Below are 41,515 nucleotides of genomic sequence, written 5' to 3'. Positions count from 1 at the left end.
GCCACCACGCGCATGCGGACACGGTGGGCGCCCTGAACGTCCTACGGGCCGGGCTGGTCCGTCGCGAAGCCCAACCGGCATAGCGAGAAGCCCCCACGTTTACGAGGGGGAGGAGTCACGGCATCCCCCCATCCTGCACTCGCCCGCCTGGCCCCCGCCGACGGGCGGCTCACCCTCGGTCTGGAACTGCCCCTCGACAACGACTGGGATCCGGCGCGCCGGCGCACCGACCGCGCGGCCGGCCGCCCCTTCGGCGTCCCCGACCTGACCGGGCACACCCGGCTCGCGCAACTCGCCGACCGCCTCGGCTTCGCAGCCCTGTGGCTGCGCGACGTCCCGCTCTACGACCCCGCCCAGTTCGGCGACGCCGGAAGCGTCTTCGAGACCTTCACGCACCTCGGTCACCTCGCCGCGGTCACGGACAACGTCGTACTCGGCACGGGCGCTGTCGTCCTGCCCCTGCGCGAGCCCCTGCTGGTCGCCAAGGCGGCGGCCACCGTCGACGTTCTGTCGGGCGGCCGCATGCTGCTGGGCCTCGCCAGTGGCGACCGCCCTGTGGAATACCCGCTGTTCGAACGCGACTTCCAGACCCGCGGCACGGCGTTCCGCGAAGGTGTCGAGACGCTGCGCGCCGCCTGGCGCGGCGGCCCGCTGGAACTGCCCCGGGTCGGCCTCGGCGCGGACCGGCAGTTGGAGGTCCTCCCCAGGCCGGTCCATACGACGGGGATCCCGATCGCCGTCGCCGGAGGCGCGCAGCAGACGCCCGAGTGGATCGCCGAGCATGCCGACGCCTCCCTCAACTACCCCCGTGAACTGGGCGCATTGCGGCTGAAGATCCGTGAGTGGCGGCAGCGCACCGAGGACGGCGGCAAGCCGTACCTCACCCCCATGGTGCTGGCCCTCCAGGACGACGCCGACGCCCCGGCCCGCCCCATCCGACTGGGCCTCAGCACCGGCCGCAAGGCCCTGGTCGACCACCTGGAGACGATGGCCGGCCTCGGCGTCGCTCACGTCTCCTTCAACCTGCGCCCCAGCGACCGGCCCATCGACGAGGTGCTGCACGAGCTCGCCGAGGACGTCCTGCCCTGCTTCCCCACGCCGCCGCCCACGCCCGCCGACTTCGGCAGCCGGCTCGAAGCCACCGTCCGGAAACAGCGCGGCTGAACAATCCGCACGCCGCCCTGCCACCACCTCAGCGGACTTGCCGGTGTCGGCGACCTCATCACCACCTGCTCCTCACCGCTGTCCCGCTGCGCTGCACATCGAACCGGCGGGGCAGCTGAGGAGTGACTTTCGCGACGTACCAGGTAATGGCGGTAGCGATGTCTTCAGGCGTGTTCGGAACGCGCACCACGTTCTCCTCCTCAGTCGTTGTTGGTCACAGGCCGGCGGTCACCAGACGGCCGACTCATTTCGGCGCGAGAGGTTCCCTCGGCCTTGGCGCGCTTGTCCAGGGCGTTTTTCCTCGTCCATGCCCCACGCTTCGATGGGGCGGTGTAACCCGGGTAAGGCCCAGACCGGGTTGCTTCCACCACCCACTCCAGAGTCGGTGGAACAACCGCGACGACGAGGTTGTACGGCAATCAAATCCATAGCCGTTTACTACGGTTCCGCTTTAGTCGAACCCATTCCGAACGAGTGAATCAGAGAACACAAAGCGCCTGATATCCGTCAGGGTGCCGAGTATGCGAATACATTGAAATGGAGATTTTTGACGGTGAGTGAAGACTTAAGGAGCGAGCATGGCGGCGGCACAACAAGCCACTCCGATCACGCCTCAGGTGGCCATGACCCTGGCCGCCATCGCGGCAACTGGAGCGACTCCGCGCCCGTCGGGGGAAACCCTTCAAGCCCAGACCGATCGGATCAAGCTCGGCATCTCCCGGCAGTTCTCCAACTCCCCCCTGACGAAAAACTGGACACCGACGTGGCTCGCGCTGAGCCCGGACAACGCGAACATGGCGTACATCGCCAAGAACAACGACGGCTCGAACCAGTTTGCCGTGGTCGTCCGCGGGACAATCGCCAGCGTGACCGACATTCTCGAAGACCTCGACGTCGGCACGGTGGTGCCGTTCACCGCCAGCGGGTCGAATTCCCCCATTTCCGTGTCGAAGGGGGCGATGGACGCCTTCACTCAGGTCGTCGACATGCGTTCGCTCAGCGCCGGCTCCAATCTCGTGCAGGCGCTCGCCGGCCTCCTGACGGGGATTCCGCAGCCGACGGTCTACGTGATCGGTCACAGCCTGGGGGGCTGCATCGCGAACATGGTCGCGCTGTACCTGAAGGCGCAGACCTGGCAGCAAAGCCAGCCTCAGTTCGGGGTGGTCACCTTCGCGGCGCCCACAGCCGGTCTGAAGAGTTTCGCCGACTACCTCACCTCCCAGTTCGGGAGCATGAACCAGCGCTACGTCAACGCCTACGACGTGGTGCCGCTGGCCTGGGCCGATATCCCCACCGCGGAGAGCTGGTACCCGGATCCCGGACCAGCGGCGACCCTCGAGGCGCAGGTGCTCCTCGGGTCGATCGCAGCTATGCGCGGGAACAACGTCTACGTCCAGCCGGGCACTGCCGTCAGCAAGAACACCGACTACATGGTCCGCGACGACAATTTGGTCAAGGCCTCGGTTGAGGATTTCCTGGGTCAGATCGCATTCCAGCACGCCAACTCCACCTACCTCAGACTGCTGGACGCGCCCGTCCTTGCCGGGCCGCCGACGGTGACCGGCGTGATCCCCAGCTTCGGTGCATCGGGCACACAGGTCACGATCAAGGGCCGCGACTTCAGCAAGGATTGCAACGTCGACTTCGGCCCCGTCCCGTGCCAGAAACCACCCACGCTCAACCCTGACGGCACCATCACTGCCGAGGTGCCCGACGGGACCGGCATCGTCAACGTGTATGTCACCAACCCCCTGGGCACCTCCCCGGCAGTCCCGCTCGGGCAGTTCGCCTACGGCGGGCCCGAACCCGTGGTGGTCACCGGCATCACACCGGACAGGGGCAAGGCCAACGACCCGGTCACTATCTCCGGCGCGGGCTTCGCGAAAGGCGCCAACGTGTATTTCGGGAAGAACGCCTCGCCGTCCGTCCAGGTCGACTCGGACAAGATCGTCGCCAAAGCACCCCCGTCGGGCAAGGCTACGAGCACGACCGTGAACATCATCGTGACCCTGAACGGCTACTCGTCCCCCACCAGTCCAGCCGACGAGTTCACCTACACCGGGTGACACCGGAATCGGTCAGCTCACTGGTCCCGGACAGCGGTCGCCCCGCGGTCCGGGACCACATCGCGTCCGTGAGCCCAGTGGCCCGAACGCCGCTTCGCCATCGAAGGCGCCCGCGGCCCGGGCCGCACGCTCGCCCAGCAACTGGCCGACGCAGGCGAGAACGTGGTCGACGGGCCCTTGCTCCCGGCCAGGGCCCTGCACCCGGCCCACCGGAGGAGACCGCAAGTACACCGGACCGCGGGGCGATTCCCACCATTGGCCGAGACATCGGCACCCTGGCCCGGGTACGCCGTGCGACTTCGACCACATGGTGCGGCTCGGCCGGATCAGCTCCCCGCGTCGATCGAGGTCCGCTTCAGCACGAGCCGGGCCGGGGCCGTAGACGTCGCGCTTTACACCACGGCGTCCGTCCACGCGGTCATCCCCCACCCCGAGGCCGAGGGTGAGAGCTTCAAATCATGCAACTACACAGGTAAGTGACACTCCACGGCATCCCGTGATCAAAAACGGACGTTCCCGACTCTCTCCGGGGCCCTGCCCAGCCGGTAGCCGTCGTCGGCAGAGAACGCGGCGGTGACGGCGAAGCGATCCGCGCGGACGAGCGTCTGCCGCCACTCGATCGGGCGTCGGCCGGCGTCGTGACCGAGCCGGTCGATCGCGAACAACGCTGTGGACTCGGGGCAGTCGAGCAGGGTGCGCTCTCCGCGGCCAGGTACGACGGCCCGGATACGCTCCCAGCCGCCGCAGATACGGGTGCCGCAGTGGCGTTCGAGCTCGTCGTAGAGCGAGGTGCGGGTGAAGTCGACGTCCAGGAGCGGGCGGGCCACGTCCGCGGGGAGCCAAACACGGTCGACGGCGAGCGGTTCCTCGTCGGCGAGACGAAGGCGTTCGAGGTAGACGAGTGGTGTGGATTCCTCAAGTCCCAGACGGGCGGCGATGACGCCGTCGGCGCGCTGGTCGAGCACACGTACGGTGCTGCGCTGGACGGCGCCGACCTCCTCGACAGAGCGGAAGAAGCTGTACGCCTCACCGACCTTCTGTTCCAGCGGGCGGCTGGCGGTGAACCGGGAGACCTTGCCGCGCTGGGCGGTGACGAGGCCCTCCGCACGAAGCTGCCGCAGGGCCTCGCGGACCGTGTGCCGGCTGACCTGGTACTCGGCGACGAGGTCGTGCTCGCCGGGGAAGACATCGCGGAATTCGCCGTCTTCGAGACGGCGCAGCAGGTCGGTGCGCAGCTGTGCCCACAGCGGTTTGCCCGCGGATCGGGTGAGGGGGCGAGGGCCGGAGCGGGAGATCACCAGCGCCCTCCTGGGGGTCGGGGTCGGGCGGATGCTGCTGACACAGGATGAATGTTCGTACGTTCGGGGGAATGGTGCAAACCTGGGAGCTCCTGTGTTGAGGGCGCGCCGGCCTGGCCTGGCCTGGCTTGGAGGGGCGGCGACCCGACGTGACCGGCGCCCGGTGACCACCGGGCGGACGCCCAAGGTCCCGCGACGGGCTCGGACGCCGGCCGCCCAGTCGGCAGCCGATCCGCAGCGGCCGTCACCTGGGGCGGGGTGCACCGGCCGGCGGTCGTGCACGGACCTTCAGACGAAGACGTCGATGAGCATGAACGCGGCCATCGCGAGCAGCAGGGTGGCGAAGGCCCGTTGCAGGGCGGCGCCGGAGAGCTTGGCCGCCAGCCGCTTGCCGTCCCAGGCGCCGAGGATGGCGGCGCCCACGAACGGGCCGAAGACTGCGAGGTCGAGGGACATGCCTCCGGCCGCCAGGCGGGTGGCGAGGGACGCGACCGAGTTGATGAGGATGACCACGAGGCTGGTGCCGACGGCCCGTCGCATCGGCAGGCGGAGCACGGACACCAGGGCGGGTACGGCAAGGAAACCGCCGCCGACTCCCAGCAGCCCGGTCACCGCTCCGAGGCCGGCCCCGGCCGCGGCGGTGCGCAGGTGCCCGGCCCGGCCGGCGGGCCCCCCGGGGGCGCCGACGGTGTCGCCGCGACCCACGTCTTCCGGTGCGGGGCCGCCCCTGCCGTTTGCGGCCGCGGTCGTCCCGTCGGCCGTTCGTAGTGCCGCCCGGGCGGCGGCCGCCCCCGCGCACCCGGGGCCTCCGGAGCGGGAAACGACAGCCCCCACGGTTGCCCCCGGTGCGGTGGCTTTCGGGGCAACCGTCGCGGCCGCGGCGACCCGGCGGGTGCGGTGCCCCCTACGGGTGGCGCGCAGCATCGCCGCGGCGGCGAGAGCGGCCAGGACGGCGAACGCGGCGGTCAGTACGGCCTGCGGAATGCGGTGCGTGAGCAAGGACGTTCCGATGGCGGGTGGCACACCTGCTGCGGCGAACAGCGCGCCGGTCCGCCAGCATATGTTGCCGGTGCCGGCGTGGCGGGCAAGAGCGGTGACGGATGTGACGGTGACGACGACCAGACTGGTGGTCCCGGCGTCGGCGGGTGCGACGCCCAGGAGGTACACCAGGGCCGGTACCGCGAGCACCCCACCGCCACCGCCGAGCGCGCCCAGGGCCAGGCCGACCATGGCTCCGCAGAGCAGAGCGAGGATCAGGACACTCACGCCGGGACGCCACCCGGGGCCGTGTCGGCGGGATGCGTAACCTCGCCGTGCCATGCGGAGAAGCCGCCGCGCAGGTCGGTGGCCTCGAAGCCGCGGGCGCGCAGCACGGACGCGGCCACCGATGAGCGGTTACCGCTCGCGCAGATCACGGTCAGCGGCTGACCGGTCGGCAGTTCGCTCAGGCGGGCGATCAGTTCGGGCAGCGGGATGAGGCGGGCGCCGGGGATGGTGCCGTTGTCGCGTACCTCGCCCAGGCCGCGCACGTCCACCAGCTCGAAGTCGCCCGTGCCCTCGGCGAGTCGGTCGGCGAGGACGTCGGCCTCCACCCGCACGACGGCGGTCAGGTACTCGGTACCGACAGTCTCGACCGCGGTGGTCAGGGCACCGAGGACGTGGTCGAAGCCGATGCGGGCGAGACGGTTGCGGGCCTCACGCGCAGTGGCGGGATCGCCGCACAGAATGATGCGGTCCCGGGCATCGAGCACCTCGCCGACGAGCTCGGCGAACCGACCGCCGATGGGGACGTTGACCGCGCCGGGCACGTGGGCGGAGGCGAACGACTCCGGGTCCCGCGTATCCAAAACTCTGGCACCGCCCGCCCGAGTCTTCATGAAGGCGTCCGGGGTCAGGGAGGGGACGGGGGCATCCTCATCCAGGGCCGGACGGGCCTGGCGGTTGCGCACGGATGTGAAGGCGAAGTAAGCGGGCGCGGCGGGCTGGCCTTCGGTCACGACAGAGACGAATTCGTCCTCGGTCATGTCGGCCAGGGCGTAGTTGCTGCGGCGCTGGTTGCCGATCGTGCAGCTCAGCTCGGTCGAGAGGTTCTTGCCGCAGGCCGAGCCGGCTCCGTGCGCCGGGTAGACGCGTGTGTCGTCGGGGAGGATGAGCAGGCACTCGCGGGTGGAGTGATACAGGACGCGGGCCATCTCCTCGGCGGACCGGCCGCGGGCGCTGAGCAGGTCGGGACGGCCGACGTCGCCGATGAACAGCGTGTCGCCGGTGAGAACACCGTAGGGGACGGCGTCGCCGGCGTGTTCGCGGACGACGACGCAGATCGACTCGAGGGTGTGGCCAGGTGTGTGCAGGATCTCCAGGTCGACCTCGCCGAGGCTGAGGTGCTCGCCGTCGTCCAGGGGGTCCGTGTCGAAGTCGAGCGTTGCGGCGGAGCCGTAGGAGATCCGGGCACCGGTGCGCTCGGCCAGCTCCAGGTGGCCGGAGAGGAAGTCCGCGTGGATGTGGGTCTCGATGACCCGCTCGATGGTCAGGCCGTGACGCTCGGCGGTGGCGATGTAGTCGTTGACGTCGCGCTGAGGGTCGATCACGACGGCCCGGCCGGTGGTGCGGTCGCCGACGAGGTACGAGGCGTGGGAGAGGCAGTCGAGGTAGAACTGCACGAAGACCAGCGGTCCGGTGTGGTTTGTCATAACGGCCTCCTGGAGATGGGTGGTGGCTGTGTGCCGGCGAGTCAGGTCCGGGCGTGGGTGGGTGTCGGTGTGTCCGCGGGTCCAGGGTCAGACGCTGCGACAGCAAGGCGGCCGGGCGCCCGATGGCGGCGGCCGCTGGGGCCGGGCCGCGGGTGCGGCCCGGCGGGCCCGGCCGGTGCGCTGGTCAGGCCGATTGCGGCTTTCAGGTGTCGGGTCAGGCGAGCCCGCGAAGCATGAGGTTCCAGTAGAGGAACGGCAGGCCGCGCCGCTTGAGGTACCACATGTCGGTGCGTTCGCGGATGGTGTCGATCACCGGGATCGACGGCGTGGGCTGCCCGCTGTAGTCGAACTCGGCGAGCAGCATCTTGTTGCGGGCCGTGGTCAGCGGGCACGAGGAGTAGCCGTTGTAGGAGGCCGTGGGTTCCCGGCCGTTCATCGTTGCGAGGAGGTTCTCGACGACCACGGGCGCCTGCTTGCGCACGGCTGCGCCGGTCTTGGAGTTCGGGGACGATCCGGCGTCACCGAGGGCCCAGACATTGGGGTATCTGACGTGCCGCATCGTGTGCTTGTCGATCTCGATGTAGCCGGCCGGGTCGTCAGCGTCGGAGAGTGGGCTGTGCTTGATCCAGTCCGGGGCGCTCTGTGGTGGTACGAGGTGGGCCATGTCGTACGGCAGGGTTGTCCTGTCCCCGGTGCCCAGGTCGGTGACGACCACCTCGCGGGCCTCGGGGCGCACCTCGGTGACCTCGCTGCCGTAGTGGACCTTGATGCCGTACCGGCGGACCACGTCGTCGAGCACGCGCGCGAACTCCGGAACGCCGAAGATGGCGGCGCCAGGGATCACGAGGTGGACGTCGATCCTGCCGAGGACGCCCTGCTTGCGCCAGTAGTCGGCGGCGAGGTAGGCAATCTTCTGTGGGGCGCCGCCGCACTTGATGGCGCCGGTGGGCATGCTGAACACCGCGCTGCCCGAGCGGGTTTCGCGGATGAAGCGCCAGGTCGCGGGGGCGGTGTGCGGCAGGTAGTTACTGGATAGGCCGTCCTTGCCGAGCCCGGCCTCCAGGCCCGGCACGCGGCCCCAGTCCAGCTGGATGCCGGGGCAGACCACGAGCTGGTCGTAGGAGACGGTGCTGCCGTCGTCCAGCGTCACCTCCTGGGCTTCGGGGTCGACGGCGACTGCGGCGTGACGGATCCACCGCACGCCCTTCGGAATGACGGTCTCCTGAGGGCGGATGCTCTCTTTCAGCGGTGCTCGTCCGCCGCCGACCAGCGTCCACAGTGGCTGGTAGTAGTGGTCAAGGCTCGGATCGAGTACTGCGACGTCCTTTTCACCGGCACGGCAGAGCCGCGCCGCGACCGAGATACCCGCGGCCCCGCCGCCGATGATCACGGTCCGGTGGTGCTGCTTGGTCACCAAGGGAACCCTCCCGTCCGCCTAATGTACGTACATTCACGCTAGGTCGTACGACTCCGGCACGCAAGACACCCGGGATAACCTCATCGGGATTGTGCGTACATTTGTTCCGCGTGCCGCGGCGAGCACCCGCCCCGTCTCCCGCGCGGCCGGAGCGGCGGAGGGCAATTCAGTGGCCGCCCGCACCGCCGATGACGGGGACCGGCCCTTTTGAGGAGGTCATCGTCCACACAGGACATCAGCGAGCAGCCGCCGACGCGCCACCCGCACGTCGACGCCGCCAGTACGCCACTGTCAGCACCGCCAACAGCGGCCCCCACAGCACCAGCGGCGCATAGCAGAAGTAGAACCACACGCTCGCGATCCCGGCGCCCTGCCCGGGCGCGTCGGGCGGGAGTTCGTCGCCGCGGATGGTCGTCCCCATGACCGTCGTGATGGGGCTCAACAGCGAGAACACCACGGTCAGCACCGTTGCCCCCACCGCCGCGGGCACAACCGCGAGCCGCACCGGTACCCGGCGGCCACGCAGACCGGGCAGCCATCCCGGGAACGCCTCACCCCACCGCGCGACCAGCCCGATCGCCGTGAACGCCAGCAGTTCGGACACCACCGACAGCATCGGAACGTACAACCGCTCGCCCACGCTCAACCCGCTGTCGAACACCGCCGGCAACCGCCAGAGGCTTGACGGCAGCACGACCAGCGGAACGGCGTACGCGAGCCGCCGCGTCCATGCCGAGACCCTGGGCACCGGCTCGTGCGCGGCCTTCCACGCGGTTCGGAGCCGTCCGACACCCATCGGCGCGCCCATGACGCTGCGGGACATGTGTACCACCTCGATCCGGCGGGCCCGGCGGCCCGTTCGGCATCGAAGATCGCAGCTCGCGGACCGCGGGCAAATCGCTCCACGGACGTAACTCCCCTCCGTCCCTGGACGGAGAGCCGCCAACCCGGCCAACCCACCTAAGCCTTGCGGGCGTTCACACACGGCCACTCGAAGTATGACGACCGGCCCGGCCGGCGTACGCGAACGGGTGACGACGTACCGCGACGCGCTCTCCCCCTGCGCAGTCGGCCACCTGAGCGTCGCACAAGGCGCACCCGGCGGCGATGGCCGCAGGCGAGTCGACAGCCGACATCAAGGTTTGAGGTCACAGCACTAGACGGCAACTGTGGCGCTGACGGCCTGGTCGGCGCCACCGGGCAGGACGTTGATGATGGCGGCGGCTTGGTGCCGTCGACGCCGCCCGGGCTTTTTCGCCTTGGCCCGGATCGCCCTCTCCACCCGGCCACGGCCGTCTCGTCATACTCGGCCACCTGCCGCGCGGGCACCTGCGGTAGGCCCGGCCCCATGTGCGCGCCGGCGTTCTGCCGCAGCGCTCGGCCGCCGAGCCGCGCACGGTGGGATGCAACCGCTCACCCAGCATGCCGCTTTGCAAGATGGCGTCTCGCATATTGACGAGTGTCTGGGCCTCCCCTACCGTGGGGACACTTCTCGAAAGGACGGGACCAGCATGAGGCCAGTCGCTCTCGTGGGCGCCTTCGCTGGCCGCCGGACCTTCGGCCAACTGCTCAGCTGCTCCCCGCCCCGGGAGGGACTGCGCCCCGGAACGGCTGCCGGCGAGCCACAGACTCCGTTCCGAGTTTTCTGAGTCTTCTGAGTGCCGTTCGTCGCCGCGCGATGAGCAGCCACCGCACACCGAAACGTCGTCCGTCGTGTCTTCGCCGACGGGCCTGTCATCACATCTTCGAGGAGTGCATCACCGTGACTTCCACTGTCCGCCGTGAGCCGATCTCCGGGCCGTCCGCCTGGCGCGGCGACGAGCTGTCCAAGTCCACGGAGTGGATCTACGTCCTCAGCGACGCGGAGCGTGCCGAGCTGGAAGACCTGGGCCGGCGCTTCGTCGCCGACGCCCCAGACCTGCGCACCGTCACCGCCGCCGACTACCCGTTCGACGCCTGTCGTGCCCTGAACGACGAGTGCGCCCGCCAGATGGACACCGGCCGGGGCTTCGTCCTGGTGCGTGGCCTGCGCACCAGGGAATACGGCGACGTCATGGCCGCGGCCATCTTCTTCGTCATGGGCCTGCACCTCGGTCGGCCGATCGGGCAGAACCAGCGCGGCGACCTGCTCGACCACGTGATCGCCACGTCGGACAGGACGTTGTCCGACGAGGGCGCCCTGCCCTCCCGTGTGCGGGACCGGCTGCCGTTCCACTCGGACAGCTCCGACGTCGTCGCCCTCATGTGTCTGCGAGGTGCCAAGGAGGGCGGAGCCTCCAGCCTGGTCAGCGGCACCACGATCTACAACGAGTTGCTGCTGCGCCGACCGGACCTCGCCCCGCGGCTCTTCGACTCCTATCACTGGGATTGGCGGCGCCAGGACCCCGACTCCCCGGAGTTGACATACACCTCGCCGATCATCAGCTACGTCGACGGCGTTTTCAGCACCTACGCAGGCAGCTCGATGATCTTCAGCGCCCAGCAGTACCCCGACGTTCCGAAGCTGACGCCCGACCAGGTCGAGGCCATCAACCTCTTCGACGAGATCTCCCAGTACCACGGCCTGCCGATCGACATGGCCTTCCAGCCCGGGGATGTGCAGTGGCTGCTCAACTACGCCGCGTTGCACTCGCGTTCCGGCTACGTCGACCACCCGCAGCCGGAACGCCGCCGGCACCTGCTGCGTCTGTGGCTCAAGCGTGATGTCGGCCGCCCGCTGACGCCCAGGTTCGGCAAGCACGTCGTGGACATGGGTGAACCCACCGGACCACCGCTGGCCGGTGGCCGATTCCGCATCGCCGACGCCGTCACCGTGAACGACAACTGGGGAGTTTGAATCCTCCCCTCCCTGAAGGGAGGGGATTCCTGGCTCAGGCCGCCTCCTGGAGCAGCGCTCCAGGAGGTCTTCCGCCGTCAGTACCAGCCGGGTTGAGACCAGCCCGGACGAGCATCACGCGTGCGGAGTTCTTGTCCCGCGGGGACACGGTTCCGCACGCGGTGCAGGTGTAGGTGCGCTCGCTCAGCGGCAGTGCGTGCTTGGCTCTCGCATCGCAGTGCGCGCAGTCCATCGTGGTGTGCGCGGGGTGTACGAGGCGGATGTCCCGCCCGTGCTTGCGGCCCATCTCGATCAGAGCGGCCTTGGTGGCGCCGATGGCGGCGTCAGCGGCCTTGCGGGCCATCGTGGTGCGGGTCAGGAACTTCGGACGGAAGTCCTCGACAGCGATGGCGTCGTGGTCGCGGACGACCTTCTTCGCCCACTTGCGGCTGGTGTCCTCACGTTGCCTGGCGACCTTCTTGTGCGCCTTCGCCCGCCACCTCTTCGCCTCCCGGTAGCCCTTCGAGGCCGCCTGGCCCTTCTTCGGCCTGCGGCGGGCCATCATCCGGTCGTACCGGGTCAGCTTCGCCTGGGCCTTCTTGCCGTGCTCGGCGTGCGGCAGGTCGTGCGCGTCGGACGTGGTGGTCGCGGTCTCCTTCACCCCCCAGTCGACGCCGAGTGCGTGACCGGTCTCCGGTAGGGGCTCAACCTGGGCGGGGACGACGAACGAGCAGTACCAATGCCCGAGGCTGTCCTGGTACACGCGCACCGAGGACGGCTCAGCCGGCAGTTCCCGCGACCACACCACCGACACGACGATGCCCCCGGCCAGGTGCAGACGGCCGCCCTTCAACCGGAACCCGCGCCGGGTGTAGTTGAGACTCGACAGTGCCTCGCGCTTGGTCTTCCACTTCGGCATCCCGGCCCGGCGTGCCACGGGCAGGCGCTCTGCGACGTCCTTCTGCGCCTTGGCGCGGGAGCGGCCAAAGTCGCGGATGATCTGCTGCTGGGGAACCGACGCCCCCTCACGCAGCCACGGCGTACGGGTGCGGGCTTCCGTCAGCATCCTGTCGAGTTGAGCCGGACCGCACGTGGCCTTCTGCCCGGTGGCCTTGCTGTGCAGGTGTACGGCCCTGGACTTGGCAACACATTCGTTCCACACCCACCGGCATCGGTCCCACTCCGCCGCCAGAGCGGTGCGAGCGGTCAACGACACACGAAGCCGGTAGGTGCAGCGGGCATGCCCGTCCTGAGCAGTCGCCCTCACCTGCACCACCTCCCCCCTGAGGGTCCCCAGCCGGGACGCCACACCATCCCCAAACCCTCCGAAGGACCATACGTACGACCGCCGCACACACATACCCCGATCCCACAGCCACCACCCCAACCAGCGACCACACGTATGCGCGTTCGCATCACCCCGTCAGCGCCTCACAGCGGTACGGGCGCTCCACGCCCTGAACCGGATACGGCGACGCTCCGCGTCGCAACACCCGGATCCGATTCCTCCCCGGCGTGAACGCCGGCGCCTCCTCGCAAGAAACAGGTGACGCCGTGCCCTCTCGATGACGGTCGGTCATTCCCGTCGCAGAGCCGCCGTGCCCTCCGACCGGGATACGGACAGCGTCGCTACGCTTCACGGGGGCATGTCCGTGGGGACGAGCACCTTCGCGGCTGGCCTCGCTGGTCTCCCGGGGCGGTGACGCCGGAGGCGGTCTCGACGAGGACCAGACCGCCACCCGTGCCGTCGAGGACACCGAGTCGGTGACGATCCGGTCCACGCAGCCCTTCCTGGTGTGGCGGGTGGCCCGCGCTGTCGACGAGCTGCCCGCACGGTTCGTCGGCAACCGCCGCCCGCGCCGGGATCCCCGGGCTACGCCGGCAGCTCTGTCAACAGCCGCCGATAGATGCGCGCATAGGCGGTCAGCTGCGCCAGAGACAGTTCATCGCAACGCGGATCATCGGCGGCCGGCTTCGCCTGCGGGCCGAGGCGTACGGTCTCGACGCCGCAGGCGCGCAGCACGACGCCGTCGGTCGATCCCGTCCAGCCGGTGACGGTCGGCGGCGGTGAGCCGAACTCGTCGAGCCAGGCCGCCCAGGCTGCCGTCACCACCGGGGCGTCGGTCGGCGTGGCCGCGGCCGACGCCACCGGCTCGGCCTCCACATCGACCGCGCAGTTCCGCAGCACCGACTCCGCGCATCGCATCCGCAACCGGTCGGCCAGCTCGGCCGCCAGCGTCTTCGGCTCCACCTGGTCACCGGCTACGACGTACAGACCGATCCGCATCTGGGCCGGCAGGAGGTCCGGCTTGTCCGGCCAGCCGCTGTCGATCGCACCGATGCCACAGGCCCGGCCGGTCTGCCCGAGCCGCGGGTCGGCGGCCAGGTACGCCGTGCGCCAGCGGGCCAGCTCGTCCAGGATGACGCCGGCCGAGGCGACAACTCCCCCGGGCGGCGTGGCCGACTCCGCCGCCATCGCGGCCCCGGAGCGGCCGGTGACCCGGACGGTCAGGTAGAGCGCCCCGGGCTCGTGCCACAACAGTGTGGGAGGGCCGCACTTGGCGACGATCGCGGACCGCGGCAGCGGGTATGCGTCGATATATGACTCCAGGCCGGTGATCCCGCCGGCGCGGCGGTGTGTCCCGGAGCCGGCGAGCAGCAGCCGTCCGGCGCCCGCTTCGGCGAAGGCGACCAGTGCGGCGGCCACCGGCCCGCGGGCGACCCCGAGCCCGAAGCCGGTCACCGCGTCGCCGACCACGCCGAGCGGACCGACCGGCGCGGCGTCGCCGGTGATGAGCCGGATGCCCGCGCCGTCGTGGTTCAGCGACGTGTCGAGGTGGGAGTACAGCAGTGGGCCGGCCCCATGTGTGGCGACCAGACTGCCGCCCTCGCGACCGTACTCCTGCACCTGCCACTCGATGTGCGGCCACCGGGCCGCGCACCAACTGCGCAGCCGATGGGCCGCCGTCCGTTCCTGACCTCGTGGCGCGGGGGTTGTGTCGAGCAGCCGCAGAACGTCCAGCAACTGCTGTCTCAAAAGCGCCCCCAGTCGTCGGAGGCCGGACGCCACACGTCGATGTTGCGCGGGTCGGCCGGCATTCTGCGGGGCCGGTGAGTCTCGTGCTCCTCCGGGGTGAACACCCGGTGCCGGTCGCACAGCTCGTATCGCGGGCCGAAGCGGGTGTCGTGCATGTAGAACGCGATCGACGTCGATGCCGAGTGGTTGACGATGTCGGAGGCGATCGGGGCACCCTTGTACAGCGCGCGGGCACGCATCCGCATGACATGGTCGAGGCTCTTCATCGCGAAGCACAGGTGCGCGACATAGTGCTCCGTGTTCTTCTGCACCGCGAGGCTGTGGTGGTAGCGGTCCTCGCAGCGGTAGAACGTGGTCGAGCCGACGATGTGGTCCGAGGGCAGGAACTTCAGGACGTTCTGGTAGAAGTCCAGCGTCTCCTCGAACTTCGGGGTGGCGATGAAGGGGTGCACCAGGTCGAGCGGCCGGATCTCGATGTGGGGCGGCTCGGCGTACTCCTGGAACTCGGTGAACAGTTCGACGACCAGGCCGTTGGGGTCCTTCACCGCGAAGCCGTTGTCGCACAGCGCCTTCTGCCGCTCCTGCAGTTCCAGGACCTCGAGGCCGGCGTCGAGAACGGCCTTGTGCAGTTGCTCCAGGACCTCCTCGCTCTCCACGCTGTAGCCGACGGCGGTCGTCCATCCGTCGGCGCGTTCGGGCGCGTGGATCAACTCGATCGCGTGGTGCTCGATGTCGGCGCGCAGGTAGGCGTGTTCGTCCGTGCGCTGCTCCAGTTGCAGACCGACGTGGTATTCGAGGAAGTCGATTGTGGCCTGCATGTCCGGAACCTCGATGCGGGCGTACTCCATGCCGTACGGGCCGTGCGGGCGGGTGCTCACCGGCGGTCTCCTTCCTGCCGTGAGCGGCGCCCGCTCGGCGAACTCGAACGAGGTGATGGCCTGTTGGGCGATGACCGGCCGCCAGCGAGTGCGTACGAAGTGTTCGTGCGACTCGCTGCCGAGATAGGCGAGCAGGTCGTCCTGGCTGTCGAAGTCGACGGCCATGGTGTGGGTGAAGGTCTGGTCGCGGGTGCTGATGTTCTCGCCGAGGACGAAGCCGCGCATGGCCGGGTACCGGTCCGGGAAGGTGCGCAGTTCGCCCAGCACGGACTCGCGCGTCGTCCGGTCGGTCCCCTCGGCGAAACGGAAGGACAAGGTGTGTCTGATCATCGGGTCGCCGTCCGTCGCCGGTCAGAGGATGAAGCTGAGTCGGGCGCCCGCCGCGAGCGACTCGTGGCCGAGGACGGAGCGCCGCAACCGGAAGCGGAGCCCGTCCTCGGTGGGCACCAGGAGGTGGTCGTACCACCCGACGTAGGCGTCGAAGTGCCCGTCGCGGGCACGGTGCACCACGAAGGAGGCAGCCACCTTGAAGGAGTCCTCGGAGCCCTCGCAGAGCCGCACGTTGGACACCAGCCGGTGGGTGCGTGAGTGCGGGTTCTCGGCATGCGCCTTGCGGGACTTCAGGCGCTTGACCCGGGCGAGGAGCAGGCCCCAGTCATCGTCGACGAACGATCCGCTCTCGTGCGGCGACCAGCCGGGCCGGTAGTCGGTGGTCGGGATCTCGAAGCGGGCGCCGGGCTCGAAGAGGGCGAGCCAGCCGTCGTAGTCCCAGCGGTCGAGGATGTCGGCCTCGGTGTAGAGGAAGTCCTCCACGTCCTGCCGGGTGACGGTGCGTCCCGCACACCACACGGAGCTGCGGTTGCCGATCGTCGTCATCGCACGTCCCTCCCCACCGGGAAGGAAGCGGGACGCTCGCCGTGGATCTCGATGCCGTCGTCGAACCCTATGGAGTCGACCCAGTGCCGCCAGAAGCCACGCATCGCGCCTTCGTCGACCGACCGGCCCTGCGCTCCCTTGACCTCGTCGGCCATGCCTCGCGACATGTCACTGAAGTCCAGCTCGGGGATACCGGTGCCCGCCGTGGCCTGGATGCCGCGCTGGACCGCCTCGTACGCCTCGATGTCGTCCGGTGTGGCGAGGCCGCCCGGGCCGACGAAGCTGACGACCGTCTTCATGCGCAGGGCGCGCGTCTCCGGGTCCTCGGCGCTAGGGACCAGTTGCCAGGCGCGCACATCGGTCTGGTCGGCGGCCACCGGCTCCAATTGACGGATCGACAGGCCCTCGATGTCGAACAGCAGCAGGTTCGGGAACACGAACAGGATGTGGCTCTCGTCGGCCACGTGGTGGGCCCGCTTCTCCCCCAGCCGCTGGGTCATCTCGGCCCGGTGGGCGTCGGTGCGGACCCGCTCGGCCTCGCCGAAGCGCGGTTCCCAGATCATGCTGATCCGCCCGCCGTGCCCGGTCAGGACCAGCAGACCGTGGCCGTTGCCGAGGTTGTACGCGTACTGGTTGTCGTCGGTGACGGCGTAGCCGCTCTCCCGCAGGTAGCCCACGAACGTGTTGTGGGTCGGTGCGAAGTGGTACCCGTCCATCGCGTTCTCGACGGCGAGCTTCCAGTTGCCGCGCACGCTGTAGAGCTGCGTGCCGGGCAGTGTGGTCATGCCGCCGACGTGCTGCTGCTCGATCATCGTCAGGTAGTCGGCGGCGTCGCCGAGGTGTTCGAGCAGCGGCGGGACGTCGGGGTCGAAGGAGACGAAGACGAACCCCTCGTGGATCTCCAGGCGCGGCACGCCGCGCAGTCCCATGGAGGCCCGGAACTCGTCGCTCGACTCGTACGCGCCGGCGTCCGGGATGGCGGCGACCTCACCGTTGTTGCGGAACGTCCAGGCGTGGTAGAAGCACTGGAAGAGCCTGGTCGAGCCCTCGTTCTCGCGGCACAGCACGGTGCCGCGGTGCGGGCAGGAGTTGAGGAACGCGTGCACCTCGCCGGCGGTGTCCCGGCAGAAGATCAGCGGTCGGCCGCCCAGAGTGCGGACCTTGAAGTCGTTGGGGTTGGGGATCTCGGTCTCGTGCCCGAGGTAGAGCCAGGTGTGCATCCATACCCAGCCGCGTTCCCTGGCGAACAGTTCCGGGCTCCGGTACGCCTCGCGGTTGACCCGGAAGGTGAGCTGATCCCAGTCTTCGACGATCATCGTTGCTGGTGCGGTCCGGGGATTGCTTCCCATGCGGAGTTTGCCTCTCACAAGTCCCGACCCGAGCGGCATTCCGTGAGACGCCGTCTCGTATGTCGCATTAGCCTCCCTCGGTGAACTCGACGGTGTCAAGCATCCGTCACACGGTTGACACCCCGACCTGACGCCGCCATCATCCAATTTCACATTGAGATACACCGTCTCGCATTCTGCACGACCGTGTGAAGGGTGACAAGCGCGTGCCGTACGTCATCACCGACGCCTGCGTCGACGTCATGGACAAGTCCTGCATGGAAGAGTGCCCAGCCGACTGCATCCACGAGGGCGACCGGATGCTCTGCATCCAGCCCGACGCATGCGTCGAGTGCGGGCGCCGCGAACCCGTCTGCCCGCAGATCTCCCTCCGCCACCACGACCTGCCCGCGCACAGCAAGCACTTCGAGCAGGTCAGCGCCGAGTTCTTCACTCTCGGCACCCCGCCCCTCGGCTCCCCCGGCGGAGCCCGCAGAACAGGCCGCGTCGGCCACGACCACCCCGAGGTGGCGGCGTGAGCGGCCACGCGGCCACGGATGCCGCCGCCGAGGTGTCCGTCGACCTGCTCATCGTGGGCGCCGGTCCGACCGGGCTGTACGGCGCGTACTACGCCGGTTTCCGCGGCATGAGCGTGGCGGTCGCCGACGCGCTGCCCGAGGTGGGCGGACAGATCGCCGCGCTCTACCCCGAGAAGCTCATCTATGACGTGGCCGGCTTCCCCGCCGTCCGCGGCCAGGAGTTGGTGGACCGGCTGGCCGAACAGGCCGACCGGTGGAACCCCACCTATCTGCTCGGACACGGGGTCACCGACTTGGACGACACCGCCGAGGGCATCGTCGCCGCCACCGACACCGGCACGCGGATCACCGCGGGTGCGGTGCTCGTGTGCGGCGGGATCGGCAACTTCATCCCCCGCGAACTCCCGGTGGGCTCCGAGTACCTGGACCGGGGGCTGCGGTACTTCGTACCGCGTCTGGACGAACTCGGGGGACAGGACGTCGTGGTGGTCGGCGGCGGTGACTCCGCCCTCGACTGGGCGCTGTCCCTGGAACCCATCGCCTCGTCGGTGACACTGGTGCACCGGCGTGCCCGGTTCCGGGCCCATGAACGTAGTGTCGAGCAGGTTCACGCCTCCTCGGTGCGGGTCCTCACTCCCTACGAGGTCGAGAAAATCCACGGCGACGGCGCGGTGTCGGAGGTCGTGGTCGCCACCTCCGACGGCGACCGGATCACTCTGCCCGCCCAGACCGTGGTGGCCGCGCTCGGCTTCATCGCCGACCTCGGCCCGATCGAGCGGTGGGGACTGGAACTGCGCCGTCGGCGCATCCTCGTCGACCGCACCATGCGGTCGAGCCGGGAGCGGGTGTACGCGGCCGGTGACATCGCCGACCACGACGGCAAGGTCACCCTCATCTCGATCGGTTTCGGCGAGGCGGCTCTCGCCGTCAACCACATCGCCGCCCTGCTGGACCCGGCCCGTTCGATCACGCCCGGGCACTCCTCCGATGCGTGAGTCCGCGCACCGGACCACCACCCCGGGCACACCGCGCAGGGGCTCTCGTGCCTCCACCCCCGCCGTTACACTTCCCCCTACCACTACTCTATTCAATACGGCGTTTCATTTAGTGTCTTATGGCAGGCCAAGTGCGATTGGGAGCGATACGTTCATGCCCACAAAGGCGCAGCGCGGCACCGGCGAACAGGGCGGCCCGGACAGAACCGCCCCGACGATCCAGACGGTGCAGCGTGCGGCCCTGATCCTCGGATCGTTCACGGTCGGCAAGCCGCACATGAGCCTCAACGAGATCACCGCGCGTCTCGGGGCGAGCAAGGCGACCGCGCACCGCTACACGAAGGCGCTGCGGGCGGCGAATCTGCTCCGGTACGACGAGCGCACCTCGCTGTACTCCCTCGGTCCCCAAGTGCTCACGCTCGCCTCGGCGGCGCGGGCCGGTCTGCCGATCGTGGCCGCCGCCGAGCCGTACATGGAGGATCTGGTCCGGCGTATCGACGAGACGATCGTGCTGTCGGTCTGGGACGGCGAGTCGGCGACCGTGGTGCGCTCGGTGGACAACACCGACCACATGGTGCGCATCAGTGTCCGGGTCGGTTCGCGCCTGAACCTCACGTCCTCGGCACAGGGGCGCGTCTTCCTCGCGCTGCTGCCCCCGGAGCAGGTGCCGACCCTGCCGCGTTCCGTCCGCAACTCGGCCGAACTCACCGAGGAGCTGGAGGCCATCCGGCAGCATGGGCTGTCGGTCAACTCCCCCACGGTCAACGGAGTCCGCACCGTCGCGGCGCCGATCTTCGAGGGGGACAAGATCAGCGGGACGCTCGCGATCGTCGGCACCACAGCAACCGTGCCCGACGATGTCACGTCGCCGATGGCCCAGGCACTGCTGGAGACCGCCCGCGCGTTGTCGCAGCGGCTGGGCACCCCTGACAGCAGCTGACCGTCCTACGACGGCGGAAGGCCCACCGCGGTCCGCGGTGGGCCTTCCGTCATGGTCCGTGACGGGCCGTCCGGCGCTCAGGGCAGCAGGTCGGCCCGCGGCGGGACGAAGAAGTCGATGTTCACGCAAGGGGCCTCGGTCGGCTCCACGTAGTGCTCGCTGCCTCGGGGAACGAGCAGGAACGAGCCGGCCCGCATGTCGTGCGCGACACCGTCCACGTAGTAGTTCGCGCGCCCCTCGGCGATATGGACCAGTTGGTCGAAGTCCTCGTGCTGGTGCGGGTTGAGTTCCATACCGACCTGCAGCTCGTGGTGACAGATCATCACTTCGTCCGTCGCGTAGACGCGGCGACGTACCCCGGGCCGCACCTGGGTCGCCGGCAGTTCGTCCCAGTTGACGACGGTGTTGACCAGCGCTGCGTTGCGTGTGCTCATCGAGCTTCCTCTCCGGCGGTCGCCCGTAGGCCGTCCGCCAGCATCTGCAGGTCCGAACCGACCACGAGGTAGCCGGCGTCATCGAGGCCCAGGTCCGCCGCGGCGGCCCGGGTCGGCGCCCAGCCTCCGAACGCCACCCCCGCGGAACGGGCGGCGCCGTTCACCCGGTTCACCGCGGCGCGCAGCACCGCCGGGTCCGTCGGCAGACCCAGGTCGACCGCGAGGTCGGTGCTGCCGACGAAACACACGTCGAGAGCGGCGACCAGCTCCGGCAGAGGGTCGGTCCGCGCGGTCTCGATCTGCCCCACGAGCACCGGCGGGTCGTCCTGCTCGGCGCGGAGAAACCCGCCCAGCGGGGCCGCGCCGAACCGGGCGGCCCGGTTGGCAAGGCTCACGGAGCGGCGGCCGGCCGGAGCAAACCGAGTGGCCGCCACGAGTGCCTGGGCCTGGGTGACGCGGGTGAGCATGGACAACTGGATCCCGGCCGCCCCGGCCTCCAGGAGCCGGTTGACGGCGGCGGCGTCCACCTCGGGCACCCGGACCAGGGCCGCCAGTGCGCAGGCGTCCGCGTGGCGCACCAGGTCGACGGCGTTCCGCTCGCTGAGGGTGGAGTGTTCGAGGTCGACGACGATGAACGCGAACCCGGCCGTCGCGGCCAGTTCCACCACGTCGAGCGACGCCAGCTTGACGAAGGTGCCGACGGCGGGTTTCCCGGCCGTGAGGGCCGCTCGCAGTCGGCGCCGCAGCGGATGGGCGGAACCGGTGGTCATGAGAACCTCCCCTGGGCGTGCCGGCTGGTCAGGCCGACCGCAGACCTCGCCACGGCACGATGTCGATCTCGGCGCCACCGTGCAGCACCACGGTCGGCTCCAGGCGCGGCGCGAGAATCGTGTTGCCCGCGGCGTCGGGCAGGGTGACCTCGTCGGTCTCGGTGACGACGGTGACATCGGCCCGCCCGCCGACCTCCAGGCGCCCGTAGCCCTCGGTGTCGAGCCCGAGCAGTCGCGCGGGCTCGACGGTGGCCCGCCGGACGCACTCCTCCAGCGGCGCACCGAGCGCGACCAGCTTGGAGATGCTGGTGAGCAGGTCGAACACCGGGCCGCGCCAGTTGCGCGCACTGGTGTCGGAGCTGAGCACATCGGGCAGGAATCCGTCGGCGATCGCCCGGCGCGCCACCTCGAAGCTGAGGTTGCTCCTGCCGTGGGCGGAGTCGAACAGCACGCCGCGCTCACGGGCGGCGGTGACGGCGGGCTGCACATGGTCACCGTCGAGGATTCCGTGCGGCTTGCCGGTGTAGCAGTGCGCCACGATGTCGCCGGGGCGCAGGTGGTCCAGGACGACGGGCAGCGGCTCCGCGGTCTCGCCGATGTGCAGCATCAGCGGCAGACCGGCCTGTTCGGCCAGCGCCACGGACTTCTTCAGCAGCGACTCCCAGTTCTCGCCGACGACGTCCTCGGAGAGACGGATCTTGAAGCCGCGCACGATGTCGGGGTGGGCCTCGGCGGTCGCGAGCGCGTCCTCGGGGACCAGGGTGTCGGGGTTGAGCAGCTCACCGAATCTGAAGTCGATCAGGCCGAGCACGGAGACGTTGAGGAAGTTGACGATGCGCAGCGGGTTGGGCTCGACCACCAGCTTGCGAAAGGCCGCGAAGGTCGAGGCGCCGGCTGTGCCGGCATCCGCCGCCGCGACCACGCCGCGGCGCAGATGGGCTTCCTCGGCGGGGGCGCCGACGGCGGAGACGTGCTGGAAGATGTGGGTGTGGCCCTCGACGAGGCCCGGGAGCACGGTGGAGCCGGTGACGTCGATGGCGCGGGCCGCGTCGGCCGCCAGACCCTCGCCGATCGCGGCGATACGGTCACCGGTTACCGCCACGTCGAGCCGGGCGTTCGTGGCCGATGCCGGGTCTATGACGGTGCCGCCGGTCAGGACGAGGTCGTAGGACGGCGCAGAGGTGTGGGACATCGGTGTCTGCTCCAGGGTGAGGGGCGGTCAGCCGACCTGTTCGGTCGGCCGGTGGTCGCGCGGTGACGCGTCCGGGGGACGCACGATGCGGGTGAGGAGGGGCAGCACGCCGTCCACCTCGACTCGTACCTCGTCGCCGTCGGCGAGGAAGCACGCGCGGTCCTGGCCGGTGCCGGCCGGGGTTCCGGTGAGGACGACATCGCCGGGTTCGAGCGCAGCGAACCACGACAGTCTGCTGAGCAGATCGGGGATCGAGAAGATCATCCCGGCGCTCGTGTCGTCCTGCAGAAGCTCGCCGTTGATCCGGGTCCGTACGCCGATGGCGTCGCGGTCCGCGAGATCGTCGGGAGTGCGCAGCGAGGGGCCGAGCGGTGTGAACCCCGGGTAGCTCTTGGCGAGGACGGGGGCGCCTGTAGTGCGCATGACATCACGGGCCGTCATGTCGTTGGCAGCGGTGATTCCGGCGACCGCGGGCCATACCTCCGACTCGCTCGCCTGGTACAGCCGGCGCCCCACGACGACCGCGATCTCCCCCTCGTAGTCGGGTTCGGTCGCGGCCCGCGGGATCACCACCTGAGCGCCGGGTGCCGACACGCCTGACGAGGCGGCCAGGTACAGGATCGGCTGTTCGGGCAGTCCCCGGCCGGTCCGGGCGGCCTTGGACATGTAGTTGAGTCCGACGCCCCACACCGCGCGGGGGCGGCCCAACAGTGCCGTGGGGGTGACTTCTTCGAGCGGGATGCGCCGACGCACCGGGCAGGAGGCCAGACAGTGCAGCGAGCCCTCCTGCTGAAGGACCGCTCTGACGTGCGGAAATGCAGTGTCCAGCAGGGCGGCAGCCCCGTCCTCGATCCGGCCCAGGCCGGCCTGCATCGTCACTACCTGCATGACAGGCATCTTTCAATGCGAGATGGCATCATGTCAAGCAATACGCAGGTGTGGACTGAAGGCATGCGAGGGCTCCTGTCCGGACAGCGTTGGACGAGGTGTCGGAGGTGCGCCGACCTGGACGGACGCCGGTACCGGGCTTGCCGGTTTCACGGCGACTTGGTGGGGAGCATTGACAACCCCTCACGGGCGCCATAGCGTTCCGGCCCACTTGGTCGATGGGCAACAAATCGGTCAGGGGGAGCGTTTTCGGCGCTCCGCGGAGACCGTTGCATGCCGGCCAGGCGTGCAACGAGCTGGCCGGCAACAGAAGTCACACAGCCAGCGGAGGTCTCTCCCATGAAGGTTGTACTCCATCAGACACACGGCGGACCTGAGGTGCTCCAGGTCGCCGACGTCCCGGTGCCCGAACCGGGGCCGGACGAGGTGCTCGTACGCGTCGCGGCCTGCGGCCTCAACCACCTCGACGTCCTGCAACGACGCGGGCCCGGGCTGATCCCCGGCTTCAAACTGCCGCACGTGAGCGGCATGGACATCGCGGGCACCGTCGCCGCGGTCGGCCCGGTGGGCAACGGCCCGGCGGGCAACGGGCAGGCGGGCAACGGGCGGGCGGGCAAGGCGGCCACGCTCGCCGAGGGCACACGCGTCGTGGTGAACCCGGCCGTGCCGTGCAATCGTTGCGAGAGCTGCGCCGCCGGAAAGGACGGCGGATGCCCGAGCGCGGGTGTCATCGGCGCCACCCTGGCCGGCGGCTACGCCGAGTACGTTCTCGTCCCCGCGGCCAATGTGCACCACGTGCCGGACGAGGTCGATCTGGTCGACGCGGCCGTCGTGCCGACGATCTGGATGACGGCCTGGCACGCGCTCATCGAGATCGGCAAGGTCCGCCTCGGCGAGACGGTGCTGATCCACGCGGCGGGCAGCGGTGTCAGCACCGCGTTGATCCAGTTGGCCAAGGCCGGCGGTGCCCGCGTGGTCACCACGGTCAGCTCGGACGCGAAGACTGACTACGCACGCGGCCTGGGTGCCGACGTCGTGGTCAACTCGACGACCGGCGACGTCGTGGCGGCCGTGCGCGAGTTCACCGGCGGGCGGGGCGCCGACCTCGTACTCGATCATGTCGGCCCGGCCACGTGGAACACCGGCATCTACAGCCTCGCGCCGCGCGGGCGACTGGTTTTCCTCGGCAACACCACGGGAAACCAGGCCGAGTTCGACCTGGTCTACGCCTACCACTTCGGGCTGCGACTGCTCGGCTCGGACCCCTACGACCGCCGCGAGTTCGCCGCGATGCTCGACGCCTACTGGGCCTCGACGTTCCGTACCCCGGTCGACAGCGAGTTCCCGCTGACCGAGGCCGCGGCGGCACAGCAGCGGATGGAGTCGCGGCAGGCCACCGGCAAGATCGTGCTGCGCCCATGAACACGACGAACGCCACCCCGACCGGACCGGCACCGGTATGGGACGTGATCAATGGTTTCACGTCCTACTGGGCGCTCTCGGCCGCACTCGACCTCGGCCTGTTCGACGCCCTGGCGGAACACGCCGATTCCGGGAAGGGCCTGGACGCCAAGCAGTTGGCGACCTCGATCGGTGCGGCCGAGGACACCCCGGTGACCGTGCTGGCCGAGACGCTCGTCGCACTCGGCCTGCTCGCCGCCGTCGGGAGTCGCTTCCGGCTCACGCCCGTGGCCGAGCACTACCTGGTGTCGTCCGCGCCTGCCTCCATGGCCGCACTCGTACGGCACTCCCCCGGGCCGCCGGGAGCCTGGCCGGGCCTGGCCGAAACCATCCGCACCGGCGCACCCGACCCCGCCGTGACAGCCGACCTGACCGCGCTGTACCCGGCGCTCGTGCGCGCCACCGGCCCGACCCAGGCCCGCGTGGCGAGCGCTGTCGCCGCCGAACTGGAGCGCCGCGGGTGGTGGCCGAGGCAGCCGACGGTCGTGGACCTCGGCTGCGGCTCGGGGGCGTGGCTGACTGCACTGCTGCGCACCCGGCCCAGCGGCACGGTGATCGCGGTCGACCGGCCGAATGTGCTGCCGATCGCCGAGCAGGCGGCCAGCGAGGCCGGCCTGCGTGAACATGTGATCACCGTCGCCGGCGACTATCTGGAGGCCGATCTCCCGGTCGCCGCCGCCGATGTCGTCGTCCTGGCACATGTGCTGCGCGCCGAACCTGCCGAGCGTGCCCGGCGGTTGCTCGCCCGCGCGGTCGAACTGGCCGGTGCGGACGGGGTGGTCGTGGTCGTCGACTACACGCGTCCCGATCCGGCCCGCGCCCGACACGACGACAGCGATGGCGAGGACCGCGGCGCCGTCTGTGCCGCCGCGCGCCACGAACTGCTGCTGTCCCTGACGATGCTGGCCTCGACAGCGGGGCTCGGTGTCACGGTCGCGGACCTGCGCGCGTGGGCCGAAGCGGCCGGCGCCGAGCTGGTCGGCTCGTTCGAGCCGGTGCCGCGCCAGCACGTCCGCCTCATCCGCTCCCGCACCCCGGAGGCCATCTCGTGAATTCCCCGAACACCACGGCACCCGCCGACACCCTGATCGTCAACACCCACGTCGTCACCATGGACGACTCCCGCCGCGTGATCAGCGACGGAGCGGTCGCCATCCGGGGCGACCTGATCGTGGCCGTCGGCAAGACCGCCGACGTGACCGCCCAGTGGCACAGCGACACCGTCATCGCCGGTGAACGGTTCGTCGTCACCCCGGGGCTGATCAATACGCATGTGCACATCACCGGCGAACCGCTCACGCGCGGTTTCGTCCCGGACGACACCCCGTTCCTGGAGAACGTCTTCGAGTGGCTCACACCGATCCACACGTACTACACCGAGGAGGATGAGCACATCTCCGCCCAGCTCGCGGCGCTGGAGATGCTCAAGAGCGGCACCACCGCGTTCCTGGAGGCCGGCACGATCCGATTCATCGACCCCGTCGTCGAGGCCCTCAGCGAGATCGGCATTCGCGCCCGCGTCGGACCGTGGGCGTGGGATCTGGTCCCCACGCCGGAGGTGCTGCGCATGTCGACCGCACAGGCGATCACGCGCCTCGAAAACTCGATGGACCGGTACGCCTCAGTGGCCGACGGCCGTATCCAGGCATGGCCCATCATCATCGGCCACACCTGCTGCAGCGACGAGCTGTGGCGGGCGGCGAAAGCCCTGTCGATCGAGTACGGCACCGGGTTCAGCTTCCACATGTCGCCGGCGGCGATGGACCCCGAGGGGTTCCTCGCGTCGTACGGGCAACGGCCGATGGTGCACCTCGACAAGCTCGGCGTGCTGGGCAACAACGTGATCCTGACCCATGCCGTCCACGTCGACGACGACGAGATCGCGCTGCTCGCCCGCACCGGGACGAGCGTGTCGCACTGTCCGACCACGGCGCTGAAGGTGTCGTACGGCGTGACCCAGATCGGCAAGTTCCCCGAGATGGTGGAAGCCGGTGTCAATGTAGCGATCGGCACCGACGGCAACAACGCCTCGAACTACCACGACCTGATGCGCGCGACCTACCTCGTCGCCGGCCTGTTCAAGGACGCCCGGCGTGACGCCACGATCTTCCCGGCCGAGGACGCGTTCGCGATGGCCACCCGCAACGGCGCCCGCGGACTCCAGGCCGAGCACGAGATCGGCTCGATCGAGACGGGCAAGAAGGCCGACCTGGTGCTGCACGACACCAACCGGCCGGAGTGGCGGCCACTGCACAACGTCGCCAACCAGCTCGTGTGGTCGGCCGACGGGCGGGGTGTGCACACCGTGTTCGTCGACGGGCGGCGCGTCGTCGACAACTACCGCTGCACGACGATCGACGAGGACGACCTCCTGCGCCGCGCCCAGACCGCCGGTGAGGGCATCGTGGCCCGCTCCGGCCTGCCCGACCGGGCCAAGTGGCCCACCGTCTGACCGCACGGCCGAGCGTCGCGGTCGCGCCGAACGACACGAACGACACGAACGACAGGAACGACAGGAACGACAGGAACGACAGGAACGAATGAGGAGAGCAGAACCATGGCAGAACTGACCGAACCCCGCTGGACCCATGTCGCCATCCCGGTCAGCGACCTGGACCAATCGATCGAGTTCTACGAGCGCATCACTCCGTTGGTGCTGGTCACGAAGAACGACGACGACAACGGGCGCAGCGCCTGGCTGTCGAACAAGGGCCAGGTCGACTCGGCGTTCGTCCTTGTCCTCGCCGAGTTCTTTCCCGAGGTCGGGGCGCGCTTCGGCATCGAGCCGGGCAAGAAGGTGCCGACGCTGGCGCCGTTCGCGCACATCGGTATCGAGCTGCCCCACCGCGAGGACGTGGACGAGGTCGCGGCGAAGGCACGCGAGACGGGCAACCTGCGGTGGGAACCGGTGGACATGGCCGCCCACATCGGGTACATCTGCGCCGTGAACGACCCCGACGGCAACACCATCGAGTTCTCCCACAACCAGAAGGTGTTCTCGACCATCCAGGAGCTGTGGGGCTGAGCATCAGCAGTTCTGGGGCCGAGCCGGGAGCCGACCGCACGCTCCTCGGCCGACCCGCCGGTCATCGGCGGTGGCGTCGGCGATCGGGCCGTGCCGAGAGCCTGCGGTGCCGGCGCCACCATCATCCTGTTCCGCATGATCGTGTGAAGGGCGACAAGCGCGTGCCGTACGTCATCACCGACGCCTGCGTCGACGTCATGGACAAGTCCTGCATGGAAGAGTGCCCAGCCGACTGCATCTACGAGGGCGACCGGATGCTCTACATCCAGCCCGACGAATGCGTCGAGTGCGGGCGCTGCGAACCCGTCTGCCCGCAGATCTCCATCTTCCACCACGAAGACCTGCCGGCGCACAACAAGCACTTCGAGCAGGTCAACGCCGAGTTCTTCACCCTCGGCACCCCACCCCTCGGCTCCCCCGGCGGAGCCCGCAAAACAGGCCGCGTCGGCCACGACCATCCCCACGTGGGAGCGTGACCGCCACGCGACCACGGACATCTCGGTCCCCGGCCGCAGCAGTTGCGAGCCGGGGCCGCGGTGTGTGCACCTGCCCTCGCCGGTGTCTTCCCGAGGGGCGTCACGCCAGTTGGCGCCGCACCTCGCCGCTGTCCCAGTAGTCCGTGCGGCGCGTGATGAGACCGCCCGCGACGGTGAACACGAAGACCCCGCGGACGCGCACGGGGCGGTCGCCGACCGAGCGCATCCGGAACGTCATGACGTACGGCACCGCAGCCGACTCGCCGTCGACGATGAGTCGCTCGGGCACATAGCGCAGGTCCGTGAAGTCCTCCAGGAACCCGGTCAGGGCAGCGCGGTACTCTGCGCGGCCCTTGCGGCTCCGGCCCATCGACGAGGTGTGTTCGTTGACGAAGTCCTCGGCCACACGGGCCGCCACGGCGTCAGCGTCGTGCGCGTTGAGCGCGGCCAGGTACGCCTCGACCGTGGCGCGGGTGTCGTTCACAGCCGGCCTCCTCGTCCCGCCCGCACGGCGTCCACGCGCCGTCAGGCCGAGCGGCGCTGGAAGGGCCGGCCGAGCGCGGCGGGTTCTCGGTGCTGGGTGGCGAACAGCAGCATGGCGAGAAGCGCGAGCAGATACGGGGCCGCGACGAGGAGCTGGGCGTTGAGGGTGACACCGAGCGCGGGGAGCGCCAGGCGCATCGCGTCGGAGAGGCCGAACACCAGGCAGCCGAGCAGGGTACGGCCGAGCCGCCACGCCCCGAAGATCACCGCGGCGATGACGATGTACCCGCGTCCGGCGGTCATGTTCTGGTTGAACGATCCGACCTCGCCGACCGCGAGGTAGGCGCCCCCGAGACCGGCGAGTGCGCCGCACCACAGCAGGGCCTGCCGGCGCCGCACACCGACCTTGATGCCCGTGACATCGGCGGCCTGCGGGTTCTCCCCCACCGCCCGCAGCTCCAGGCCCCAGCGGCTGCGGTCCACCAGCCACCAGGTGAGCGGCACCAGCAGGATCAGCAGGTAGGCGGGCCAGCGTCCGGAGAACAGCGCCTGGCCGATGAGCGGGATGTCCTTCAGCAGCGGGATCGACAGCACCCCCACCTGGTGCGAGGCGAACTGCTGAGTGGTGATCAGGTAGCTGGTGAGCCCGAGTACCAGCGCGTTCAGCACGAGGCCGACGACGAAGGTGTTGATCTGGGCACGGTGGGAGAGGTTGCCGTGCACGAAGCCGATGACGAGGCCGGTCAGCACGCCGACCGCGAGACCGGCGGTGGCGCTGCCGGTCGCACTCGCGGTGGCGATGGAGGTGAACGCGGCGCCGAGCATCATCGCCTCGACGGAGATGTTCATCGCTCCGGCGCGCTGGGCCAGGTACTCACCGCAGGCGGCGAACGCCAGCGGCACGGTCAGCCGGACACCGCTCGCCAGAACGGTCGTGGTGTTGTCCAGAACGCTCACACGGCCGCCTTCATCTTGGTCGGGACAGCGGGCAGGGGGAACGGCTTCGGCGGTGTGGCACCGCGCCGTCCGCGGAGGAGGCCGACGAGGAGGGGCGGTGCGACGAACGCGAGGACGAGCAACGCCTTGACGATGTCGACGAGGTAGTACGGCACCCCGGTGGCCGAGAGGAAGTCCCCGCCCGCCCGCAGCACAGCGAACCCGAACGACACCGGTATCGCGATCAGGGGCCGGTTGCGTGCGACGAGCGCGACGAGCAGGCCGTCCCAGCCGACGTTGTCCGAGAGCCCGGCCTGCAGCCGGTTGGGGCTGACAGGGCTGGCCAGCAGCAGCCCTCCCGCCAGCCCCGCGAAGGCGCCCGACAGTGCCAGGGTGAAGCCGCCGAGCGCGGCCACCCGGACTCCGGTGTGCTGGGCCGTCAGCGGATTCAGTCCCACCATGCGTACCCGGAAGCCCCATCGGCTGCGGCTCAGTACCAGCGCGACACCGGCCGCGGCGGCGAGCGCGAGGAACAGCCCCGCGTTCAACTGCACCGAGGGGTAGTGCCCGAGGCCGCCGAGCAAGGCGTCGGCCGGCAGGGGGTTGGACTGGGCGTCGGCGATGCCCGAGGAGCCCTGGGCGCTCTCCTGGAGCCACGGGGTGCTGACCGCGAAGGTGACGAGCTGGATGGCGAGGAATGTCATCAGCAAGGTGCTCACCACGACGTTGACACCGCGGAAGCGGTACATCAGCGCGCTGAGCGCGGCCCAGAGGCCACCGCCGACCGCCGCGGCGGCCATCACCACGACCACCAGCATCGGGCCGGGCAGGGCCAGCCGCAGCCCGACCCAGGCGCCGAAGAGACCGCCGATGAGCACCTGTCCTTCCTGTCCGATGTTGAAGGTGCCGGCGGAGGCACAGATGGCCGCGCCGACCGCCACCAGCAGCAGCGGCGCGGCGTTGAGCAGCGTCGTCGTCCAGCCGGTGGTGTTGGCCAGACTTCCGGTCCAGATGGCGGACAGCGAGGCACTCGGCGAGGCACCGGTCAGGGTGAGCAGGAGCGTGGACACGCTCAGGGCGACGGCGACGAGCACGATGGTGAGACTCGCGGTCAGCCAGCCGTCGCGGCCCGGTCGGAGACGGGCGAGGACGCGCCGGCCGAGATCGTCCGGCGCCGTCGTCGGGGCGGCTCTCATGCTGCCTCACCGCCCACCAGCATGCCGAGGCGTTCGGGGGTCGCCTCGGAGACGGGGAGCGCTCCGCTGATCCGCCCCGAGGAGATCACCGCGATCCAGGATGCAAGGGCCATGACTTCCTCGAGTTCGGTGGAGATGAGCAGCACTCCGACGCCTTCGTCGGCCGCTCTGCGCAGCCGGGCGTACATGTCCTCGATGGCACCGACGTCAAGCCCGTGGGTGGGCTGCGCGGCCACCAGGACCCTGGTGTCGCCGGACAGTTCCCGGGCGAGGACGACCCGCTGCTGGTTGCCGCCGGAGAGGCTGCGCACCGGCGCGTCCAGCGACGGCGTGACGATGTTGAACTCGTCCGCGAGACGGCGGGCCTGAGCGAGCGTCGCGCGCCGCCGCAGCAGGAACCGGCCGCTGACCTCGTCCAACGACTTCATCGTCAGGTTCTCGGCGACGCTCATGTCGAGGATGACGCCGCTGTGGTGGCGGTCCTCCGGCACGATGCCGAGACCGGCCTTGGACAGCGCGCCGGGCCGGGTGACGTCGACGCGGTTCCCGGCGACCTCGATGGTGCCTTCGGTCGGCGCGACCAGCCCGGCAAGGACATCGCCGAGGATCGACTGGCCGTTGCCCTCCACGCCGTAGAGGCCCACGATCTCGCCCGCGCCCACGGTCAGATCGACGGAGCCGAGAGCCTCGACCCCGTCCTGTACGACGGTGAGTCCGGCGAGGCGCAGCACGGCCTGCTGCCGGTCGTGCGCCCGGTCGTGGCCGGCGCGCGTCTGCTGCACCGGCAGCAGGCCGAGGGCCGCGCCCTCCTCGCCCAGCGACACCTCACGGCCCACCATCTGCCGGGCGAGCAGTTGTGGAGTGGTGTCGGACGTGACCGCCCGGAAGGCGACACGGCCCTTGCGCAGGACCGTCACCCGGTCCGTGGCCTGGGCGATCTCGGCGAGTTTGTGGCTGATGAGGATCACGGCGCGGCCCTCGTTCGCCACCACGCGGTCGAGCACGGCGAACAGTTCCTGCGATTCGGCCTGGGTCAGCACCGAGGTCGGCTCGTCCAGAATCAGGATCTGCGGGTTGCGCCGCAGGCACTTGACCACCTCGACCCGCTGCCGCTCGCCGGCCGAGAGCGCGTCGACGCGCGCCTCGGGGTCGACGGGCAGCCCGTATCGCGCGGAGACCTCGGCGATGCCGTCGCAGACGGCCTGCTTGTTCACCTTGCCGGTGTCGCCCAGTGCCACGTTCTCCCACACGGTCAGGCCGTTGATGAGGCTGAAGTGCTGGTGCACCATGCCGATGCCCAGTTCGGCCGCTTCCTGCGGGCTGTCCAGCGCGACCTCCTCGCCGCGCACCAGGACGGTGCCGGTGTCGCGCCGGACCAGCCCGAGAAGGACCTTCATGAGGCTGGACTTGCCTGCCCCGTTCTCACCCAGGAGTCCGTGGATCTCGCCGGCGTCGACTCTGAGGTCCACGGCGTCGCAGGCCGTGACGGATCCATAGGATTTGGTGATGCCGCGCAGTTCGAGGATCGGAACCGCTGAGGTCGTCGGTGTCATCGCTGATCTTCCTCGTGGGTGTCGGCATGTCAGCCGAGGCGCTTGACCTCGGCCGCCGGGTCGATCTCCTTGTTGCCGATCTTCTTGATGAACTCCGCGAGTTGCTGGTCCTCGTCGCCCTGTCCGTCGCAGATCTTGACGGTCGGGTAGGGGTCGACGCCCAGTTGCCACACGCGTGTCGTGCCCATCTTCAGGTTGTCCTTGGCGAACTCCTCCAGTGCGGCGCGGAAGTAGTCGCCCGGGCTGAACAACACCGAGATGTCGAACTTGGGGCTGTTCGAGTCGCACCGGTCGGTGCCCGGGGTGAGGGTCAGTGCGCCGCCCGCGTTCGCGAGGTTCGCGGAGGCGTCGGTGGCGCCGCCGAGGTAGGGGTAGATGACCTTGACACCCTGGCTGAGCTGCGCCTGGGTGGCCTCCTTGGCCTTCGCGGAGTCGTTGAAGTCGCCGGTGTAGGTGGTGGTCAGGGTGGCCTTCGGCACGACCTCCCGGATCCCGGCCAGGAAGGCTGTGGAGGCGGCGACGCTGAAGTCGGCCTTCAGGCCGGTGATGAACCCCGCCTTGGTGTGGCCGGCCGCCTTCATCTTCAGGCCCGCGGCGTAGCCGGCGACGAGCATGGACTGGTTGGGGTCGTCGGTGGACAGCACGATGCGCGGGGTCTGGTCGATGTTTCCCTGCATCGGCACATACCAGGCGGACTTGGCGCAGACCGGTTCCTCCGAGGCGGGGATGGCGGTCTTCAGTTCACTCGCGCCGAGCGCAACCAGGTCGACCTGCTGCCGGCACAGCGCGCGTGCCGCGGTGAGCGCGTCGCTCGGGGGCACGCTGCCGCGCTTGACGACCGTCCAGCCCTTCTCCTTGGCGAAGGCGTCCGCCGAGTCGACGAAGCTCTGGTAGTAGCCGCGGTCGTTGATGTCGCCAGGGCTGAGGACACCGATGACGACTTTGCCGTCGCCGTTGACATCGGGCCCCTTGAGCCCGGAGCCGCTGTCGCTGCCGCCGCTCGCCCCAGGGGTGGCCTTGGGCGCGGTCGCCGCGTTGTCGGCGCAGGCGGACAGCGCGAGGGCACCCGCGAGGGCGAGGCCGGCCGCAGCCACACGGCGCCGGAGCATGCTGTGTGAAGTCATGTGCGTGAGTCCATTCACTGGGTGGCACCGCCCCGTCGGGGCGGTTGTGGCGGCGGGGGGTGGCGGTGCGTCAGCGGGTTCGATGCCTTGGTATGGCTCGGCACGGGAGGCCCGCTTGTGCGGGAAGGGGGGATTCCTCGCTCGCGGCGACGCACCACGGAGGAGTCATCGGTGGTGACGCGGGCGCGCTCGGCGCGCAGGTGGTGTGCTGTCGGGAGGCGGAATGTCTACGACGTTCAACGGTGGGCACCTTTCACCGGCCCGCGGCCGACTCCGTGAGCCAGGTCGGGCGGGGTGTGCGACCCGCGCGCCGCAGGAGGGCGGCGGAGCGGTCGGCGGCAGCGGCTGCGAGGGCGTCCGGGTCAACGCCTGTCGGCCGCCGGTCACGGACGACCACGCGGCCGTCGACCAGCACATCACGTACGGTGCGCGACACATGGCCCCATACGAGCTGGCGGGCCAGATCGCCCCGGGGTGTCCAGGCGGGGTCTGTGGTGTCGAGTACGACGATGTCGGCCGCCTTGCCCACTTCCAGGGAGCCGATCCGGTCGCCCAGACCGATCGCCTCGGCGCCGTCGACCGTCGCGAGCGCGAACGCCTGCTCGGCGCGGATCGGGTCGGGCAGGTCACGGTCGCGTTCCAGCGCGGCGAACAGGTAGGCGGCCAGCAGGATGTCCGGGGCATCGCCCGCGTTGTGCGCGTCGCAGCCCAGCGCCACCCGGCCGCCCCTGCGCACCAGTTCGGCGTGGCGCGAGGCGCGGGTGTACCCCTGGGCGAGCCGCAGACAGGCCCCCGGGCAGGAGGCGACCGAGGTGCCGGTCTCCAGGATCGCGTCGACCTCCGCGTCGTCGAGCCACACAGCGTGCCCCAGCAGCAGACGCGGGCCGAGTACGCCCAGCTCACGGAAGTGGACCACCGGCCGACGCCCGCACCGCAGCGCGTATGCCTCGACGTCCGCGGGTCCCGGCGAGATGTGCCAGGTCAGCCCCGTGTCGAGCCGTTCGGCCAGGCTCGCGGCCCCGGTGAACAGTTCGTCGCTGGCCAGGTCGTGGCCGACGAGTGTCACCCATCCGGTGACCGGTCCGGTGACCGGCAGGGACCGGACGATGTCCTCCTGCCGGGCGAGCACCTCGTGCGCGGGCGCGCCGAGCGGCACGTCCTTGGCGTCCCAGCCCCAGCCGCCGACCCGTGCGCGGACACCCACCGCGCCCAGACCGGCGGCGACGCGTTGGGGGTAGGCCACCGTGCCCGGCTCCAGCACCGTGGTGATGCCCCGGGACAGACACTCAACGGCGGTGATGGTCGCGGCCAGTTCGTCGTCGTCACCGTCGGCGTGGGCGTGCAGCGGGACGATCCAGTCGAAGATCGACTCCTGCGAGCCGATGCTGTCCGGGACCATGCTGCGCACGAGGGGGTCGACGGTCGTGTGCTGGTGTGCGTCGATCAGGCCCGGGATGACGACACAGCCCGACGCGTCGATCTCCCGCGCTCCAGGGAAGCGGGCGCGCAGTTCCTCGGCCGTGCCGAGCGCGGCGATGCCGTTCTCCGACACGGCGACCGTGGCACCGGTGAGGACGCGCCGCGCGGAGTCCATCGTGACGACGTCGCCGCCCACGATCAGCAGGTCGCTCATGGGTTGATCACGCCCTCGCCGATGGGTGGATGCGGGCGGTCGGCGCGGGCGGTGAGCGACCGGGACCCGGGGTCTCGGACGACCGAGCCGTCCGCAGCACCGGCCGACGCCTCCGATGCGCCGAAGTCCGTTGCCGGCACGTGCGTGGGACAGCGGCCAGGGGCCGGGCCCGCGCCCTTGACCTGTGGCAGGGCTGGGCGGTTCGGCCCACGGTACGCGACGTCGGCGAGGTCGCTCGGTCTGCGTTTCCGTTCCGGGACGTCCTGCGGGAACGCCCCCGCGTACCCGCCGAATTCGGTCTGCACCATGGCTTGCACCGCGCAGCCTCCTCACCTTCACCTGTCTCGCATTGCGAGTCGGTGGAACGTATTGTGAGGTACTCTGCCGCCGCTGCCCGATGGGTGTCAACGCTCCTGCACCACTTCTTCGCCTCGTCGGCGTTCCGCTTCTTAACGAGGCCGACAGCCCAGGTGGCAACGGGTGGAGGCCGGTGAAAAGACAGCTGTCGCCGGGCCGCGAGGCGACTCGGCGACGAGTGAGGTGCCGGTTCCGCGTCCGGCCGACAAGCAATGAGCGAGTGCTGTTTCAGCGCGAGGTCGTGAGCCGCTGTCCGTGCAGTACGGTGCCGCCCGGCGGCCACGCGCACGGCTCACCCGGACCAACGGTCGGCACACACCGCTGTCGTCCTCAGGCACGCGCGGGCGGCGCCACGGTCCACCGCCCGCGCGGCAGGTCAGTCACCGGTCCGGGTGCCGGACCGCTTGTCCGGCGCTCCGGCGGCGCCCCCCGTCGTGTCCGGTCTCAGCGGGTCAGCAGCCGGATGGCCACGCCCTTCTCCTGGGTGTACTCGCGCAGCGCCGCGTACCCGCCGCCCCTGCTGAAGCCGCTGTCCTTCTGCATGTTGAACGGAAAGCCGATCACTCCGGCGTCGTGGAACTGGTTGACCGCCACCTGCCCGGAGCGGACGTCCTTCGCCAGCCGCAGCGCCCGCGAGAGGTCGTTGGTCCAGACGCATGCCAGGAGACCGAAGTCGGTGGCGTTCATCAGCTCTGTCGCCTCGGCGGTGTCGCGGAACGACTGGACGGCGAGAACCGGGCCGAAGACCTCCTCGCGGGCGACGCGCATGCGCGTTTCCACGCGGTCGAACACGGTAGGCCGGACGAACCACCCCTCGTCGGCGGTTCCGCCACCGGTGACCAGCCGAGCCCCCTCGCGGGGCGCTTGCGCCAGAAAGCCGCTGACGCGGGCGAACTGCGCGGCACTGACCAACGGCCCCATGTCCAGGTCAGCCTCCCACGGCCCGGTCTTGACCACGGCCATGGCGGCGGCGACCCGCTCCACCACCTCATCGTGCACCGACGCCTCCACGAGCAGCCGGGAACCGGCGTAGCAGTTCTGCCCCGCGTTCTCGGTGATGGAGGTGACGATCGCGGGGATCGCCGTGTCGAGGTCGGCGTCGGCGAAGAGCACGTTCGGCGACTTGCCGCCGAGTTCCAGCTTCACCGGGACGAGGTTCTGTGCTGCGGCCGCCATGATCGCCCGCCCGGTGGCGGTGGAGCCGACGAAGCTGATGTGGTCGACCCCCGGGTGCGAGGTGAGGGCGACGCCCGCCTCGGGGCCGAGGCCCGCCACGACGTTGATCACACCCGGCGGGAAGCCGGCGCGGCAGGCGAGTTCGGCGAGTGCGAACGGGGCCAGCGGTGCGATCTCGGACGGCTTGAGGACGACGGTGTTGCCCGCGGCGAGCGCCGGCGCCACGTTCGCGGCGGTGAGCACGGCGGGGACGTTCCACGGGATGACGATGGCGCACACGCCGTACGGCTCGGGAACCGTGTAGCCCAGGTAGTCGGGACTGCGGGTCGGCAGCGTGACCCCGGTGAGCTTGTCGGCCGCGCCGGCGAAGTAGTCGATGATGCCGTGGGCGATGTAGATGTTCGTCCGCCCCCCGGACAGGGGCTTGCCGACGTCCTGTGCCTCGACGGCCGCGAGCGCCTCGATCTCGGTGAGGATGAGGTCGGCCCAGCGCCGGATCAGCGCCCCGCGCTCGCTCGGGCTGGTCGCCGCCCAGGCGGGGAAGGCGCGGCGCGCGGCAGTGACCGCGTCGTCCACATCGGCGCGGCCCGCCCGGGCGACCTCGGTGATCACCTGTCGGGTGGCCGGATCGAGTACGTCCAGCGTGCCGCCGTCGCGGGCCGCCACCCACGTGCCGTCGATGAAGTGCTGGGAGGAAGGAAAGCCAAGAGCCGCCATGAAGGGAACATTGACCGGCCCTGTCACGCATGTCAATATGCAGTCTCGCTTTGTGAGGCGCTGAGGAGGCCCCGTGCGTGCCACCGCCGCTCTGCTGGAGCAGCCCGGACAGCCGTTCGTCCTGACCGAAGTGGACCTGGAAGATCCCCGCCCGGACGAGGTGCTCGTTCGCGTCGCCGCCGTCGGTGTCTGCGGTACGGACCTTGAGTTCGCCGGCTTCTTCCCCACGCCCGCGCTGCTCGGGCACGAAGGGGCGGGCATTGTCGAGAAGGTCGGCGCACAGGTCACCTCCGTACGCCCGGGCGACCACGTCGCCATGTCCTTCACCTCGTGCGGTACCTGCGCCCTGTGCCTGACGGGCTCGCCCGCCTACTGCCGCAGCTTCGACGCGGTGAACTTCTCCGGCCGCCGGCCCGACGGCTCCACCGCGGTGACCCACGGGGGGCTGGAGGTCAACGCACACTTCCTCGGTCAGTCCTCGTTCGCCAGCCATGTCGTCGCACCGGAGCGGGCGGTCGTCCGGATCGACCCGTCGTTGGACCTGCTGCGGGCCGGACCTTTCGGCTGCGGCTTCCAGACCGGAGCGGGCGGTGTGCTCAATGTGCTGCGGCCACGCCCCGGCTCGTCGATCGCGGTCTTCGGGGTCGGGGCCGTCGGCGTGGCCGCCGTCATCGCCGCCTCGCTGAGCGGCTGCGAGGTCATCGCGGCCGTCGACGTGAACACGGCCAAGCTCGAAGCGGCCCGCGGCTTCGGAGCCACGCACTGCGTCGACTCCTCGGCCGAGGGGACCGCCGGGCAACTGGCCGACCTGGTGCCGGAGGGGTTCGACTTCGTGATCGACACGACTGGGCGCGAGGACGTCCTGCGCACCGCCGTGGAGGCTCTCGGGCCGCTCGGTCACGCCGGTGTCATCGGCGTCGGCCCCAGCAAGACGATGAGCTTCGACTGGCGCAGCATCCTCAACGGACGAACGGTCACCGGCATCGTCGCCGGTTCCAGCCTGCCGAGACTGTTCCTGCCGCAGTTGCTCGAACTCAACGCCGGGGGCCGGTTCCCGGTCGAGAAGATGATCACCTACTTCCCGTTCGAGCAGATCAACGAGGCCGTCGCGGCAGTCCGGTCCGGCTCGGTCGGCAAAGCCGTGCTGACCTTCTGAGCCGACCTTCTCGACGTTCCACGAGACGTTGTCAGGCTCGGCGGCACGCCTTAGGGTGACCGACACCGATGAGGCTGCTGACATCCGGTGGCGCGGCCGGACAACACCGCGCACAGTTTCGAGCACGTGGAGCGTGCCCACCATGTCCGCCGACTTCGACATCGCTTCCGACATCGACTTCGACCACCACTCCGACAAAGCCAACGCCGATCCGGTCGCCTACTACGCGGGCTTCCGTGAGAGCTGCCCGGTAGGCCGCTCGGCTGCCCATGGTGGCTTCCACTACACGACGCGGTACGCCGACGTGGCCCGTATCGCCCGCGACGACGCGACGTTCTCCTCAGCTCGCGGCGACCACGGCGGGCAGGGGGTCGGCATCGTCATCCCCAAAGGACCTGGGCTCGAACAGTATCCGATCGAGCTGGACCCGCCGCGTGCGACCGAGTACCGGGAACTGATCAACCCGCTGCTGACCCCGGACGCGGTCGGCCAACTGGTTCCCATGATCGAGCGTCATGCCGCCCGCGTCGTGGACGACTTCATCGAGCTGGGCTCCTGCGACTTCGTCCGCGACCTCACCAACCCGCTGCCCGCCGCCGTCACCCTGGACTGGCTGGGTTTCCCCGAGGAGGACTGGGCAAAGCTGGCCGGGCCGATCCACGACATCTTCGCCGCACCGGCCGACAGCGAGCGCGCCGTGCGCGGGGCCGCGGGGCTGGCCCATATGGACCAGCGCATCCGCGAGTTGATCGCCGAGCGCCGCTCCGCACCACGGGCCGACGCGGTCAGCGCGCTGGTTGCCGGCCGACGCGCCGACGGCAGCGCGTTCGGCGAGGACGAACTGGTTTCGGTGATCGGCCTGCTCATCGCGGGCGGCGTCGACACCACCACCTCCCTGACCGGATCGACTCTCGTCCACCTCGCCCGCCACCCCGAGCAGCGCCGCCGGCTGATCGACTCCCCCGATCTGCTGGACAGCGCGACCGAGGAATTCCTCCGCGCGTTCGCCCCGTCGCAGTCGATGGCGCGCACGGTCACCAGGGAGGTCGAGGTCGGTGGCTGCCCGATGCACGCGGGCGACCGGGTGCTGATCCCATGGGTCGCCGCCAACCATGACCCCGCTGTGTTCCCCGACCCCACGCAGATACGCCTCGACCGGGACGCCAGCCGTCACCTCAGCTTCGGCATCGGATCGCACCGGTGCGCCGGTGCCCACCTCGCCCGGGCCATGTTCCGCGCGATGATGACGCAGGTCCTGACCCGGCTGCCCGACTACCGGGTGATCGAGGAGGGGCTCGTTCCCTACCCCACGCGCGGCAACCAGTCGGGCTGGGACGCGGTCCCGGCGGTCTTCGCGCCCGGTCCCCGGGCGGCAGCGGCAGCAGGCACGGCCCGCGCGCTGAGCACGCCCACCCCGCTGCGGGTGACCGCGGTGCGTGCCGCGGCCGAGGGCGTCGTCGCCGTCGACCTCGGCCTGCCGGACGGAGGTGAACTCCCCGCATGGCGGCCCGGGGCACACGTCGAGCTGCGTCTGCCCTCGGGCCGACTGCGTCAGTACTCGCTGTGCGGTGACCCCGCCGACGCCACGACCTGGCGTATCGGAGTCCTGCGCGAACCCCAGGGGCGGGGCGGTTCGGCCGAACTCCACGAACTCGCCCGCCCCGGAGTCACGTTCGCGGTACGCGGGCCGCGCAACCACTTCCCGCTCGCCGAGGCGCCGTCCTACCTGTTCCTCGCCGGCGGCATCGGCATCACACCGATCCTCTCCATGGTCCGCGAGGCCGCGGCACGTGGCACGCCCTTCACCGTCGTGTACGGCGGACGCACCCGCTCGACCATGGCGTTCGCCGACGAACTCGCCGCCGTCGCCGGAGACGCGCTCACCCTGCTCCCGCAGGACGAGGCCGGGCTGCCGGACCTCCCCCGGCTGCTGGGCGGGCTGAACGCGGACACCGCCGTGTACGTATGCGGGCCGACACCGATGCTGGCGGCAGTCGAGCGCGAGTGCACCCTCCTCAATCTCACCGACCGGCTGCACCTGGAGCGCTTCACCGCAGGCGACGACCTCGAAACGACATTCGACGCCACGGAGAACCGGACCTTCGAAGTCCAGCTCGCGCGCACCGGCGGCACGCTCGTCGTACCGCCCGACCGCCGCCTCATCGAGGTCCTGCGCGATGCCGTGAGCGGCCTGTCCTACGACTGCGAGAAGGGATACTGCGGCGCCTGCGAGACCCGCGTCCTCGCCGGGACACCGGAGCACCGGGATTCCGTGCTCAGCGACGAAGAACGCCTCGCCGGGCGGACCATGATGATCTGTGTGGGGCGCTGCCGGAGCGACCGACTCGTCCTGGACCTCTGAACCTGGCCGGCCGACTCCCGCGGGGACCGGCAGCTGCGCGCACAGCTGACCCGGGCCCGCGCCCAAGCATGCGAACTCCAAAGTCAACTCGACGCCCTGGCCATCATCACCACAACTCTGTACGCCGAGAACCTCACCCTCCGCAGACGCCTGCACGGCCGAAGTCCCGCCACAGCCCTCCGGCGAGACCACCGCCCCCGCCGGGCTCCTGCCGGCGCCTCATCCCCAAGCAGTCGCTGTGACCCCTGGGGGAGATCTCGTCGTGGGCACGGGCAACGACGTGGCGGTCTTCCGGCGCCGCCTCGTGCAGCCGTCGATGTCCGCGTCGAGCAACACCATGTCTTCGCCTTCGATCTCTCGACCGCACATGTGTGGTGGAAGTGACTAAGGGCTGTCCGCCCGCAGGGCGTGCCAGACGCTGCCTGGCAGACGGGGCTTTCGAAACACGCCCCAGGTGCGGCAGCACTCGCATAGGCGGGGCGCGGGGCGGGGGGGGGGCCCCCCAAGGCGCCCCCCCCGCCCCCCCCCCCGGG

At 70.1% G+C, this 41,515-nt stretch carries 35 protein-coding genes; 13 read left to right on the top strand and 22 right to left on the bottom strand.

The window, feature by feature from the left end:
• Positions 1 to 147 precede the first annotated feature (147 nt).
• Positions 148 to 1,164 (top strand): TIGR03571 family LLM class oxidoreductase, encoded by a 1,017-nt coding sequence (locus tag ACNPQM_RS20240; protein ID WP_418085122.1) that lies wholly within the window; start codon positions 148 to 150, stop codon positions 1,162 to 1,164.
• 578 nt (positions 1,165 to 1,742) lie between these two features.
• Positions 1,743 to 3,230: a lipase family protein gene (locus tag ACNPQM_RS20235; RefSeq protein ID WP_418085120.1), complete on the top strand. Its 1,488-nt coding sequence runs from the start codon at positions 1,743 to 1,745 to the stop codon at positions 3,228 to 3,230.
• Positions 3,231 to 3,730: 500 nt separating this feature from the next.
• Here ACNPQM_RS20235 and ACNPQM_RS20230 read toward each other — a convergent pair whose 3' ends face one another.
• The 5 genes from ACNPQM_RS20230 to ACNPQM_RS20210 form a co-directional block, all read right to left on the bottom strand.
• Positions 3,731 to 4,528, bottom strand: coding sequence for a GntR family transcriptional regulator (locus ACNPQM_RS20230; protein WP_418085119.1), 798 nt, complete (start codon positions 4,526 to 4,528; stop codon positions 3,731 to 3,733).
• Between the two features lie 288 nt (positions 4,529 to 4,816).
• Positions 4,817 to 5,794 (bottom strand): sulfite exporter TauE/SafE family protein, encoded by a 978-nt coding sequence (locus tag ACNPQM_RS20225; protein ID WP_418085118.1) that lies wholly within the window; start codon positions 5,792 to 5,794, stop codon positions 4,817 to 4,819.
• Complete coding sequence (locus ACNPQM_RS20220) at positions 5,791 to 7,218, bottom strand: MBL fold metallo-hydrolase (RefSeq protein WP_418085117.1); 1,428 nt, start codon at positions 7,216 to 7,218, stop codon at positions 5,791 to 5,793. Before ACNPQM_RS20220 ends, ACNPQM_RS20225 begins: the two co-directional genes overlap by 4 nt.
• 214 nt (positions 7,219 to 7,432) lie before the next feature.
• Positions 7,433 to 8,635 carry an NAD(P)/FAD-dependent oxidoreductase gene (locus ACNPQM_RS20215; protein ID WP_358862801.1) on the bottom strand — a complete coding sequence of 401 codons (1,203 nt, stop codon included), beginning with the start codon at positions 8,633 to 8,635 and terminating at the stop codon, positions 7,433 to 7,435.
• 235 nt (positions 8,636 to 8,870) lie between these two features.
• Complete coding sequence (locus ACNPQM_RS20210) at positions 8,871 to 9,458, bottom strand: hypothetical protein (RefSeq protein WP_418085116.1); 588 nt, start codon at positions 9,456 to 9,458, stop codon at positions 8,871 to 8,873.
• 939 nt (positions 9,459 to 10,397) lie between these two features.
• Here ACNPQM_RS20210 and ACNPQM_RS20205 point away from each other — a divergent pair.
• Positions 10,398 to 11,471, top strand: a complete 1,074-nt coding sequence (locus tag ACNPQM_RS20205; protein WP_418085115.1) for a TauD/TfdA family dioxygenase — start codon at positions 10,398 to 10,400, stop codon at positions 11,469 to 11,471.
• Positions 11,472 to 11,505: 34 nt separating this feature from the next.
• Here ACNPQM_RS20205 and ACNPQM_RS20200 read toward each other — a convergent pair whose 3' ends face one another.
• The 5 genes from ACNPQM_RS20200 to ACNPQM_RS20180 form a co-directional block, all read right to left on the bottom strand.
• Complete coding sequence (locus tag ACNPQM_RS20200) at positions 11,506 to 12,723, bottom strand: RNA-guided endonuclease InsQ/TnpB family protein (protein ID WP_418085114.1); 1,218 nt, start codon at positions 12,721 to 12,723, stop codon at positions 11,506 to 11,508.
• Between the two features lie 600 nt (positions 12,724 to 13,323).
• A complete protein-coding gene (locus ACNPQM_RS20195; RefSeq protein WP_418085113.1) occupies positions 13,324 to 14,487 on the bottom strand; it encodes a hypothetical protein in 1,164 nt (387 codons plus the stop codon).
• Positions 14,484 to 15,695, bottom strand: a complete 1,212-nt coding sequence (locus ACNPQM_RS20190; protein ID WP_358861630.1) for a Dabb family protein — start codon at positions 15,693 to 15,695, stop codon at positions 14,484 to 14,486. The genes ACNPQM_RS20195 and ACNPQM_RS20190 overlap by 4 nt, the downstream gene beginning before the upstream one ends.
• 21 nt (positions 15,696 to 15,716) lie before the next feature.
• Positions 15,717 to 16,241: an aromatic-ring-hydroxylating dioxygenase subunit beta gene (locus ACNPQM_RS20185; RefSeq protein WP_418085112.1), complete on the bottom strand. Its 525-nt coding sequence runs from the start codon at positions 16,239 to 16,241 to the stop codon at positions 15,717 to 15,719.
• Complete coding sequence (locus ACNPQM_RS20180) at positions 16,238 to 17,590, bottom strand: aromatic ring-hydroxylating oxygenase subunit alpha (protein WP_418085111.1); 1,353 nt, start codon at positions 17,588 to 17,590, stop codon at positions 16,238 to 16,240. The genes ACNPQM_RS20185 and ACNPQM_RS20180 overlap by 4 nt, the downstream gene beginning before the upstream one ends.
• Positions 17,591 to 17,796: 206 nt before the next feature.
• On the opposite strand from ACNPQM_RS20180, the gene fdxA (ACNPQM_RS20175) reads away from it, so the two are divergent.
• From fdxA (ACNPQM_RS20175) to ACNPQM_RS20165, 3 genes are all read left to right on the top strand, one after another.
• Positions 17,797 to 18,108 carry a ferredoxin gene (fdxA, locus tag ACNPQM_RS20175; protein ID WP_418085110.1) on the top strand — a complete coding sequence of 104 codons (312 nt, stop codon included), beginning with the start codon at positions 17,797 to 17,799 and terminating at the stop codon, positions 18,106 to 18,108.
• Entirely contained in the window at positions 18,105 to 19,103 is a 999-nt protein-coding gene (locus ACNPQM_RS20170) for an NAD(P)/FAD-dependent oxidoreductase (protein ID WP_418085109.1), read from the top strand. Before fdxA (ACNPQM_RS20175) ends, ACNPQM_RS20170 begins: the two co-directional genes overlap by 4 nt.
• A 154-nt stretch (positions 19,104 to 19,257) precedes the next feature.
• On the top strand, positions 19,258 to 20,043 hold the full coding sequence (locus tag ACNPQM_RS20165; RefSeq protein ID WP_358861634.1) for an IclR family transcriptional regulator: 786 nt from the start codon (positions 19,258 to 19,260) through the stop codon (positions 20,041 to 20,043).
• A 77-nt stretch (positions 20,044 to 20,120) separates the two neighbouring features.
• Here the strand turns inward: ACNPQM_RS20165 and ACNPQM_RS20160 are convergent, their stop codons facing one another.
• From ACNPQM_RS20160 to ACNPQM_RS20145, 4 genes are read right to left on the bottom strand one after another with little or no spacing between them, the layout of a single operon-like run.
• Positions 20,121 to 20,477 (bottom strand): cupin domain-containing protein, encoded by a 357-nt coding sequence (locus tag ACNPQM_RS20160; protein WP_418085108.1) that lies wholly within the window; start codon positions 20,475 to 20,477, stop codon positions 20,121 to 20,123.
• Positions 20,474 to 21,247: an HpcH/HpaI aldolase family protein gene (locus ACNPQM_RS20155; RefSeq protein ID WP_418085107.1), complete on the bottom strand. Its 774-nt coding sequence runs from the start codon at positions 21,245 to 21,247 to the stop codon at positions 20,474 to 20,476. Before ACNPQM_RS20155 ends, ACNPQM_RS20160 begins: the two co-directional genes overlap by 4 nt.
• 28 nt (positions 21,248 to 21,275) lie before the next feature.
• Positions 21,276 to 22,439 (bottom strand): amidohydrolase family protein, encoded by a 1,164-nt coding sequence (locus tag ACNPQM_RS20150; protein ID WP_418085106.1) that lies wholly within the window; start codon positions 22,437 to 22,439, stop codon positions 21,276 to 21,278.
• A 27-nt stretch (positions 22,440 to 22,466) separates the two neighbouring features.
• Positions 22,467 to 23,327: a fumarylacetoacetate hydrolase family protein gene (locus ACNPQM_RS20145; RefSeq protein WP_418085105.1), complete on the bottom strand. Its 861-nt coding sequence runs from the start codon at positions 23,325 to 23,327 to the stop codon at positions 22,467 to 22,469.
• 339 nt (positions 23,328 to 23,666) lie between these two features.
• Here ACNPQM_RS20145 and ACNPQM_RS20140 point away from each other — a divergent pair, with 339 nt between their 5' ends.
• The 5 genes from ACNPQM_RS20140 to fdxA (ACNPQM_RS20120) all read left to right on the top strand — a co-directional run bounded on the left by ACNPQM_RS20140 (position 23,667) and on the right by fdxA (ACNPQM_RS20120) (position 28,289).
• Entirely contained in the window at positions 23,667 to 24,749 is a 1,083-nt protein-coding gene (locus tag ACNPQM_RS20140) for a zinc-binding dehydrogenase (protein WP_418085104.1), read from the top strand.
• Positions 24,746 to 25,840, top strand: coding sequence for a methyltransferase (locus ACNPQM_RS20135; RefSeq protein ID WP_418085103.1), 1,095 nt, complete (start codon positions 24,746 to 24,748; stop codon positions 25,838 to 25,840). Before ACNPQM_RS20140 ends, ACNPQM_RS20135 begins: the two co-directional genes overlap by 4 nt.
• Positions 25,837 to 27,240, top strand: coding sequence for an amidohydrolase family protein (locus ACNPQM_RS20130; RefSeq protein WP_418085102.1), 1,404 nt, complete (start codon positions 25,837 to 25,839; stop codon positions 27,238 to 27,240). The genes ACNPQM_RS20135 and ACNPQM_RS20130 overlap by 4 nt, the downstream gene beginning before the upstream one ends.
• A gap of 105 nt (positions 27,241 to 27,345) precedes the next feature.
• Positions 27,346 to 27,813 carry a VOC family protein gene (locus tag ACNPQM_RS20125; RefSeq protein WP_266991823.1) on the top strand — a complete coding sequence of 156 codons (468 nt, stop codon included), beginning with the start codon at positions 27,346 to 27,348 and terminating at the stop codon, positions 27,811 to 27,813.
• 143 nt (positions 27,814 to 27,956) lie between these two features.
• A complete protein-coding gene (gene fdxA, locus ACNPQM_RS20120; protein WP_418085101.1) occupies positions 27,957 to 28,289 on the top strand; it encodes a ferredoxin in 333 nt (110 codons plus the stop codon).
• 100 nt (positions 28,290 to 28,389) lie between these two features.
• On the opposite strand, the gene ACNPQM_RS20115 is transcribed toward fdxA (ACNPQM_RS20120), so the two are convergent.
• From ACNPQM_RS20115 to ACNPQM_RS20080, 8 genes are all read right to left on the bottom strand, one after another.
• Entirely contained in the window at positions 28,390 to 28,773 is a 384-nt protein-coding gene (locus tag ACNPQM_RS20115; RefSeq protein WP_418085100.1) for a nuclear transport factor 2 family protein, read from the bottom strand.
• Positions 28,774 to 28,814: 41 nt separating this feature from the next.
• Positions 28,815 to 29,729 carry an ABC transporter permease gene (locus tag ACNPQM_RS20110; RefSeq protein WP_418085099.1) on the bottom strand — a complete coding sequence of 305 codons (915 nt, stop codon included), beginning with the start codon at positions 29,727 to 29,729 and terminating at the stop codon, positions 28,815 to 28,817.
• The gene (locus tag ACNPQM_RS20105; protein WP_418085098.1) at positions 29,726 to 30,904 is read right to left on the bottom strand and encodes an ABC transporter permease; all 1,179 of its coding nucleotides are present in this window, start codon (positions 30,902 to 30,904) and stop codon (positions 29,726 to 29,728) included. Before ACNPQM_RS20105 ends, ACNPQM_RS20110 begins: the two co-directional genes overlap by 4 nt.
• Positions 30,901 to 32,457 (bottom strand): ABC transporter ATP-binding protein, encoded by a 1,557-nt coding sequence (locus tag ACNPQM_RS20100; protein ID WP_418085097.1) that lies wholly within the window; start codon positions 32,455 to 32,457, stop codon positions 30,901 to 30,903. Before ACNPQM_RS20100 ends, ACNPQM_RS20105 begins: the two co-directional genes overlap by 4 nt.
• Before the next feature lie 29 nt (positions 32,458 to 32,486).
• The gene (locus tag ACNPQM_RS20095) at positions 32,487 to 33,581 is read right to left on the bottom strand and encodes a BMP family ABC transporter substrate-binding protein (RefSeq protein WP_358861646.1); all 1,095 of its coding nucleotides are present in this window, start codon (positions 33,579 to 33,581) and stop codon (positions 32,487 to 32,489) included.
• 253 nt (positions 33,582 to 33,834) lie between these two features.
• On the bottom strand, positions 33,835 to 35,214 hold the full coding sequence (locus ACNPQM_RS20090) for an amidohydrolase family protein (RefSeq protein ID WP_418085096.1): 1,380 nt from the start codon (positions 35,212 to 35,214) through the stop codon (positions 33,835 to 33,837).
• Positions 35,211 to 35,522 carry a hypothetical protein gene (locus ACNPQM_RS20085; RefSeq protein WP_418085095.1) on the bottom strand — a complete coding sequence of 104 codons (312 nt, stop codon included), beginning with the start codon at positions 35,520 to 35,522 and terminating at the stop codon, positions 35,211 to 35,213. Before ACNPQM_RS20085 ends, ACNPQM_RS20090 begins: the two co-directional genes overlap by 4 nt.
• A gap of 493 nt (positions 35,523 to 36,015) precedes the next feature.
• Positions 36,016 to 37,464 (bottom strand): aldehyde dehydrogenase family protein, encoded by a 1,449-nt coding sequence (locus tag ACNPQM_RS20080; RefSeq protein ID WP_418085094.1) that lies wholly within the window; start codon positions 37,462 to 37,464, stop codon positions 36,016 to 36,018.
• A 73-nt stretch (positions 37,465 to 37,537) separates the two neighbouring features.
• On the opposite strand from ACNPQM_RS20080, the gene ACNPQM_RS20075 reads away from it, so the two are divergent.
• Positions 37,538 to 38,620: an NAD(P)-dependent alcohol dehydrogenase gene (locus tag ACNPQM_RS20075; RefSeq protein WP_418085093.1), complete on the top strand. Its 1,083-nt coding sequence runs from the start codon at positions 37,538 to 37,540 to the stop codon at positions 38,618 to 38,620.
• Positions 38,621 to 38,762: 142 nt separating this feature from the next.
• Positions 38,763 to 40,982 (top strand): cytochrome P450, encoded by a 2,220-nt coding sequence (locus ACNPQM_RS20070; protein WP_418085092.1) that lies wholly within the window; start codon positions 38,763 to 38,765, stop codon positions 40,980 to 40,982.
• The last annotated feature ends 533 nt before the right edge of the window (positions 40,983 to 41,515 follow it).

It is taken from the genome of Streptomyces sp. NPDC056231, from assembly GCF_048270745.1.
GTDB lineage: Bacteria > Actinomycetota > Actinomycetes > Streptomycetales > Streptomycetaceae > Streptomyces.
Note: the sequence above shows the minus strand (reverse complement) of the source record. Positions and strands in the feature narration are given on the sequence as shown.

What these genes read in the sequence shown, in the direction of transcription:
- ACNPQM_RS20210 (WP_418085116.1), bottom strand. Translation starts at nt 9,458, where the DNA reads ATGTCCCGCAGCGTCATGGGCGCGCCGATGGGTGTCGGACGGCTCCGA.
- ACNPQM_RS20165 (WP_358861634.1), top strand. Translation starts at nt 19,258, where the DNA reads ATGCCCACAAAGGCGCAGCGCGGCACCGGCGAACAGGGCGGCCCGGAC.
- ACNPQM_RS20140 (WP_418085104.1), top strand. Translation starts at nt 23,667, where the DNA reads ATGAAGGTTGTACTCCATCAGACACACGGCGGACCTGAGGTGCTCCAG.
- ACNPQM_RS20185 (WP_418085112.1), bottom strand. Translation starts at nt 16,241, where the DNA reads ATGACGACGATCGGCAACCGCAGCTCCGTGTGGTGTGCGGGACGCACC.
- ACNPQM_RS20155 (WP_418085107.1), bottom strand. Translation starts at nt 21,247, where the DNA reads ATGACCACCGGTTCCGCCCATCCGCTGCGGCGCCGACTGCGAGCGGCC.
- ACNPQM_RS20080 (WP_418085094.1), bottom strand. Translation starts at nt 37,464, where the DNA reads ATGGCGGCTCTTGGCTTTCCTTCCTCCCAGCACTTCATCGACGGCACG.
- ACNPQM_RS20145 (WP_418085105.1), bottom strand. Translation starts at nt 23,327, where the DNA reads ATGCAGGTAGTGACGATGCAGGCCGGCCTGGGCCGGATCGAGGACGGG.
- ACNPQM_RS20090 (WP_418085096.1), bottom strand. Translation starts at nt 35,214, where the DNA reads ATGAGCGACCTGCTGATCGTGGGCGGCGACGTCGTCACGATGGACTCC.
- ACNPQM_RS20085 (WP_418085095.1), bottom strand. Translation starts at nt 35,522, where the DNA reads ATGGTGCAGACCGAATTCGGCGGGTACGCGGGGGCGTTCCCGCAGGAC.
- ACNPQM_RS20160 (WP_418085108.1), bottom strand. Translation starts at nt 20,477, where the DNA reads ATGAGCACACGCAACGCAGCGCTGGTCAACACCGTCGTCAACTGGGAC.
- ACNPQM_RS20125 (WP_266991823.1), top strand. Translation starts at nt 27,346, where the DNA reads ATGGCAGAACTGACCGAACCCCGCTGGACCCATGTCGCCATCCCGGTC.
- ACNPQM_RS20150 (WP_418085106.1), bottom strand. Translation starts at nt 22,439, where the DNA reads ATGTCCCACACCTCTGCGCCGTCCTACGACCTCGTCCTGACCGGCGGC.
- ACNPQM_RS20105 (WP_418085098.1), bottom strand. Translation starts at nt 30,904, where the DNA reads ATGAGAGCCGCCCCGACGACGGCGCCGGACGATCTCGGCCGGCGCGTC.
- ACNPQM_RS20190 (WP_358861630.1), bottom strand. Translation starts at nt 15,695, where the DNA reads ATGATCAGACACACCTTGTCCTTCCGTTTCGCCGAGGGGACCGACCGG.
- ACNPQM_RS20180 (WP_418085111.1), bottom strand. Translation starts at nt 17,590, where the DNA reads ATGGGAAGCAATCCCCGGACCGCACCAGCAACGATGATCGTCGAAGAC.
- ACNPQM_RS20220 (WP_418085117.1), bottom strand. Translation starts at nt 7,218, where the DNA reads ATGACAAACCACACCGGACCGCTGGTCTTCGTGCAGTTCTACCTCGAC.
- ACNPQM_RS20235 (WP_418085120.1), top strand. Translation starts at nt 1,743, where the DNA reads ATGGCGGCGGCACAACAAGCCACTCCGATCACGCCTCAGGTGGCCATG.
- ACNPQM_RS20135 (WP_418085103.1), top strand. Translation starts at nt 24,746, where the DNA reads ATGAACACGACGAACGCCACCCCGACCGGACCGGCACCGGTATGGGAC.
- ACNPQM_RS20070 (WP_418085092.1), top strand. Translation starts at nt 38,763, where the DNA reads ATGTCCGCCGACTTCGACATCGCTTCCGACATCGACTTCGACCACCAC.
- ACNPQM_RS20100 (WP_418085097.1), bottom strand. Translation starts at nt 32,457, where the DNA reads ATGACACCGACGACCTCAGCGGTTCCGATCCTCGAACTGCGCGGCATC.
- ACNPQM_RS20095 (WP_358861646.1), bottom strand. Translation starts at nt 33,581, where the DNA reads ATGACTTCACACAGCATGCTCCGGCGCCGTGTGGCTGCGGCCGGCCTC.